This window comes from Asticcacaulis solisilvae (genome assembly GCF_017875235.1).
Taxonomy (GTDB): Bacteria; Pseudomonadota; Alphaproteobacteria; order Caulobacterales; family Caulobacteraceae; genus Asticcacaulis; species Asticcacaulis solisilvae_A.
In genome coordinates this window covers 1-57,671 of sequence record NZ_JAGGMI010000014.1, presented here as the reverse complement: position 1 = coordinate 57,671, position 57,671 = coordinate 1, and the positions used below count along the sequence as shown (strand labels likewise).

General features: G+C 60.8%; 48 protein-coding genes. 42 read left to right on the top strand and 6 right to left on the bottom strand.

Going from position 1 to position 57,671, the window contains the following annotated elements; translation table 11 throughout:
• Positions 1-39 precede the first annotated feature (39 nt).
• The gene (locus tag J2X24_RS18815; RefSeq protein ID WP_209724990.1) at positions 40-867 is read right to left on the bottom strand and encodes an IclR family transcriptional regulator; all 828 of its coding nucleotides are present in this window, start codon (positions 865-867) and stop codon (positions 40-42) included.
• A gap of 132 nt (positions 868-999) precedes the next feature.
• Between J2X24_RS18815 and J2X24_RS18810 the strand changes: the two genes are divergently transcribed.
• Together J2X24_RS18810 and J2X24_RS18805 are read left to right on the top strand one after the other, a co-directional pair.
• On the top strand, positions 1,000-2,217 hold the full coding sequence (locus J2X24_RS18810; protein WP_209724988.1) for a sigma-54-dependent transcriptional regulator: 1,218 nt from the start codon (positions 1,000-1,002) through the stop codon (positions 2,215-2,217).
• 13 nt (positions 2,218-2,230) lie between these two features.
• A complete protein-coding gene (locus tag J2X24_RS18805) occupies positions 2,231-3,415 on the top strand; it encodes a sensor histidine kinase (RefSeq protein ID WP_209724986.1) in 1,185 nt (394 codons plus the stop codon).
• On the opposite strand, the gene J2X24_RS18800 is transcribed toward J2X24_RS18805, so the two are convergent.
• The gene (locus tag J2X24_RS18800) at positions 3,389-4,207 is read right to left on the bottom strand and encodes an IclR family transcriptional regulator (protein ID WP_209724984.1); all 819 of its coding nucleotides are present in this window, start codon (positions 4,205-4,207) and stop codon (positions 3,389-3,391) included. The two genes, J2X24_RS18805 and J2X24_RS18800, sit on opposite strands and share 27 nt — an antisense overlap.
• Positions 4,208-4,998: 791 nt before the next feature.
• Between J2X24_RS18800 and J2X24_RS18795 the strand changes: the two genes are divergently transcribed.
• The 39 genes from J2X24_RS18795 (at position 4,999) to J2X24_RS18605 (ending at position 52,060) form a co-directional block, all read left to right on the top strand.
• A complete protein-coding gene (locus tag J2X24_RS18795) occupies positions 4,999-8,427 on the top strand; it encodes a TonB-dependent receptor (protein ID WP_209724982.1) in 3,429 nt (1,142 codons plus the stop codon).
• 188 nt (positions 8,428-8,615) lie between these two features.
• Positions 8,616-10,106: a tryptophan halogenase family protein gene (locus tag J2X24_RS18790; protein WP_209724980.1), complete on the top strand. Its 1,491-nt coding sequence runs from the start codon at positions 8,616-8,618 to the stop codon at positions 10,104-10,106.
• A 181-nt stretch (positions 10,107-10,287) separates the two neighbouring features.
• Entirely contained in the window at positions 10,288-12,786 is a 2,499-nt protein-coding gene (locus tag J2X24_RS18785; protein WP_209724978.1) for a glycoside hydrolase family 2 TIM barrel-domain containing protein, read from the top strand.
• A gap of 42 nt (positions 12,787-12,828) precedes the next feature.
• A complete protein-coding gene (locus J2X24_RS18780) occupies positions 12,829-14,886 on the top strand; it encodes a beta-galactosidase (RefSeq protein WP_245344949.1) in 2,058 nt (685 codons plus the stop codon).
• Between the two features lie 199 nt (positions 14,887-15,085).
• Entirely contained in the window at positions 15,086-17,062 is a 1,977-nt protein-coding gene (locus J2X24_RS18775) for a sialate O-acetylesterase (protein ID WP_209724975.1), read from the top strand.
• Between the two features lie 70 nt (positions 17,063-17,132).
• The gene (locus tag J2X24_RS18770) at positions 17,133-19,052 is read left to right on the top strand and encodes an NPCBM/NEW2 domain-containing protein (RefSeq protein WP_209724973.1); all 1,920 of its coding nucleotides are present in this window, start codon (positions 17,133-17,135) and stop codon (positions 19,050-19,052) included.
• 239 nt (positions 19,053-19,291) lie between these two features.
• A complete protein-coding gene (locus tag J2X24_RS18765; protein WP_245344948.1) occupies positions 19,292-20,593 on the top strand; it encodes a glycoside hydrolase family 5 protein in 1,302 nt (433 codons plus the stop codon).
• Positions 20,594-20,858: 265 nt separating this feature from the next.
• Positions 20,859-22,907: a glycoside hydrolase family 9 protein gene (locus J2X24_RS18760; protein WP_209724969.1), complete on the top strand. Its 2,049-nt coding sequence runs from the start codon at positions 20,859-20,861 to the stop codon at positions 22,905-22,907.
• A gap of 102 nt (positions 22,908-23,009) precedes the next feature.
• On the top strand, positions 23,010-24,593 hold the full coding sequence (locus tag J2X24_RS18755; protein WP_209724967.1) for an alpha-L-fucosidase: 1,584 nt from the start codon (positions 23,010-23,012) through the stop codon (positions 24,591-24,593).
• Positions 24,594-24,631: 38 nt separating this feature from the next.
• Positions 24,632-26,512, top strand: coding sequence for a glycoside hydrolase family 97 protein (locus tag J2X24_RS18750; RefSeq protein ID WP_209724965.1), 1,881 nt, complete (start codon positions 24,632-24,634; stop codon positions 26,510-26,512).
• Positions 26,513-26,525: 13 nt separating this feature from the next.
• A complete protein-coding gene (locus J2X24_RS18745) occupies positions 26,526-27,578 on the top strand; it encodes a glycoside hydrolase family 62 protein (RefSeq protein WP_209724963.1) in 1,053 nt (350 codons plus the stop codon).
• Positions 27,579-27,623: 45 nt separating this feature from the next.
• Complete coding sequence (locus J2X24_RS18740; RefSeq protein ID WP_209724961.1) at positions 27,624-28,214, top strand: DUF1349 domain-containing protein; 591 nt, start codon at positions 27,624-27,626, stop codon at positions 28,212-28,214.
• Positions 28,215-28,505: 291 nt separating this feature from the next.
• Entirely contained in the window at positions 28,506-29,795 is a 1,290-nt protein-coding gene (locus J2X24_RS18735; RefSeq protein WP_245344947.1) for an alpha-L-fucosidase, read from the top strand.
• Between the two features lie 195 nt (positions 29,796-29,990).
• Positions 29,991-31,547 (top strand): alpha-N-arabinofuranosidase, encoded by a 1,557-nt coding sequence (locus tag J2X24_RS18730; RefSeq protein ID WP_209724958.1) that lies wholly within the window; start codon positions 29,991-29,993, stop codon positions 31,545-31,547.
• A gap of 174 nt (positions 31,548-31,721) precedes the next feature.
• The gene (locus J2X24_RS18725; protein ID WP_209724956.1) at positions 31,722-33,800 is read left to right on the top strand and encodes an alpha-L-arabinofuranosidase C-terminal domain-containing protein; all 2,079 of its coding nucleotides are present in this window, start codon (positions 31,722-31,724) and stop codon (positions 33,798-33,800) included.
• Between the two features lie 11 nt (positions 33,801-33,811).
• Entirely contained in the window at positions 33,812-36,481 is a 2,670-nt protein-coding gene (locus J2X24_RS18720; RefSeq protein ID WP_245344946.1) for a glycoside hydrolase family 3 protein, read from the top strand.
• 164 nt (positions 36,482-36,645) lie between these two features.
• Positions 36,646-37,380 (top strand): flagellar hook-basal body protein, encoded by a 735-nt coding sequence (locus tag J2X24_RS18715; RefSeq protein ID WP_209724955.1) that lies wholly within the window; start codon positions 36,646-36,648, stop codon positions 37,378-37,380.
• A 9-nt stretch (positions 37,381-37,389) separates the two neighbouring features.
• Positions 37,390-38,166 (top strand): flagellar hook-basal body protein, encoded by a 777-nt coding sequence (locus tag J2X24_RS18710; RefSeq protein ID WP_209724954.1) that lies wholly within the window; start codon positions 37,390-37,392, stop codon positions 38,164-38,166.
• A gap of 78 nt (positions 38,167-38,244) precedes the next feature.
• Positions 38,245-38,592, top strand: coding sequence for a hypothetical protein (locus tag J2X24_RS18705; RefSeq protein WP_209724953.1), 348 nt, complete (start codon positions 38,245-38,247; stop codon positions 38,590-38,592).
• Positions 38,589-39,188, top strand: a complete 600-nt coding sequence (locus J2X24_RS18700; protein ID WP_209724952.1) for a flagellar basal body L-ring protein FlgH — start codon at positions 38,589-38,591, stop codon at positions 39,186-39,188. Before J2X24_RS18705 ends, J2X24_RS18700 begins: the two co-directional genes overlap by 4 nt.
• Positions 39,185-40,291, top strand: a complete 1,107-nt coding sequence (gene flgI / locus J2X24_RS18695) for a flagellar basal body P-ring protein FlgI (protein ID WP_209724951.1) — start codon at positions 39,185-39,187, stop codon at positions 40,289-40,291. The genes J2X24_RS18700 and flgI overlap by 4 nt, the downstream gene beginning before the upstream one ends.
• 14 nt (positions 40,292-40,305) lie before the next feature.
• The gene (locus J2X24_RS18690) at positions 40,306-40,644 is read left to right on the top strand and encodes a flagellar basal body rod protein FlgB (protein WP_209724950.1); all 339 of its coding nucleotides are present in this window, start codon (positions 40,306-40,308) and stop codon (positions 40,642-40,644) included.
• Between the two features lie 2 nt (positions 40,645-40,646).
• Positions 40,647-41,063, top strand: coding sequence for a flagellar basal body rod protein FlgC (gene flgC / locus J2X24_RS18685; protein WP_209724949.1), 417 nt, complete (start codon positions 40,647-40,649; stop codon positions 41,061-41,063).
• Positions 41,064-41,381, top strand: a complete 318-nt coding sequence (fliE, locus tag J2X24_RS18680; protein WP_209724948.1) for a flagellar hook-basal body complex protein FliE — start codon at positions 41,064-41,066, stop codon at positions 41,379-41,381.
• A gap of 3 nt (positions 41,382-41,384) precedes the next feature.
• Positions 41,385-42,665, top strand: a complete 1,281-nt coding sequence (gene fliF / locus J2X24_RS18675) for a flagellar basal-body MS-ring/collar protein FliF (RefSeq protein ID WP_209724947.1) — start codon at positions 41,385-41,387, stop codon at positions 42,663-42,665.
• The gene (locus J2X24_RS18670; protein WP_209724946.1) at positions 42,646-43,059 is read left to right on the top strand and encodes a hypothetical protein; all 414 of its coding nucleotides are present in this window, start codon (positions 42,646-42,648) and stop codon (positions 43,057-43,059) included. The genes fliF and J2X24_RS18670 overlap by 20 nt, the downstream gene beginning before the upstream one ends.
• Entirely contained in the window at positions 43,056-43,769 is a 714-nt protein-coding gene (locus J2X24_RS18665; protein ID WP_209724945.1) for a FliH/SctL family protein, read from the top strand. Before J2X24_RS18670 ends, J2X24_RS18665 begins: the two co-directional genes overlap by 4 nt.
• A complete protein-coding gene (locus tag J2X24_RS18660; RefSeq protein ID WP_209724944.1) occupies positions 43,762-45,096 on the top strand; it encodes a FliI/YscN family ATPase in 1,335 nt (444 codons plus the stop codon). The genes J2X24_RS18665 and J2X24_RS18660 overlap by 8 nt, the downstream gene beginning before the upstream one ends.
• Before the next feature lie 50 nt (positions 45,097-45,146).
• A complete protein-coding gene (locus J2X24_RS18655; RefSeq protein ID WP_209724943.1) occupies positions 45,147-45,542 on the top strand; it encodes a hypothetical protein in 396 nt (131 codons plus the stop codon).
• Entirely contained in the window at positions 45,539-46,387 is an 849-nt protein-coding gene (locus J2X24_RS18650; protein ID WP_209724942.1) for a hypothetical protein, read from the top strand. The genes J2X24_RS18655 and J2X24_RS18650 overlap by 4 nt, the downstream gene beginning before the upstream one ends.
• Positions 46,369-46,767 (top strand): flagellar hook capping FlgD N-terminal domain-containing protein, encoded by a 399-nt coding sequence (locus J2X24_RS18645; protein ID WP_209724941.1) that lies wholly within the window; start codon positions 46,369-46,371, stop codon positions 46,765-46,767. The genes J2X24_RS18650 and J2X24_RS18645 overlap by 19 nt, the downstream gene beginning before the upstream one ends.
• 12 nt (positions 46,768-46,779) lie before the next feature.
• On the top strand, positions 46,780-47,976 hold the full coding sequence (locus J2X24_RS18640) for a flagellar hook protein FlgE (RefSeq protein ID WP_209724940.1): 1,197 nt from the start codon (positions 46,780-46,782) through the stop codon (positions 47,974-47,976).
• A complete protein-coding gene (locus J2X24_RS22880) occupies positions 47,973-48,749 on the top strand; it encodes a FliM/FliN family flagellar motor C-terminal domain-containing protein (RefSeq protein WP_209724939.1) in 777 nt (258 codons plus the stop codon). The genes J2X24_RS18640 and J2X24_RS22880 overlap by 4 nt, the downstream gene beginning before the upstream one ends.
• A gap of 21 nt (positions 48,750-48,770) precedes the next feature.
• Entirely contained in the window at positions 48,771-49,109 is a 339-nt protein-coding gene (locus J2X24_RS18630; RefSeq protein WP_209724938.1) for a FliM/FliN family flagellar motor switch protein, read from the top strand.
• A gap of 47 nt (positions 49,110-49,156) precedes the next feature.
• Entirely contained in the window at positions 49,157-49,561 is a 405-nt protein-coding gene (locus J2X24_RS18625) for a hypothetical protein (protein ID WP_209724936.1), read from the top strand.
• Positions 49,558-50,304 (top strand): flagellar type III secretion system pore protein FliP, encoded by a 747-nt coding sequence (gene fliP / locus J2X24_RS18620; RefSeq protein WP_209724934.1) that lies wholly within the window; start codon positions 49,558-49,560, stop codon positions 50,302-50,304. The genes J2X24_RS18625 and fliP overlap by 4 nt, the downstream gene beginning before the upstream one ends.
• A complete protein-coding gene (locus J2X24_RS18615) occupies positions 50,288-51,061 on the top strand; it encodes a sigma-70 family RNA polymerase sigma factor (RefSeq protein WP_209724932.1) in 774 nt (257 codons plus the stop codon). Before fliP ends, J2X24_RS18615 begins: the two co-directional genes overlap by 17 nt.
• A gap of 8 nt (positions 51,062-51,069) precedes the next feature.
• Positions 51,070-51,633: a tetratricopeptide repeat protein gene (locus J2X24_RS18610; RefSeq protein WP_209724930.1), complete on the top strand. Its 564-nt coding sequence runs from the start codon at positions 51,070-51,072 to the stop codon at positions 51,631-51,633.
• A gap of 82 nt (positions 51,634-51,715) precedes the next feature.
• Positions 51,716-52,060, top strand: a complete 345-nt coding sequence (locus tag J2X24_RS18605; RefSeq protein WP_209724928.1) for a hypothetical protein — start codon at positions 51,716-51,718, stop codon at positions 52,058-52,060.
• Positions 52,061-52,067: 7 nt separating this feature from the next.
• Here J2X24_RS18605 and J2X24_RS18600 read toward each other — a convergent pair whose 3' ends face one another.
• From J2X24_RS18600 to fliQ, 4 genes are read right to left on the bottom strand one after another with little or no spacing between them, the layout of a single operon-like run.
• A complete protein-coding gene (locus J2X24_RS18600; RefSeq protein WP_209724926.1) occupies positions 52,068-54,098 on the bottom strand; it encodes a flagellar biosynthesis protein FlhA in 2,031 nt (676 codons plus the stop codon).
• A gap of 2 nt (positions 54,099-54,100) precedes the next feature.
• Positions 54,101-55,177 (bottom strand): EscU/YscU/HrcU family type III secretion system export apparatus switch protein, encoded by a 1,077-nt coding sequence (locus J2X24_RS18595; RefSeq protein ID WP_209724924.1) that lies wholly within the window; start codon positions 55,175-55,177, stop codon positions 54,101-54,103.
• A complete protein-coding gene (locus J2X24_RS18590) occupies positions 55,177-55,941 on the bottom strand; it encodes a flagellar biosynthetic protein FliR (protein ID WP_209724922.1) in 765 nt (254 codons plus the stop codon). The genes J2X24_RS18595 and J2X24_RS18590 overlap by 1 nt, the downstream gene beginning before the upstream one ends.
• A 7-nt stretch (positions 55,942-55,948) precedes the next feature.
• A complete protein-coding gene (gene fliQ, locus J2X24_RS18585; RefSeq protein WP_209724920.1) occupies positions 55,949-56,218 on the bottom strand; it encodes a flagellar biosynthesis protein FliQ in 270 nt (89 codons plus the stop codon).
• 166 nt (positions 56,219-56,384) lie between these two features.
• On the opposite strand from fliQ, the gene J2X24_RS18580 reads away from it, so the two are divergent.
• Positions 56,385-57,524: a tetratricopeptide repeat protein gene (locus J2X24_RS18580; RefSeq protein WP_209724917.1), complete on the top strand. Its 1,140-nt coding sequence runs from the start codon at positions 56,385-56,387 to the stop codon at positions 57,522-57,524.
• Positions 57,525-57,671 lie beyond the last annotated feature (147 nt).

Genomic DNA, 57,671 nt, shown 5'->3' with positions numbered 1-57,671 from the left:
CGGAACGAGACCACCGCGGTGTTGCGGGCGCGCATCGCATCAGGCGACGAGGCTGTCGCCGCGCAAGGATTCGCTCAGAAGTTCAGCCGACATTTGAAGGGCGGCGATTGACCACCCCAGGCTGGCGCTCCCGCTTGTCTGTATGAAGGGGACGGTAAGGATCGCGACGAACAGGCCATCCTGATAGACCGGGCAAGAGAGGTCCGTAACGGCGGGCAACAGCGGATTTTCGGCCTGGGCGAATCCGCGCTCCGCCGTAGTCTCGACAGCTTGCCGGAGTGCCGACCATTCCCGCGCGTTCACCACCGGGGAGGTCTGGCCGGGCCAGCGGTTGACGTCTGCCTGGCATGCGAATGCAATGAATGCCAGGCCGGGCGCGGTATTCACCATATCGTACCGGTATCCAACCGGCACTGTGATGCAGAAGGGGGAGGGCGGCGCCTGCTGGGCGATCACCTGGATATCGCCTTCTGAAGCTATGGCGATATTGCATGACTGGGATATGTGCTCGGACAAGCCCTGCATGATCCGCCCGGCATGTTTCAGGAGCTGATGGGGCTTCGCCAGCGCTGACTGCAATTTCAGCAGCTTGCCGGTGCCTTCATACGACTTTGTGGCGTGGTTGCGAACGACATAGCCCCGGTCTTCCAGCACCGATATGGAACGATTAACCACTACGCCGGTAACATTCAATTTTTCGGAAATGGCTGCGAGCGTCGCCGGGTGTTGGCAATTGGCAAGATACTCAAGTATATCCAATCCGGTGGCCAGCGCGCGCTGCGGGCGCTTTGCGGCGAGTGCCTGATTGGCCGAAGCGGGGGCTGCCGGGCGCAGAGACCGAAGCCTTCTTGTTTTGTCGTTCTTCATGACGCGTTTTCCCTGGGTGGACGGACATAATACCGCGGATGTCCTTCCAGGCTAATGCGCAGAAAGATTTAGTTTTTTTCTCCTTTTGGAGAATCGTGGTGTCGCGATTGTCCAGACTGTCCGAATACGTACATGGCCACCCGCAAGATATTATTTGTCGACGATAACCTCGGGGTCCTCAAGACCGCCGAGCTGCTTTTGCGCAAGGCGGGCTATGACTTCCGGGCAGCGACCAGCCCGGCGGAAGCCTATAGCCTGCTCGCGGCAGAAAAAGTCGATGCCATTTTTCTGGATCTCAATTTTTCCAGGGCTCAGATGTCCGGTGAAGAAGGCTTGACCTGTCTAAGGGAGATTCGCCGCGCCGATCCTGACGCCCTTGTCATAGTGGTGACGGGCCACAGCGGCCTGACCGTGGCTGTCCAGGCGCTTCGGGCGGGGGCTCACGATTTCATTATGAAGCCCTGGAATGACGATCGGCTTATTGACGCCCTGGAAGACGGACTCAGGCATCCGAATAAGTCCAGGGTCAAGCCGGTCGAGACCGGGACGGAGTACGATACGGGCCTGATTGTCGGGGAAAGTGACGCGCTTACCCGGGTGAAGGACCTGGTCACGCGCTATGCGCCTCTCACGGCGAATATCCTTATACTCGGTGAAAACGGCAGCGGAAAAACGCTTGTGGCGCATGCCCTGCACCGCCTGTCGCGCCGGACGATGCTCAAAGTCGTGGAGGCCGCCAGGCTGGCGCCCGCGGACTTGGATGATCTGGAGGACGCAACCCTTCTGCTGGAGAATGTCGACGAACTCGACCCGGGCCTGAACGTTCACCTCACGGCCTGGCTTCAACAGGCCGGGCGGCACAACAACCGGGTCGTGGCGACCACCTGCCGTCAGCATCCGTCGACCGGCCTTCAGAAGTCTCTGTTATACGCCCTGAGTACTCTTGAAATGATGCTGCCGCCCCTGCGCGAGCGGAGCCATGACATCGAGTTGCTGGCGAGCCATTTCGCCCGGGTCTTCGCCCTGAGGCAGGGTATGGTGTTCGCCGGCTTTTCGCCGGACGCCGTTGCCGCCCTGCGGGGGAACAGCTGGCCGGACAATCTTCACGCCCTGAGGCGCACCGTTGAACGTGCCGTTGTCGCCGCTTCCGGCGCCATGGTCGTGGCGGGGGATCTCGACCTGCCGGGGATGCAATCCGCGTCCGATCTTGGCCTCAATCTCGAAGTGACCGAGAAATACGTCATTTCGGAAGCCTTGAGCCGGCACAACTTCAATATATCGAAGGCCGCGACGGAACTGGGCGTGACACGCCAGACCCTGTATCGCCGAATGGGCCGGCATGGTCTTTAAGGCGCGGTTGAGGATGCTGTCGGCGCTGGCCGGCGTGATCGCCGCGTCGGCATTTATTACTGATGCCGTTTATCATCAGTTCTGGGCGAGCGTCCTGTTTGGACTTCTTGTCCTGGCAGGCTGCGTGATCTTCCTCGTCCGCCTTGCCCCCCCCATTATCCCGGACCCGCCCTTAGCCGGGCGCCCGGTGAGTGACCGGCGTGAAGGGGGAAGCTTCCTGGCCGATCATGTTCCCATGCCTTTGTTGGAATTCCACGAGGCAAGAGGTTTGGTGGCCGTTAACCGCGCGGCGCGCATCCTGTTTCAGACCGATGATATCGTTGCCCAGCCGCCTGAAAGCCTCATGGACGTCGTTCGTGGTCGGGATCCAGGCCCTGCGCGCGCCATAAAGGTATTTGGCCGGACATACGCGGTGGGCATAAGCGAAATGACCACACCCGATGCCGTCGTGCGCTTGGTAAGTCTGACCGATATACAGTCAGAAGTCCGGGTGGCGGAGGCGACGGCGTTGCGCGACCTTTTGCGCGTGCTCAGCCACGAAATCATGAATTCGCTGACCCCAGTCGCATCCCTGGCGCGTATTGCTCATGGTTATTTGGCTGGCGAAACAACCGACGCTTCGAAGGCCGCCCGCGAGGCTCTGGATGTCCTGGCACAAAGGACCACAGGGCTTGCGCGCTTCGTGGATGTGTACCGGTCCATGGCCAGATTGCCGGAGCCGGTCCTGGGTCGGGTCGAGATGGGGTCATTCCTCGCCGACATCATTCGCGTGTTCGAGCGCAGCGTTTCCGCGTCGGAGATCGACATCGTATTGGAGTTACCGGCGGAGTGTCCGGTGCTGGAAGTCGACGAAACCCTTTTGACCCAGGCCCTGCTTAATCTGCTGAAAAACGCCGCCGAAGCGACCGAGGGGAGGGTAGCGCCGCGCCGGGTCCGGCTCTCCCTTGACCACAATCGCGAGGAAACGCGGATATTCGTGTCGGACAATGGATGTGGTGTGCCCGACGACCTGGCCGAACAAATCTTCCATGCCTTTGTTACCACCAAACCCGAGGGGTCCGGGACCGGCCTGAATCTCGCGCGCCAGATCGCCCTGGCCCACGGCGGCGACCTGCTCTTCATGGGACCGGCCGAAGGCTGGAGTTCGGCTTTCTGCCTTATTCTTTACAGTTCACCAAGAGTCCTTGGCGCCGACTAGAGGTTCGACGGCGCCAAGCGCGCTGGACAAGCTCGACGCTGCCTCACGCAGCGAGTCGGCGCATACGTCTATGCTGACGCTCAACCGGCTCTTGATGTACGGAATCGTGATTGCCGCAATAAGGCCCCGGTCCGTGAAGACAGGGCAGGAAATATCAGTAATGCTTTCGGCGTACTGGCTTTTGGCCACCAGGTAGCCCTTGGCACGGGCGCGGTCGGCCAGGTCCTCGAACGCTTCCCAATCTTGTTCCGATACGGTCGGTTGAAGCGCGGCGCGCCAGGCGTCGCGAATCTTGGGGCGCTGGAATGCATACAGCACCGTGCCGGATGCCGTCTCTACAATGCCTTGTCGAAAACCCACCCGAATGTGAAAGCTGGGTATGGCCGGCGCGTCCATCTGACCGATGACGACGGTCTGGTCGTCGGCGGAGACAACGAGATGGCAGGCCTGAAGGACATTTTCCGTCAGCGATCTCATGACCGGGACGGCGTGGTCGAGCAGGTTCTTGCTGATTCCCCGCGCCATGCCCAAGGCGAAGAGCTTGTTGGTGACTTCGTAGCCGCTCTGGTTTTCCGCTATTTCGACATAGCCCCGGTTTTCCAGGACCTGAAGCATGCGAAACAGTTCGCTCACCGATTTGTCGAGCTGCTCGGAAATCTGTTTGGGCGCCATTGGACGGGGGGACGCAGCGAGGAGTTCGATGATATCGAGCCCCTTTTCGAGTGCCGGCGCACGATAACGCAAGTCACCGGTGTCATCATCTTCAGTGGTTTCGGATCGCCGTCGGCCCATGGTGAGTCTTTGCGTCATTTTGTTTGAAAGCCGGGGTATTAAAACCTTGGCCAGGTATACTGCTTACCATCCGGATAGCCGCGCCGTCAAACAATGAACATCATATATGAAAAGCAACGGATGCGTTTTTTGTCGCGAAGAGACCAAAAAATAAGGGTGGAGGAGAAGTTTATTTTATTTGAGAAAATAAATTTTATATTTGATTTTGCGGGAAGGGTGGCTTAAATGTGTTGAGCTTCCCTGCTAACGAAGCAACAACTTACCCCTCGCCCTGGTATGTCTTCCCTGACAGTTGAGCGAGTTAGCCCTTTTGTTGTCAGACAAAAGGGCTTTCTTTTCACGTAATTCCGCGCGGCTGGGCTCGACTGTCGCCCTTTTAAATCAAATATAAAATATTATTTTATATTTGATCTTAATGCGTGCGTCGTGTAATGTGGCCTTGTAAGCGTTTATCTGGGCATAGTCCCTAGCTGTGTTCGAGCGAGCTTATCCACACCACCTTTTCTTCTCCTCGTCTCAGGTGGTGAGATCACTCCCCTTGCCCTAATTGGGCAAGGGGTTTTTTCAAAGATGAGCGCTTCCTTGCGTCTCGGCGTGTGTCTAAACCTGGCGATGGGGGCTTCCCATTTGTGACAAGGACGCAACAGACCGTTCCATTCATATATGAATTTCAAATTTATATTTGAAGTTTTTTGATTATAGCGCCATTGTCCGACAAATGGTCGGAGCCGTACTGTCCATAAGCAATAACAAAGCGGCGACGGGCGAGGATCAACGTGAGGAAACGGGAAATGAAATTATCTATGCGTAAATTAATGCTGAGCGGCACTGTGTCGGCTCTGGCCGTCATGACGATCGCTGCGTCCGCGCAGGCTCAGGACGCACCGTCCACCACTGCGGGTGCGGATGACGCGGACAACGTCGTGGTTGTTACGACGCGCCGTAAAGCGCTTCAGAGTGCAATCGAAATCAAAAAGAACTCCGACACGATCGTCGATTCGGTTGTCGCGGACGAGGCTGGCAAGCTGCCCGACAATTCGATCACCGAAGTCCTTCAGCGCGTTTCGGGTGTGTCTATCTCCCGTTTCACTGGGGCCAACGGAGGCAACACCGCGTTCCAGATCGAAGGAACGGGTGTCACCGTGCGTGGTCTTCCCTTCAATTCGAGCACGCTCAACGGCCAGCAGTTGTTCAGCGCCAACGGCGCGAGCGCCATCAGCTGGAACGAAGTCACGCCCGAGTTGATGGCCGGTGTCGATGTCTACAAAGCGTCGCGCGCTGACCTGATTGAAGGCGGGACGTCCTTGATCAATCTTCGCACCCATCTGCCCTTCGATTTCAAGACTCCGCAGCTCAACCTCACGGTTGGCGCCAGCTACGGCAGCCAGGTGAAAGAGGCTTCGCCTCGCATTTCCGCCATGTTCTCCAAGCGTTTCGACACCAACATCGGTGAGTTTGGCGTGTTGTGGGATTTGGCCTACAGCAGTCTGCACCAGCAGAGCAGCAACTTGCAGGTTGGCGCCATGTTCGGTGAGTGGGCGACGGACTCTGTCCGTGACGATCATATGGCTTTTGTTCCCAGCTCGTTCAACTGGAACAACAATATCAGTCAGCGCGAGCGGTACGGCGCCTATCAGGCCGTCCAGTGGAAGCCGACGGATAACCTGACGCTGACCAACACGGTGTTCTACTCGGAATATCACGACAATGGTTGGTCGCACAGCGGTGGCGTGGGGTCGAGTCCTTCCGCCTCGTCCGCCGTTATGCCCAAGGTCGGCAGCCCGGTCGACTATGATGCCAATGGCGCCTTCCGTAAGGGTAGCCTCACGGTCGGGTCCACCGGCAATTCGGTGGATTGGCAGAACACGACCGCGAGCGACAGTTTTATAGCGGCGAACGGCTGGTTCCCAGCCCACTACAGGATCGATTGTGGCGGCGTCTTTGGCAGTCCCGCGTCGTCGCTTCAGTGGGACTGGTCGGCCAATGGGGGTATCGATCCGAACAATCCCCCTGCGGATTGGGATGGCAAGCGTCTGGTGCAATGTGGCCCCGCGGGCACGTTTAATCCGAGCGGCGGCGCGTCGGCGTCGCACAGCAAAAGTTCCACACTCGATATTACGCAACGCTTCGTCTGGACGCCCGGAGAACGCTTGGCGGTGCGTGGCAGCTTGCAATATGTCAGTTCCCGCATGACCGGGGAAAACATGTTTGTTGGCCTCGCTCAGACCAGCCCGCTGGTGAACTCGATGGACGTCGACCTGACGGGAGAGCTGCCAGTTTTGTCTGGCCTTTCCACCGAAGGCCTTCTCGATAAGAGCAAGGCGTATCTCAGCAATTTCGGCTATCATAAACCCAATAACAAGGGAACGATGGTCGCCGCCCACTTCGATGTCCAATACCAGGTCAGCGAAGATGGCTTCCTGCGCAGCATCAGTTTTGGCGGTCGTTCCGCCACCCGCTCAGAAAAAGACGACAATGTGGGGACCTATTGGGCGCCGCTTAGCCAGTCGTGGCTGGGGGACCCATGGCCGGCGCATCCCAACGACCCGACCTATGGCGCTGGGAATATTCAATATCTGACGAACGTAAACGTGCCGTCGTCCGATTATGAAGTCGCCACCTTCCCGAACTTCTTCGGCGGCGCGGCGCCTGTTCCGGCGCAGCTTTACGTCCCCAGCCAATCGCTCATGCAGAGTTATGACTGGTACCACTTGCTCAAGACGTATAACGGCCAGCTGATCGAAGATGAAGTCACCGGGCAGATGCGGCCTCGGACCAAGGAAGAGTTTTGGCGGGATAATATCGATCAGGGACTGAACATGACCGATAGCCGCATCGCCACGAATGCCGTCTATGTCCAGGCCAAGTTCGCGCACAATGGTTTCGGATTCATTCCAGCGTTCTCGGGTAATATCGGCGTTCGTGCGTTCACAGAAACCCTGACGGCGAGCGGTCTTCTGAGTACGCCGAACGCTCAGAACCTTGCTCTGACCTTACAGGACAGCATTGATTACTACAACGCGCAGCAGGTGGTGGCAGCTGATCCGAATGCGTCGCCGGTGTTCCCGACGCTCTATTCGTTTGTTCAAGGTTATAGTACACAGACCCGGCACTACAAATACCATCGTGTTCTGCCTTCGTTCAATATCAAGTTCGACGTAACCGACAAGTTCATCATTCGCGCTGCGGCGTCGACCGCGTCGGCTCCGCCGAATCTCAACGACATCCGCGCGGGTGGTTCGATTGGCGCCAGATCAGTTTCTGCCGGAAATCCGCAGGCGCCCGGAGTTCTCACAGGTGTTTCCGTCAACGGTGGGGGCGCGGATCTGAAGCCGACCATGATCAACAGCCAGGATATCACGTTCGAATACTATCCGTCGTCGTCCAGCTTCTTCTACGTGGATCTGTTCGCCAAGCAGATCGATGATCTCCCGGTGTTCCATTCGTTCATCGCCAACAATCTTCCTATTCCGGCGCTGGCTTTTGACGGTGGTCCGCCCCCAACCGGGCAGACGGCCGTCGGGACGCCAACAACACTCGATCTTCCGTGGCTGTATCTGCAGAACAAGACGTCGGATCAGAAGGCCTATATCCAGGGCTTTGAGATCGGCGGCCGCAAGTTCTTCGATCAACTCCCTGGATGGTTCCGCGGGTTTGGCATTGATGGCAACCTGACTTACATCGACAGCAGAAACCCTGCCCAGCAGGCCAACAGCGTGTTGACGCCCCCACCGGCCAACGGTTCCCTGCCGGGCCTCAATCCGGACGGCACGGTGCCGCAGACCTACCCCGACCTTCCCTATGCGGGATTGTCGAAGTGGGCCTACAACATCCAGTTGTTGTACAGCCGCGGCAAGGTCAATTTCCGTCTGGCCTACAACTGGCGCGACAAGGCGCTGCTGTCGACCAACGTCAATCCGCTGTCCTATGCGACGAGCGGCGGCAACCCTTACATCCTCAACACCAGCCCGACCGTATTTGACGCCGCACATTCCTATCCGGTGTACAACATGGTTCCGGCCTACATGGAGGAAGCGGGTTACCTGGACCTGGGCTTTGACTACAGCGTGAGCAGCAAGGTTTCCGTTTCCTTCAACGCGAACAACCTTCTCAATACGAAGTCGAAAACAGTTCAGGAGCCTGTGCCTGGCGTTTTTGCGCCGTACGACCATAACGTCAGCGATCAGCGCTACGAGCTCACCGTACGGGCGCGCTTCTAAGGGGCCGAACGAGGAAGGGCGCTTCATCGGGAAGCGCCCTTCCTTTTTCAAATACAATTTTGCTGCCGGACCTTCCAGGTCGCATATCGTCGGCAGCTTGCGCAACTTGACCGAACTCCACCCCCGCATAAGCCTGAAAACCCATTCGCCAGACATGGCGTCGGGCGTGTTCATGGCGAGGTATGTTTATGAATAGCGTACAGCAACAGGAAATCGTCATACTGGGCGGCGGCGCGGCGGGGTGGATCGCGGCCGCACTGCTGGCCAGGAAGACGGATCGTAGTCAAACCCGCATCACTCTGGTTGAATCCGAGGAAATCGGCATCATTGGCGTCGGGGAGGCCACGGTCCCGTTGCTGGCACTCTGCAACGCTTTGCTCGGCATTGACGAATACGACTTTGTTCGCAGCACCCAGGGTACGTTCAAGCTGGGCATTGAATTTTGCGACTGGGGCGTTGCCGGAAACCGGCATTTCCATGCGTTCAGCGACTATGGTCGCCAAGTTGACGGGGTATCGACCCACCACTACTGGCTGAGATTGAGGCAATCAGGCGATGCGCATCCGATCGATGACTATTCGTTCGCCTACGCCGTCGCCAAGAACAACAATTTTGCGCCTATGGATCCGCAGAATTCGCGCTATCACTATGCCTATCATTTTGATGCCGCATTGTACGCCCGCTATCTGCGGGATGTGGCGACCCGGCTGGGTGTGCAGCGTATCGAAGGCAAGATGACGCACTTCGATCTGGATAGCGCCTCTGGCAATATTACCGCCATCCATCTTGCCAATGGTATTAAGGTTCCCGGCGACCTGTTCCTGGATTGCACGGGTTTCGCGTCCGAATTACTGGGAAAGGCGTTGGACACGCCATTTGTTGACTGGTCGCGCTGGTTGCTTTGCAACAGCGCCATGGCGGTCCCATCGAAACGTACCGGCGCGCCCATGCCGTTTACGCGATCCACCGCGCACGCCGGCGGCTGGCAATGGTCTATTCCGCTACAACATCGCAGTGGCAACGGCATGGTCTATAATTCGGATCTCTGGAGCGACGACTCGGCGCGCGACGCCTTGCTAGGCAATGTCGACGGCGAACTGCTGGCTGAACCGAGGGTGTTCCGCTTTACATCCGGGCATCGTAAGCAGTTCTGGAACCGCAATTGTATAGGGATCGGCTTCGCCTCCAGCTTTCTCGAACCGCTGGAGTCAACCGGCTTGCAGTTGATCGTCCAGGGGGTTTTGAAGTTGCTTCAATTCTTCCCCCAAGGGACCATCAACCCCGTTTTGCGCGACGAATATAACCGGATATCCACCGGCGAGATCGAGCGCATACGCGACTTCATCATTGCGCACTATTACCTCTCCCGCCGGCCCGAGCCATTGTGGGCGGCGTGCCGCGACATCGAGGTGCCTGACAGCCTTCGACACAAGCTTGAGATCTGGAACGCCAGCGGGCAAATCGCGCTGGGTGATCACGAGTCCTATATGGAGCCGAGCTGGCTCGCGATCCTGCTGGGCAACGGCGCCATTCCAGCGCGCTACGCCGTAGCGGCTGATGTCTATCCGTTGGACCAGATCCGCAAGGGTATGGAATCGCGCCGCGAAGAGATCATGCGTTCGGCGCAGGCGGTCACTTCGCATCAGGAATTCATCAATCGGTACTGCAAGGCTACCTGAGTGCAGTTTATCCGGCTCCAGAGCGAAGGGACGCGACAGCAATTGCCGCGGCGCCGTCACCTGATTACGCAGGTCGGAGGCCACACAGCCGGATTGACCTGGATGAAGACAGCCTGGTGCGTGGGCTGATAGAGCAAAGACGGCAAGGGCAGGAAGCGGTTTAGTCGCGTAGAGACGAGAAATGGATAGGATTCAGATGGGCTACCCGAGAAAACATCATGCACCGGCGTTCAGGAACGTTTCCCGTAAGTCCAGTGGTGTCTGGGCGACGCTGGTTGCCCTGGGCCTGTCCCTGGCCACGGCCAATCCCGCCGCTGCCGAGCAAAGACGGCTGACGGAAGACTGGCGCGTTCATCGCGGCGAGGCCACCGGCGCTGAACAGCCGGCATTCGACGACGGTGGCTGGCAACGCGTCTCCGTGCCCCACGACATATCCATCATGGACAAGGCCGACGGTTCAGCGCCTTTCGACGCAAAGGCGGAAGCCGGCCAGGATTCGGGCTACTTGCCGGGCGGCGTGGGCTGGTACCGGCGTCACCTCGTGCTGAACGCGGACGAGGCGGCGCGTGTTGTCCAACTGCGCTTCGAAGCCGTCTACATGGATGCGGACATCTGGCTGAACGGGCAGAAGGTGGCGTCGCACAGGTATGGCTACACAGCCTTTGCGGTTGACCTTACCGGAAAGGTCAGGGCCGGGGAGAATGTTATCGCGATCAGGGTCAATCACCCCGATCCGTCGTCACGATGGTATGCGGGCACCGGTGTCATCCGGCCGGTGACGCTCGACGTGCTCAACTGCGTACACATTGTTCCCGAAAGCGTGTTCGTGACAACGCCGGTCGCGACGAATGAGTCCGGCGTCGTGGCCGTGGATGCCGCCGCCAGCAACTGCGCCGCAAAGCCGGCCAAGGTCGAACTGGTCTCGAAGGTCATTTCGCGGACGGGCGAGACAGTGGCGCAGACCGTTCAGCAGCAAACCGTGGGCGCCAAGGCCACGACGCAATTAAAGAGCCGTCTCGACCTGGCCCAGCCAAAGCTTTGGTCGCCGGATGCGCCGAACCTCTACACGCTGGTTCAGGAATTGCGCGTCGACGGCGTGATCGTCGACGAACGCCGGACGCGTTTTGGCATGCGTACCGTCACGATCGACGCCGTCAACGGACTGCGTGTGAACGGGCAGTCCCTGGAATTGCGCGGGGGCAATATCCACCACGACAATTACATGCTGGGCGCCGCCGGTATTCCGGACGCCGACCGGCGCAAGGTCGCCGTGATGAAGGCGGCCGGCTACAACGCGATCCGTAACGCGCATAATCCGGCGAGCCAGGCGACGCTGGAAGCGGCCGATGAACTGGGTATGCTGGTGATCGACGAGGCCTTCGACAGTTGGAACAAGTCCAAGCGATCGCAGGATTACAGCCGCTTCTTTGCGGAAAATTGGGCGCAGGACATCGACAGCCTGGTCGTGAGCGGCCGCAATCACCCAAGTGTCATTTTCTGGAGCATCGGCAACGAAATTCCCGAAGACGGAACCCCCGAAGGCGTCGCCACGGCACAGAAGCTGGCCGCGCGCGTGCGCCAGATGGATCCTACCCGCCCCGTCACCCAAGGGGTGAATACCGATCCACCGAAGAGCTCATTGCAGTTCGATCAACTCGACGTCGCCGGCTATAATTACAAGGCGCAGCAGTTCGACAACGAGCACAAGAACTTTCCCAACCGGGTGCTGTACACGTCTGAATCCCTTCCGAAAGACGCCTTTTCCTACTGGCGCGCGGTCGAGACCAAGCCATGGGTCATCGGAGACTTTGTCTGGACCGCCGTCGACTATCTTGGCGAGGCGGGCATCGGATGGATGGGCTATAGTCAGGACTGGCAAAAGCTTGGGCCCTATCCCTGGAATCTGGCCTATTGCGGCGAGATCGACGCCACCGGACGCAAGCGGCCCGCGGCCTATTACCGCCAGGTCCTGTGGAAGACTGGCATCGACCCGGTATCGGCCTTTGTGCGGCAGCCGAAAGGTACCGAGGACCTGCCCGACCGGAATTATTTCCCGACAACGCCGCCGCACCTCGACTGGTCGCTTGACGACGTCCACCCCAGCTGGACGTGGCCGGGCCAGGAAGGCAAGCCGCAGGAGGTGGTGGTTTATTCGGAGTATCCGGAAGTCGAACTGTTCCTGAACGGAAAGAGCCTCGGCCGGAAGGCAGTCAGTGTTGCTACGGAGTATAAGGCAGCCTATTCCGTGGCTTACCAGGCCGGACAACTGCTGGCCGTTGGTTATCGCGATGGCAGGGAAGCGGGACGCTGGGAACTGAGGACAGCAGGCGCGCCCGCCGCGGCTAAGATCGCGGCCGATAGAATGCAACTGACGGCCAACGGGCAGGACCTGGCCTATGTGACCATTGAGCTGTTCGACGCCAATGGAACGCCGGTCTATGCGCGCGGTGACGAACGCCGCGTGAATGTCCGGGTGCTGGGCGCCGGCCGACTGGCGGGATTAGGCAACGGCGATCCGCAGGATGTCTCCAGCCTGCAGTCCGGTGAGCGCATGACATTCCACGGCCGTGCCGTGGCGGTCGTCCAGGCCGAGACGGAGGCGGGAGATGTCTCTGTCGAGATCGAAGTCGAGGGCATGCCACTCCAGCGGATTCGCCTTTCGGCGATATCGGTAAAGTAGGGCTTTTGGACTCCAGCCCGGTTTCATAAGCAGGAAATAGATATGAAATTAAGAGCATTGGTCTGCAGCGCGGTTATGATCTGGTCGGCGTCCCCGGGATGGGGGCTGGCTCAGGCTCAGGGCACGCACGCATTTTCGGGCGGACCGGACGCAAAACAGCTCTATGTCGGGGCGAACTATCAGCCCGTGGACCGGACGCCTGAACAGATCCATCACGACATCGCCCACATGAAAAGGGCAGGCTTTAAGGTCGTGAGGATGGGCGACCTGTCCTGGGATTATTTTCAACCGGCCGAAGGCGTCTTCACTTTCGAAAAGTTTGACGCCGTCCTGAATGAAATGCACGCCAACGGCATCAAGGTCATGGTGGACATACCCGGGCAACCCGCGCCGATGTGGCTGCACAAAAAATACCCCGGCGTCGATATCGTGACGCAGGAAGGCGACCGCCTTTATGCGGCCGAGCGCTATATGGACAATACCAGTGACCCTGACTATCGCCGCCTGGCCAAGGACCTGGCCGAGGCGATGACCAGGCGTTACGGCAAGCATCCGGGCGTTATCGCCATTGGCTACAACAATGAGATCGGTAACGGCTTCATGTCCTATTCCCGGGCGGACCGCGATCGCTTCGTTGCATGGCTCCAGAAGAAGTATGGCTCGCTGGAAGCATTGAACGCGGCGTGGGCGACGCAGCGCTGGGCACGCACGCTGACCGCATGGGACGAGGTTGAGCTCCCTTATGCGGATGGTCCCGGTCCGGCCGAACGTTACCTCGATCTGCGCCGTTACTGGTCGGACGTGAACGTGGCAAACCTGATGGACCTCGAAGCGGCCCGCCGGAAAAACGCCCCGGATAAGCCCGCGATCTCGAACCTGTGGGACAGCAGCGACCGCAAGGGCTTCGATTACCTTTCCACCTATAAGCAATACGTCAGCTACGGTTCGTATGGCTTTTACAACGGTGACGCCATCAGCGGCGGCTTCGAAACAATGATGATGCGTGGCGCCTTGTCGACGCCGAGCTGGTTCAATGAGTTCCAGGCTGGTGGTGGTGGCTATTATGGCAGCAAGGGGCGGTCGCGGATGTGGGCCTATTTCGGGCTTCTCAACGGCGGCCAGGGCATGCTGGCCTGGACCTTCAACAGCCATCGCGGCGGCGAGGAGCAGGCCCTTTTCGGTCTTGTCGATCACGACGACACGCCGTCGTGGAAGCTCGATGAGTGGGGCAGGATCGCTTCCGAGTTCAAGACCATGCAGACCCTGGGCTTTCCGCGTCAGCTCGATCCGCAAGTCGCCATAGCCTATTCGTTCGAGACCAAGATGGCGTCCAATCCTCCGGGACCCTCGAACACCGTGCGTCAGTACATCACGACGCCCTATATGGTTCAGGAGCACAATGCTTTTGCACCGGTTTATAATGACAATATCGATGTCGCGGTCATCAATATCGGCCATGAAGACCTGAGCCGCTACAAGCTGGTTGTCGTGCCCGGCCTTTACCTCATGGACCAGGCGTCAGCGGACAATATCCGCAACTACGTCAAAGGCGGCGGCACGGTGATCATGACCGCCTATTCCGCCAAGGTCGATGAGACCAATCAGTGGTTCAACACGTCTTTGCCAGGGCGGCTGTCCGACGTTTTCGGCCTCAAGACCAAGGAGTTCTATCGTCATTACGCGCCTCTTGTTGGCAAAATTGGCGAAGGCGCTTTCACTACGACCATCAATTTCTATGAGGTGCTCGAACCCTCGACGGCCAAGGTGATCGGGCGTTTCTCGAATATCGACGGCACCCCCCCGGTGATCACCGTCAATAAATTCGGCAAGGGGCAGGCGATCTATGTCGCGACACCCGCGCAGCCGTCGATCATGCAGCCGCTTTATCGCAGCCTCTACTCACAACTGGGCATAGTGCCCGGTCCGAAGACCCCCGAAGGCGTCTACGCGCGGGTCGTCGACGGCCGGACCCTTTATGTAAACGCGTCATACGGTCCGAAGGACATTGTGCTTGACGGGAAAAAGACCAGTCTTCTCACAAAGAAAACGTGGAATGGAACTCTCCACCTCGAAGCGGACGCGGTCGATTTGGTTGAGTAGCATTAAACGCCAAACTCACACTGATGCCGTCGCACCCGCATGAAGAACACCGGGTGCGGTCGGCTCTGAAATATCTCGGACTAGATCGGTATGATTTTAATTGGAAACATCATACCGATCTAAGTTTTTGTTTTGTCGCGATATTTAAGGCGAAAACCGCTTACACTTTTCGCCATATCGCTCTAAAGGAATTCGCACTATGAAAAACCGGATTGCTACGGGACTGATCGCGGGCCTGCTTTCGCTGGCCGGAGCGGCGGGCGCTCAGGCGCAGGAGGCTTTTGGGCTTGCGCCGGTGTTCGCCGATCACGCCGTCTTGCAGCGGGACAAGCCGGTCGCCGTCTGGGGGCGGGCGGCGCCCAATTCAGAGGTGAGCCTGAGCCTGTCAGGCGGCGGCCAGATACTGGCAAGCGCCAGCGGACGAGCGGATGCATCGGGTGTATTTTCGCTGACGCTGCCGCAGCAGAAGGCGGGTGGCCCTTACGTCCTGACGCTTACGGATTCGGGCGGGCATACCCAGACCCTGCAGGATATCCTGGTCGGCGACGTCTGGCTGTGTTCGGGCCAGTCGAACATGGAGTTTGCGCTCAAGGACGCAACGAACGGGGGCGGGGAGGTAGCAGGCGCATCCAATCCGGCGCTGCGCATCTTCGACGTGCCACGCAACTCGCAACCGCAGCCGACGACCGGATTCGCCAAGGCAACACAATGGCAGGTGTCGGCACCGGCATCTGCGGCCAATACGTCGGCCGTATGTTATTTCATGGCGCGGCAACTCGCGGATACCTACCATGTGCCGCAGGGGATGATTCATGCCTCCTGGGGCGGCACGGCGGCGCAGCTGTGGGTCAGCCGGGAGGGCCTGGCTTCCGTCAGCGAAATGAGCGAGAACCTGAAGGTCGTGGATCTGTATCGGACCGATCCCAAGACCGCGCTTGCAAACTGGAAGACCTATACCGACAACTGGTGGCGCACCCGCGATCCGGATTTTGCGCAAGCCGGCCAGTGGTCGAGCCCGAAGTTCGCGGATAAGCAATGGCCCTCCCTCGTCGCGGCGGGCGCCTGGGAAAACAGCGGGATCGCCGCTTTGAAGGCGTTCGACGGCATCGTTTGGTATCGTCAGACGATCACGCTGACCGCTGAGCAGGCGGCGCGCGCCGTGGCCATCGACCTCGGGCCGATAGACGATTCCGACACGACCTGGGTAAACGGCAAATGGGTCGGCGCGACCGACGGATGGAACCAGCCACGGCATTACACTCTTCCCAAGGGGGTGCTGAAGGCCGGCGCGAATGTCATCGCTATACGTGTTCTGGACACGGGCGGTGGCGGCGGCCTGCATGGTGCGCCGGCCGATCGTGCGCTGACCCTCGATGCCGGAGAGCGTATCGCGCTCTCGTCGGAGTGGCGGTACCATATCGGCGCCGATATCCGGACCGTCGGCGCCGCGCCGACCGCGCCGTGGGCGGAAGCCGGGGGACCTTCTGTGCTGTACAACGGGATGATCGCGCCGCTGGTGCCATACACCCTGAAAGGCGTTGCCTGGTACCAAGGTGAGTCGAACGCCGGTGACCCGGCGCTGTACGCAAAGCTTCTGCCGGCCCTGGTCAAAGACTGGCGCGCACGGTTTCACGCGCCGGACCTGCCGTTTCTTCCGGTCCAGCTCAGTACGTTCGGTACACCTCAGGATGTTCCCTATGAATCGGGCTGGGGAGGGGTGCGCGATGTCCAGCGTCGCCTCGAGCAGGACGACAAGCGCGTCGGCATGGCCGTAAGCTATGACGTCGGCGATCGTTTCGACATTCACCCGACGCAGAAACGTCAGGTTGGTCTGAGGCTGGCGCTGGCCGCGCGCAAGGTGGCGTATGGCGAAGCGTTGAAGCTGGGACCACGGCCGGAGCGCGCATATCGCCGCGGCAACGATCTGGTCGTCGATTTTTCGGATGTCAACGGCGCCCTTAAGGCGTACGGTGGCAAGGACCTGCTGGGCTTTGAGGTATGCGAGGCATCCTGCCATTTCGCCAGTGCGCATGTCGAAGGCGGTTCCGTCGTCCTCCCGGGCGCGGGGAGCGAGGATGCGAAATCGGTGCGTTTCGGGTGGTCGGACGCGCCCATTCTCAACCTTTACGACGCAGCCGATCTTCCGGCGTCAACGTTCGCCCTGGATATAAAATAAGAGCGTAGGCGCGTGAGACACGAAATCTCACGCGCCTACGCATAAGTGGATAAACGCTATGGAAAACGTCATGACACGATTTGGTCGCGGGCTTGTTGGTGGCCTTGCACTTGCCTTCATTTGCGGTAGCGGAGCCTATGCCGCCACCGATCCACTGGCGCCGACAGGGCGCTGGAGCGCGGTGACGACGGGACAGGCCGCTACGCCGCCCATGGGGTGGAACTCATGGAATGCCTTCCATACCGACATCACGGAAGCCAAGGTTCTCGATTCCGCCAAGGTCATAGTCGATAGCGGTCTGGCGGCGAAAGGCTACCGCTACATCAATATCGACGATGGCTGGTGGCTGAAGCGCCGCACGACCGATGGCCGCATGATCGTGCGCACCTCCATCTTCCCGTCGGCCGCCGTCGGCGGACCGGAAGAGACCAGCTTCAAGCCATTCACCGACCGGATTCATGCCATGGGCCTGAAGGCCGGCATCTACTCGGATATTGGCGCCAACAACTGCTCGCAGGCTTTTGCACCGAACGCGAAGAACCTGCCGGAGGGCACGGTCGCCGAGCGTGAGGTCGGGCTCTACGGCCACGTCGAACAGGATATCAAGCTGTATTTTGGCGAATGGGCGTTCGACTATATCAAGGTCGATGCCTGCGGCATCCGCGCCTTCGGCCCGGATAACGCGCGCGTCAAGGCCGGCCAATACCGCGCGCTGGGGCCGCTGATCGATTTTACCGAGATCCGCCGCACGGACATTCCCGCCGTCCGCAAGCTTTACGAGCAGGTCGCTGATGCGATGCGCCGGGAAAATCCCGACGGTGACTATATCTTCTCGATTTGCGCCTGGGGGGCGGCCGACGTTCGTGCCTGGGCAAAGGACGTCGGCAACCTGTCACGCACAAGCGATGACATCACACCCAACTGGACGCGGATGCTGGCCAATTTCGACAGTGCCGCCAACCGCGCGCTTTATGCCCATCCGGGTTCGTGGAACGATCCCGACATGCTCTTCATCGGTCATGGCGACTTCGATGAGCATCACCTGACCGAGGCGAAGTCGCACTTTGCGCTGTGGTCAATGCTGTCGGCGCCACTTCTGATCGGCTACGACCTGCGAAATGCGCCGCAATCGCTGATGGACATTCTGGGCAACAGCGACATCATCGCCGTCAATCAGGATCGGGCAGGGAACCAGGCCGTGCTGGCCTATGACAGCGACGATGTCCAGATACTGGTCAAGACGCTCAGCAACGGCCACAAGGCCGTCGCGATCTTCAACCGTGGACTGGCGCCGACGGACGTAACCCTGACGGCTCGCCACCTGAAGCTCGCCGGAACGTCGCCGGTTACGCTCAGGGACCTGTGGAGCGGAAACACGCTTCCTGCCTTTACCGGCGAAACGAAACTGCAACTCGCCCCGCGCCAGACCCTTATTTTCGACGCCACAGGCGCACGCACCCTGGCCGATGGCCTTTATCTGTCGGAAATGCCAGGCCGGGTAAATCCGGCTGTCGACGGCGTGGTACTGCCGCAGCCGGATCCCACCATCCATCGCATGAAAAATCCCTGGGCGGGTACGACCGACACCGGTGAACCGCCGGCTTATACCGGTTGGGGGGGCGCCCAGGCTGACGCCACGCCGTACCGGCAGGCCTTGCGCGTCAATGGCAGAATGTATGAGACGGGGTTGGGCGTCCTGGCCAACTCCCGGTTCGAGGTCCGGGCCGACGGTGGCTTCCGCCGCTTCGTGGCCGAAGTCGGAATAGACGATTCGACCTTCGATACGGACGACGCCGTGACCTTCTCGGTTTATGGCGACGGGAAGCTGCTCGCGACCTCCAGGCCGGCGCGCTTCGGCCAAGCCGTGCAGACCTTGCAGGCCGATATCGCCGGCGTGAAGATTGTCGAATTGGTTGCACGGGGCGCTGCCACGAAAAACAAAGTGCCGACCGTAGTTACGTGGGGTAATGCTGCCTTGTTCAAGGATTAGGCGGACGCGTTTGGGCTTTGGGGCGCTAACCTCAAAGCCCTTTTCAGGCGACATTGTGACAACGACACAACACCACCAAACAATTTACATTTAAAATTACATTTTACATTTGAATAAATCGGGCTGTGGCGGCCTAATAGCCATACCACGTGCGCCTGCCGTATGGGAAGCCGGGCCGTGGGATACGTCGCCGTGTCAGGCGCCGATGAAAAAATACAGTCTTTCAGGGAGTAATGATGATGACGTCGTCAACTGAGTACAATCGCCGCAAGCTATTGGCCGCGGCGGGCAGCAGTCTCCTGCCCATCGCGCTTATTGCCTGCGGAGGCGGCGGTGGCGGCTCGGGCGGCGGTTCAGGCGGCGGTGGGGGCGGCGGCTCGAGTTCGTCATCCTCATCGTCTTCATCCTCATCGTCGTCTTCGTCCTCGTCTTCTTCCTCTTCAAGTGGCCTCTATCCCAGCTACAATACCAGCCCGATCGCGGCCAACGCGACCGGCATGACCAGCACGGCGGCGCAGATTTCCGCCAAGATCAAACTGGGAATCAACATCGGTAACACGATGGAGGCCATCGGCGGCGAAACGAACTGGGGCAATCCGCTTATTACCCAGGCGCTGGTGGATCGGTACAAGGCCCTGGGCTTCGACGCTATCCGTCTGCCTTGCTCATGGGACGGATACGCAAACCAGACCACAGCGCAGATTTCAGCCACCTGGCTCGACCGCGTGAAGGCCGTCGTGCAGTACTGCATCAACGCCGACCTGTATGTCGTGCTCAACATCCACTGGGATGGCGGATGGCTGGAAAAACATGTCGACGCCGCCAGCAAGGATGCCGTCAACGCAAAGCAAAAAGCATTCTGGGAGCAGATCGCCACCCACCTGCGCGATTTTGATGAGCGCCTGATCTTCGCCAGTGCGAACGAGCCTGACGCCAATACGGCGCCGAATACGACCGTCCTGGTCAGTTACCACCAGACCTTTATCGATGCCGTGCGATCGACCGGCGGCAGAAACGCCTACCGCACCCTCATCGTTCAGTCGCCGCAAACCAACACCGAATATGCCGTGTCGCTATGGCCGGGTATGCCTACCGACACAACGGCGAACCGTCTGATGTTCGAAGTCCATTACTATGCCCCGTCGCAGTTCATGATCATCGACCAGGACGCATCGTGGGGCAAGATGTTCTACTACTGGGGCAGTGGCAATCATTCCACCATCGAGCCGGACCGCAACGCGACACATAGCGAAGAACCCTATGTCGATCAGCAGATGCTGGCGATGAAGACCAACTTCGTCGACAAGGGCATCCCGGTCATCGTCGGTGAGTACGGCGCCTGGCGCAAAACCCAGCCACTGGACATGCCCAAGCACAACGCCTCTGTGGACTTCTGGAACAAGTATGTCACCCAGCAGGCGGTCGCCAACGGCACCGCGCCCTTCTTCTGGGACACCGGCGGCCTCATCGACCGCACGACGCTTGCCGTCAAGGATCAGGCGATGCTGGATGCCCTGCTCATCGGTGCCGGCAAGAAATAGGCCGTCGCACCAATTAAGTACGGACTTGCCGTCAGGTCCGTACTTCAGCCGCTTCAGTGGAGGTTCGGCAAGAAACTGTTGAATTTTCGTAATTGAAAGTTCTTTTCATATATGGCAGTTTGGCGCGTGTGCCGTCTGACGTCGCATGTGGCCCGTATCCCTTCACCGTCAAGCAACGGGCTGTTGTGACGAGTCACAGTGGAAAATGAAAATAAAGCGGCCGCGATAACAGGTGGTCAGGCGTTCAGACAGGAAGGAACGCAAGATGAAACAAGGTTTCGACAGCAATCGCCGCAAGCTTCTGTTGGCGGCGGGCGTCGCCCTGGTGCCGATGGGACTGATGAGCTGCGGCGGTGGAAGCGGTGGTTCCAGCGGCGGGGGAGGAGGGGGCGGCGCGTCGTCATCTTCTTCGTCCTCCTCTTCCTCCTCGGCGTCAGTAAAACCCGCCACCATGCAGTTCGGTATTCCGATCGTGGTGGATCAGTTCGGCTATCTGCCGGCACAAACCAAGATCGCCGTTGTCCGGGATCCTCAAGGGGATACGGTGGGCACGCTGTCCGACGGCACGCCGATTGTCAGCTTCGATGCCTCGGATTCGTTCACGCCGGGCACGGTCTATGAAGTGGTCAACGCGGCCACGAATGCGGTTGTCCACAGCGCCGCCCCCGTCGCCTGGAACGGTGGAGCGACCGATACCAGTTCCGGCGACAAGGCGTGGCATTTCGACTTCAGCAGCGTCATCACGCCGGGCGAGTATTTCATTCGCGACGCCCAGCGCAACGTGAAATCCTACACCTTCAAGATTGCCGCGGACGTGTACCTGCCTGTTCTCAAGGCCGCCGTGCGCTGTTTCTATTATCAACGCGCTGGCCAGGAAAAACTGGCCGTGCACGCTGGCGCCGGCTGGGCTGACGGGGCATCGCACATCGGGCCGGGGCAGGACAAGAATGCCCGCCTGTACAGCGCCAAGACCGACGCCTCGACCGAACGCGACCTTTCCGGCGGCTGGTACGACGCCGGCGACTACAACAAATATACCAGCTGGACGGCGGGCTACATAACCTTCCTGCTTTTCGCCTACAGGGAAAACCCGGGCGTCTGGGGGGACGATTACAACATCCCGGAATCCGGCAATGGCATTCCCGATATCCTCGATGAAGCCAAATGGGGCCTGGACTGGCTGAGCCGGATGCAGGAGGCCAATGGCTCGGTCCTGTCGATCGTAGGCATGAGCCACGCCTCTCCCCCCTCGGCGGCCACGGGGGCCAGCTACTATGGGCCGGCCAGCACTTCGGCCACGCTCAACGCCGCGGCGGCCTACGCCCTGGGCGCCAGGGTCCTGGGTACGATACCCGCGCTGGCCGCCTATGCCTCGGGCCTGCGGACACGCGCGGAAAATGCCTGGTCCTGGGCCGTCGCCAATCCGAACGTCACCTTCCAGAACAATGACGCGTCCAACGGGTCGCAGGGACTTGGGGCCGGCGGGCAGGAAACGGACGATCGCGGCCGCCTGATGGCCAAGCTGATGGCGGCGATTTACCTTTACGACGTGACGGGTAACACCGCCTACCGCAATTTCGTCGACGGCAACTATACTGAAACCAATCTGATCCGCTGGGGCAATTACGCCTCGCCGTACGAAGGCACCTTGCAGGATGCCCTTCTGCACTATGCGGGACTGGCGGGTGCGACCCCCTCGGTCGTCACGGCCATCCGCACCAACTACCTCAACGGCGTGAACTCCGAGTGGACGCGCGGCAAGATCACGACCAAGGCCGACCCCTACATGGCCTTTCTCAACGACTACATCTGGGGCAGTAACGCCATCAAGAGCAATGTCGGCCTGTTGTTCACGGCGCTGAACGTCCATAATCTCGGCACGGCGCATACGGTGGCCGACAATCTCAATGCGGCGTCGCACTACATTCACTACCTTCATGGCGTGAACCCGCTGGGCCTGTGTTACCTGACCAATATGTCCAGCCTGGGGGCGGAAAACTCAGCCAACGAGATATTCCATTCCTGGTTCTTCGACGGCTCGGCCAAGTGGGACAGCGCCGCCACCTCCACCTATGGCCCGCCGCCAGGCTTTATCCCGGGTGGGCCCAACCAGACCCAGTGGGATTGGGACAGCCGGTGTCCGTCGATCAGCTCGGCGTGCGGGACTAGCCGGCCGAAACCGCCTTACGCGCAGCCGGGACAGAAGTCATACAAGGATTTCAATGATGGCTGGCCGCTGAATTCCTGGCCGATCACCGAAGTCTCCAACGGTTATCAGGCGGCCTATATCCGCCTGCTGTCGAAGTTCGTCTAGGCGATCAAACCATAACCAAAAGCGGTTTTCCCGAACTGCCTACATCCGCGTTCCGTATCCTGATCGAGAGATATTGGGCGCACCTTCATCAGGAAAGAACACATGGCCAATCTGACGAAACGCACACTTTTGGGGGCTCCGCTCCTGGCCGCGCTGGGCACGGCCGCGGTTACGGCGTCCACGGTGCGGGCGGGTACCGATACGGAAGCCTGCAGGACGGAAACACCCGTGAAGTACGACCTGCCCATGGCGGCGGGGGCATTCAAGCCCACGGCGGAGTCGCTCAAGACCTACCAGACGCCCGACTGGTTCCGCGACGCCAAGTTCGGCATCTGGTCGCATTGGGGCCCCCAGGCCGTGCCGCGCATGGGCGATTGGTACGCGCGGAACATGTATTCGCCGGGACATCCACACAATACGCACCACGTGAAGACCTACGGCCATCCGTCCAAGTTCGGCTACAAGGACATTATTCCTCTGTGGAAGGCCGAAAAATTCGACCCCGAAGGCTTGATGGATCGCTACGCCGCCGCCGGCGCCAAATACTTTGTCAGCATGGGCGTGCACCACGACAATTTCGACCTGTGGAATTCGAAGCACCACAGGTGGAACGCCGTCGCCATGGGACCGAAGCGGGATATCGTCGGCGCCTGGCGAGACGCGGCCCGCAAGCGCGGCCTCCGATTCGGCGTATCCGAGCATCTGGGCGCCAGCCACAACTGGTTCTACACCAGCCACCTTTATAACCAGTTCTGGCCGGACCTTGGCGTCCCTTACGACGGCGCCGATCCCAAGAACGTGGACCTCTATCACCCTCCGCACAACGAACCTTACCGTGGTGGCGCCGACACCTGGTACACCACGGATCCGAAGTTCCATCAGATCTGGTACAACCGGATCAAGGACCTCGTCGACGCTTACGAGCCGGACCTGCTTTATTCGGACGGCGGCCTGCCGTTCGGCGTCGTCGGCCGCAGCCTGGTCGCGCACATGTACAACAAGAGTATCGCCAGGGCGGGGCGCAATGAAGCGGTCTACAACGGCAAGGATTTCGGCTCCGGCGAGTTCTACAAGGAGGCCTTCGTCCAGGATGTTGAGCGCGGCGTTCTGAAAGGCATCAACCCCCTGCCTTGGCAGACCGATACCTCCATGGGCGACTGGTATTACAGCGAAGGCCACGCCTACAAGACCACGGCCAACGTGATCCATATGCTGGCCGATATTGTCAGCAAGAACGGCAATATGCTGCTCAATGTCGTGCAGTATCCGGAAGGTGATCTGCCGCCGGAAACCCTGGTCTTCCTCGATGAAATGGCCGCGTGGATGAAGATCAATGGCGAGGCCATTCACGGCACGCGTCCCTGGACAGCTTTCGGTGAGGGGCCGACCGAAGGCACCTCCGGCGCGTTCCAGGAAAGCGCCAACTATACGCCGCAGGACATGCGTTTCACCACCAAGGGCCAGGCGCTTTACGCCATTACGCTCGGCGTGCCGCAGGGCAGCGTGGCCGTCAAGTCGCTGGCCCTGCAAGGCGGACAGGAAGCACGTAAGGTGAAGAGTGTACACCTCTTGGGCGTGAAGCGCCCGTGCGCCTTCCGTCAGGAGGCGAACGCCCTGGTGATCGATCTGCCGGGCACGCCGCCGTCCGCGCACGCCGCCGCTTTCAAGATCACGTTCCATGGCTAAGCCGCCGCTTTTGCCATCCCAACCCGGAGCAACATCCCATGTTTGAGCTCATTGCCGCCGCCCAGATCGCGGTTTCATCACCTGACGGAAGCCTGGAAATCCGCATTGCTCCGGACGCCTCCGGCTACATCGTCTCGCGCAAGCAGGAAGAGATCGTCTCGACCTCGGCGCTTGGCCTGCAGATGGCCGGTGCGCCGGATTTCACGGACCTTCAACTCGTCAAGGTCAAAAAGGTGGACGGCAACCGGACCTATCGTCTGACGGCAACCAAGTCCGCCACGGCCAAAGACCACTACCGGTCGCAGGTGCTGACCTTCCGGGAGGCCTCCGGCCAGCGCCGCGAACTGTCGATCGAAGTGCGGGCCTACGATAACGGTGTCGCTTGGCGATATCTCACGCCCGCGGGCCAGCCGGTCACGCTTGTGGACGAGAAGACGAGTTTCCGCCTGGCCGGAGACCCGACCTGTTTTGTCTCGGAATACAAGACGTCACACGAAGACTACTGGAATCCCATCAAGGTTTCGCAACTCGATCCATCGAAACTGTACGACTATCCGGTCCTCTGCGCGTCGCCCAGCGGCCGCTCCCACTATGCGATCGTCCAGTCGGATATTTCCGGTTATGCCGGTTCGGCGGTAAAGTCAGGGTCGGACGGTCTCCAGGTCGATCTGTTCCGCCGCCCCGACCGCAAGGAGGTTTCGGTCATCTCCGAAAACGGCCTGCGAAGCGGCTGGCGTGTGATCATGACGGCCGACCGGGCAGGGGACCTGATCGAGTCGCCGCTGATCGGCAATTTGGCGGTCCAGGCAAAGGGGGACTTCACCTGGGTGAAGCCCGGCAAGGCAGCGTGGGACTGGTGGTCGGGCCCGACCGCCGGCGACAAGCCGTCGATGGAACGCTACAAGCGCTTCATCGATTTCGCGGCCGAGTCCGGCTTTCCGTACTTCCTGATCGACGCCGGCTGGCCGCTGAACGCGACGCCCTGCTGCGACGCGGACCCGAAGACCGATATTACTCGCGCGGACCCGTCGATCGATATGCCCGCGCTTGTCGATTACGCCGGCAAGAAGGGGGTGGGGCTTCTGCTCTGGGCGCACTGGAAGCACGTTGATCCCCGGATGGATGAGGTACTGGATACCTATCAGCGCTGGGGGATCAAGGGCATCAAGGTCGACTTCATGGAGCGCGACGACCAGGAAATGGTCCGGTTCTATGACCGGCTGGCGGCGGCCACGGCGAAACGCCACCTGCTGCTGGACATGCATGGCGCCTATCCGCCCATGGGGCTCAGCCGGACCTACCCCAACTATATCACGCAGGAGGGCGTGATGGGGGCGGAGTACAATAAGTTCGACTGGGCGCAGATCACGCCGTCCCACAACGTCAAGCTGGCCTATACGCGAATGTTGCTGGGGCCAATGGACTATACGCCGGGCGGTTTCCGCAACTACTATCCGGAAGCCTATGTCCAGAGCGAAATCATGCCGTCAACGCGGTACACCCGCGGACAGGCCCTGGCGCAGTTCGTCGTGTACGAAAGCCCGCTCCAGATGGTCGCGGATGATCCGGTCGCTTACAAGGATGCCTCCGGCTTCGACTTCGTCAAGGACGTCCCAACAGCCTGGGACGAAACCCGGTTCGTCGATGGCACCCCCGACAGCCATGTGATCGTCGCTCGGCGCAGCGGTGACCGGTGGTACGTGGGCGCCATGAATAACGAACAGGCTCGGACCGTTGATATTCCCCTGAACTTCCTGGCGCCCGGACAGTATGACGTTGTGATGTGGCAGGATGGCGCGACCGCCAATGACGTCGAACGTAAAACCCTTACGGCGTCGGACCGCGACAAGCTCAAGGTCGCGATGGCGCGTGGCGGAGGCGCCGCAATAGTGCTCATCAAACGTGGCGCGTCGCACTAACAGGGAAACGGCTGTGACAAAGTACATTATCAAGCGGACGCTGCCGATGATTTGCGCGGCGCTCATCTCCATCCCGGGACTGGCGCAAGCCGCCGGACAGGGTGGCTTCAGCTGGAAATCCAGCCCTGTGCTGATCACCCCTGCCAAGGACAGCACTATAAAGCAATACGGCGTCAAGGACCCGTCGATCGTCTATCACGACGGACGGTATCACGTGTTCATGACGACCGCCGCCGAGAACGGTTGGGCGCTGGCCTATTCCAGCTTCCGCGATTGGAAGGATGCCCCGAAGGCGCAGATCATTCCGCTCGACAAGTCTCCGATGGGGCCGGGCTACCGCGCGGCGCCTCAGGTCTTTTATTTCGCGCCCCAAAAGCTCTGGTACCTGGTCTACCAGGGGGGCGACCCCCTGTATTCGACCAGCACGGATATATCCGATCCATTGTCATGGAGCGCGCCGAAGCCGTTCTTCAATGTGGTTCCGGACGTGGTCAAGAACCCTGAAGGTCATGCGGCCTGGCTGGATTTCTGGGTCATCTGCGACGACCAAACCTGCTATCTGTTCTTCACCAACGACAATGGTTCGTTCTTCAGGGCCGAGACGCCCCTGAAGCAGTTCCCGGCGGGTTTCCACAACACGACCGTCGCCATAAAAGGCACGCGCGACGACGTGTTCGAAGCCAGCAATACCTATAAGATCAAGGGAACGAACACCTTCCTTACGCTGATAGAGGCCATCAGTCCGAAGGGGCGGTACTTTCGTGCCTGGACGAGCGACAAGCTGGACGGCGAATGGAAACCGTTGGGTGACAACATGAATGTGTTCGCCAGCGCCGATAACGTGCGGTTCAAGGGAAGCGCCTGGGCCGAAGGGGTGTCGCACGGCGAAATGCTGCGCGACGGTATCGACCAGACGCTTACCATTGATCCCTGCAAGCCTCTGCAATTCCTGTATCAAGGTTTGGATCCTGCCGGAAAAACAAAGGAGTATTTGCAGTTGCCCTATAGCCTCGGCGTGATTAAAGCCGAAGGACAGGACCCGATCAGCCGGTTATGCAAGAAGTAGGTTTGAGTGGGAATTCGCGCTGCGGGCGCGAAACAGGAGATACACATGCCACTGCCGGATTTCAGTGTGAATGGCGAAGCCTTTGGTCACGCCAGGATCACTGATAAAGCCGTAGAATTGCGCGCCCTGGCCAAGACGGACTGGTTCTTCAGTCCGAACGGCCAGGCCCGCCGTGAAAACGTTATTTCTGTTTCGGCGGTCATCGATCAGCCGGTCTTCACGATGTCAGCACGGGCGTCTGTGGATTTCGCCGCCACCTACGATGCCGGAGCCCTGTTCGTGAAGGTGGCGAATGATAGCTGGGCAAAACTGGCCTTCGAATATTCCGCGGCGCACAGGCCCACGATTGTCAGCGTCGTTACACGTGGCACGTCCGACGATTGCGACGGACCGACGATGAGTAGCGACCATATTTGGTTGCGCATATACCGAAATAACCAGACCCTTGCCTTTCACTATTCCACCGACGGCAAGTTCTGGCATTTTGTCCGCTTCTTCACGATTCCCGGACTGGAAGCCGGCCCGGTAGAACTGGGACTTGGAGCGCAATCACCGACGGGGCACGGCGTGGTCGCCCGCTTTACCGACCTGTGTTTTGGAACGGCGCCGGTGAGCAATCTCCGCGACGGGCAGTAGGCCGCCGAATATTCGCCTCATGCCCCGGCCGAGACCAGGCGGATGGCGATGCAGGTCGTTAGTATCCAAAGGCGAATTTCGGCAGATGCCATGCCAATGCACGAAGCATTCATCCTTGGCAACTGCGCCGCGGCTCCCTCCGTCCAGGCCTCCTAAAGCCGGCGTAGCAAAAGCCAATTCCTTGAATATCATTTGTATATAAAATCATATTCCACTATTGAATATTTTGTGGGTTCATATGGGAGTGTGAAGATGACGACGCGGCGAAATGTTCTGAAGGGCGCTCTTCTCATGGCTGCGGCTCCCTCGGCGATCTGGGCCCAGTCCCTGACCGATGAAGAAAAATCCGCTGCGAAACAGTCAAACGCCGACCCGACCCTGGCGCCGGACCTGCTCTTGCCGGAGCGGGACATGGCCTGGTGGCGGGATGCGAAATTTGGCGTCTTTGTCCATTGGGGCCTCTATGCCATTCCTGCCAAGGGGGAATGGCACATGTTCAACGACAAGGTGCCGCCCGAGGCCTACGCAAAACTCGCGCACGCGTTTAACCCGAAGCATTATGACCCGGATGCGTGGGCAGCGCTGGCGCGCGCGGCCGGCGCCGGCTACATGGTCATGACGGCCAGACACCATGACGGTTTCGCTCTGTGGGACAGCCCGTCAAGCTACGGCCATTTCGACGCGATCCATTCCGGCGCGCGCCGGGATCTGATTGCCCCCTACGTCAAGGCGGTTCGCCGTGCCGGTTTGCGCGTCGGCATCTATTATTCGCCGCTCGACTGGCGATTCCCGGCCTATTTCAAACCTAAGGAACTTCCCGAAAACGCCCAGCTTTTCAAAAGGCAAACCTATGGCCAGGTCGAAGAGCTTATGAAAAATTATGGCAAGATCGATGTCCTGTGGTGGGACGGGGGCTGGTTGGCCCACAGCGGAACCGATGCGGATGCCGCCTGGTTCTGGGAGCCGGACAAGTTGAACCGCATGGTTCGCGGCTACCAGCCGAAAATTCTCATCAATCCGCGCTCGGGCTGGCAGGGAGATTTCGATATTTCCGAAGGGGGAGCGCCGATCACCGGCCCCATCCGCGCCAGGCCATGGGAAAAGACATTTTCAATCAATTCGGCCTGGGGATATACCCCGGAGCACAATGTCATGAGTTGGGAGCAGGTCGTCCGGCTGCTTGTCGATGCCGTTGTGCGCAACGGCAATGTACTGGCCAATGTCGGCCCCGACCGGGACGGTGTGATCCCGCCAAAGCAGGCGGCCACCTTGCGCGGCGTCGGCGAATGGCTGAAGCGATACGGAACCGCGATTTACGGCACGCGTCCAGGACCTTTCCAGCCGGTGGACAACGTCTATGGCGCGACACGCAGGGGGGATAAGATATTCCTCCATATTCTCAGCTGGCCCAACGACGAACTATCGTTGCCGCCGATAGACGCAAAAATCACAAAGGTCCGAAACCTTTCGGGCGATGCGGTGGACTGGCGATTGACCGGTGATGGCCTGACCTTGTCGGTGGCGCCAAAAGCGCGTGGCGTACCGGTAACCATGCTCGAACTGACCGCACAGGGCGAATAGGGGACTGTTTGTCGTCCTTTACGAAAAGCAGCACCTGTGCAACGCCCGAGCCGTTGTTCGCAAAGCTCCGACGCGTCACTCATAAAAGTCCGACAATTCGCTTTCCATCTCTGAAAATCTGTGTTAGCGCTATCATAATGGCGGAAAACCGCCGATCAAAACCGGCGCCATAGCCGGAAGACGTGGGAGTACATCATGAAATCCATCGCGCTCGCCGGCGCGGTCGCCTTGGCCATGCTGCCGCTGGCAGCGCAGGCTCAGGACCGCGCGACCGTCACAATCGACGCCGCAAAGCCAGGGGCCAAGATCGACCGCCGTATCTTCGGCCAGTTCGCCGAACACCTGGGCTCAGGCATCTATGACGGCATCTGGGTCGGCCGGGACTCATCCATTCCGAACACTCGCGGCATTCGCAACGACGTCGTCGCAGCGCTGAAGGCGATCAAGGTGCCAGTGGTGCGGTGGCCGGGCGGCTGCTTTGCCGACGAATATCACTGGCGGCGCGGCGTCGGCCCGGAACGCAAGTCCCAGATGAACGGCAATTGGGGCGGCGTCGTCGAGCCGAATACCTTCGGCACCGACGAATTCATGGACTTCGCCAACCAGGTTGGCGCGGAAGCCTACATATCCGTCAATGTCGGCTCCGGCACGGTTGGCGAGGCGGCCGAATGGCTGGAATATATGACCGCGGGCACGGCCGACTCGCTGGGCGCCGAGCGTGCCAGGAACGGTCACGCGGAGCCGTACAAGGTGCCGTTCGTCGGCATCGGTAACGAGAGCTGGGACTGCGGCGGCGCGATGACGCCGGATTTTTATGTCAGCCAGATGAAAATGTACGCGCGCTTCGTGCGCAACTTCAATCCGGCGCAAAAAATGCAGCGCGTCGCGGTCGGCCCCAACGGCGCCGACACCTCGTACACCGAAGCCGTCATGAAGTCCTACAAGGGCCGCAGCTGGGCCTGGGATATCGAAGGCCTGTCGCTGCACCAGTATACGACCGGCGGGGGCTTCCCCGTGTCGCAGCCGGCGACCGGCTTCACCGAAAAGGAATATGCCGTCATCCTCAAGGACACCTTGGGTATGGAGAAGCTGGTCACGACGCATTCCGCAATCATGGACAAGTATGACCCTGAGAAAAAGGTCTCGCTGGTCGTTGACGAATGGGGCGCGTGGTACAAGGCGACGCCTGGCACTGATCCCGGCTTCCTGATGCAGCAGAATACCCAGCGCGATGCTATCCTGGCCGCGCTCAACATCAACATCTTTGCGCGCCACGCCGATCGCGTGCGCATGGCCAATATCGCCCAGATGGTCAATGTCCTGCAGGCCATGATCCTGACGGACAAGGAAAAGATGCTGCTGACGCCGACCTACCACGTGTTCAGGATGTACGTGCCGTTCCAGGACGCGACCTTCATTCCGGTGACGTTCGATGCGGGGACCTACACCTTCGGTGACATCACCTTGCCGCGCGTCGATGCCGCCGCCGCCAAAGGCGCAGACGGCAAGATATATCTGTCGTTGACCAACGTAGACCCCAACAAGGCCACCGACATCGACGTTGCCAGCCTGGGCCTGAAGGTCAGGTCGGTATCGGGCGAGACCCTGGCGGCGGCCAAGGTCGACGCCCACAATACCTTCGAAGCGCCGAACGTCGTCACGCCGAAGCCGGTCACCGCAAAGCTGAAAGACGGCAAGGTTACGGTGCGCCTGGCGCCGGCATCTGTCACCGTCCTGGCCTTGCAACCCTAGTTGCAGATGTGCGCCGTGTCAGTCGACCGCTGACACGGCGCACATCGACGTTGTTTCTGAATTGCCACCGGCCGCGGTTACGCGCGGCCTCAGCCATCATCGTCTCCGGCGTCTCGCTGTGAGCCGGTCTGCAGCGCTATGCGCGCACGTCTCTATCCAATTTAGAGGTTGATCATGTCGAACAAAAACAAGCTTACCCTATCGCGGCGTCAGGCGCTAACCGCCGCCGCCATGGCTGGTGTGTTTGCCGGCTTCCCTGCAGTCGCGCAGGCCGGGAAGACCATATCCTCGACCTTGAACGCCGGCCGGGAAGGGCCTGCAATCAATCCGTTCATCTACGGCGGCTTCCTTGAGCATATTGGCGATCTGATCAATCACAGCCTCTGGAGCGAGGTACTGGACGACCGCAAGTTTTATCATGCGATCGACTCCAAACCCGCGCCCAAGCCCGAAGGCCGGCGGAACCGCGACAGCAACAAGTGGGTGCCGGTCGGTCCGGATTCGGGCGTTGTCATGGATCGCGCCGCGCCGTGGGTCGGGAACCACTCCCCGAAGATTGAGCTTGCCGGGCCTGAGCCGCGCGGCATCGCCCAGTCGGGGCTGTCGCTGCTGATAAAGGACTATGTCGGCCGGATCGTGATTGCCGCGGATGCCGGCGCTGATATTTCCGCCACCCTGATCTGGGGCAGCGCGCCAGGCGACCGCCAGACCGTCAAGATCGCCGCGACGCAATCCTGGAGCAAGGCGCCTCTGCGCTTTTCGGCAAAGGCCGAAACCAAGGAAGCGCGCCTGGAAATCACCGGCACCGGCACGGGCAGCTTCCGGATCGGCGCCGTGTCGTTGATGCCCGCTGACAACGTCAGGGGCTTCCGCGCGGACACGATCGCCCTGATGCGCGAAGTGGACTGCAAAATCCTGCGTGTCCCTGGTGGAAACTTCATTTCGTCCTACGACTGGAAGGACACGATCGGCGATCCGGACAAGCGGCCACCGGTCTTCGACCCGGTGTGGAGCTTCGCCCAGCCCAATGATGTTGGTGTCGATGAGCTTCTGCAAATGTGCCAACTGATCAATGCCGAACCGTCCTGGGCCATCAGTACCGGCTTTGATGGTCCGCGGTCAGGCGCCGAGCAAGTCGAATACGTCAACGGCGGCACCGACACGGAATGGGGCGGCAGGCGCGCCGCCAACGGCCATCCCGAGCCCTATAAGGTCAAATACTGGAACATCGGCAATGAGATGTACGGCAACTGGCAGATGGGGCACATCCCGCTCAAGCAGTATGTCATCAAGCACAACATGTTCGCCGACGCCATGCGCAAGGTCGATCCATCGATCTACATCATCGCGCCAGGTGGTTTCGTCGACGAAATGACGACGGGGCAGGGGATCTTTGTCGCCGGTCAGCCCAATGTGGAATTCGGTTCCGAACGTGACTGGGCCAACGGCATGATGACGCATGCCTGGGGCCGGTTCGACGCCCTGGCCACGCACGCCTATCCGCCGGAAAACAAGAAGTTCGACATGGCGACCGGCAAGCTGTTCGACGTCCAGCGCCCGCTGGTCGAATGGGCGCGTCAGCCGGCCAACCGTGTCCTGACCATGGTCGAATGCTGGGAAGAGTATAAGCGCCGCCATCCGTCGCTCAACGACGGCAAGGTCAAGGTCTTCTTCGACGAATATGCCTACAGCTTCCGCCAGACGCTGAAGACCTGTCTGGCGCTCGGCATGTGCCTGCACGAATTCTTCCGCCACACCGATTTCATCGACATGGCCGGCTATACCATGGCGACGGGCTGGATCGATCATGACCGGACACGGTCGGTCATCAGCGCTACCGGCCGCATGTACCAGATGTACAACCAGCATTTCGGCACGATCCCAGTCGAGGTCACGGGCAATGCCCCCGTACCGAAGCCCGAATTCCCTGCGGGCGGGGATCAACCTCGCGTCAATGCCGGAAGCGCCACCTATCCGCTCGATGTCTCCGCCGCGCTGACGGCGGATCGCAAGGCGCTGATCGTCGCTGTCGTCAACGCCACCGACCAGGCACAGAGCCTGCAACTGAACCTGGAGGGCTTTGCGGCAGCAAAGTCCGGCCGGACATGGAAGCTGACCGGAGCGCACCTGGAAGCGGCAAACGTCGTCGGCAAGCCGCCGGAAGTCACGATCGCCGAAGGCCGGTTTACAACCGGCTCCGCGCTGAAAGTCGCGCCGATCAGTATTGCGCTTTACGAATTTGCCCGCGTCTGAGTGAGGACACCATGAAAAATCCCGACACGAATTCTATCCGCCGCAACCGCAATCTGACGGTTGCTGTCCTGGCCGCGCTGATCTCCCTGGGCCCGGTACAGGCGTACGCGCAGAACCCGCTGGAAGCGCCGTCCTATCAGGACGCCACCAAATCGCCTGAGGACCGCGCCGCCGACCTCGTTTCGCGCATGACGCTAGAGGAAAAGACGGCCCAGCTTATCAATGACGCGCCAGCGATCCCGCGCCTCAATATCCGCGAATACAACTGGTGGAACGAAGGACTGCACGGCGTGGCGGGCGCCGGCTACGCGACCGTCTTCCCACAGGCCGTAGGCTTGGCGGCCACTTTTGACGAGCCGCTGATCCGCACGGTCGCCGACACAATCAGCACCGAGTTCCGCGCCAAGCACGTCGAAAGCCGTCACCGCTTCGGCGGCTCCGACTGGTTCCGCGGCCTGACCGTATGGTCGCCCAATATCAACATCTTCCGCGATCCGCGCTGGGGGCGGGGGCAGGAAACCTTCGGCGAGGATCCCTACCTGACGGCACGGATCGGCGTCGCCTTCGTCAAGGGTTTGCAGGGCGAAGACCCCGTCTATTACCGCACCGTCGCGACGCCCAAGCACTACGCTGTGCACTCAGGTCCCGAAGCGGGCCGTCATCGCGACAATATTAATCCGTCGCGTTACGATCTCGAAGACACCTACCTTCCCGCCTTTCGCGCGACGATCACCGAAGGCAAGGCCGTCTCTATCATGTGCGCCTATAACGCCATCGACGGCCAGCCCGCCTGCGCCAATGAGGACCTGCTGGTCAAGCACCTGCGCAAGGACTGGGGTTTCACAGGCTTCGTAGTGTCGGACTGCGATGCTGTCGGCGACATCTACTATAAGACCTCGCACCATTATAAAGCGACGCCCGAGGAAGGCGTGACCGCCGCCTATCTGGCCGGCACCGACCTGATCTGCGGGAATGCCAATGAGGCCGACCACCTGACCAGCGCCGTGCGCAAGGGTTTGCTGTCCGAAAAGACGCTGGATACGGCGCTTGTGCGCCTGTTCACTGCCCGCTTCAAGCTTGGGCAGTTCGATCCGCCGGCCAAGGTCTTCCCGCAGATCACGGCGGACGATTACGACACCCAGGCCAATCGCGACCTGTCGCAGCGTGTCGCCGAAGCCGCCATGGTGCTGCTCAAGAACGAAAACAATCTGCTGCCGTTGAAAAGTGAGCCGCGCACGATCGCGGTGATCGGGCCCAATGCCGATTCCATTGACTCGCTTGTCGGCAACTACAACGGTGAGCCGTCGCATCCCGTAACGATCCTGGCGGGGATCCGCGCCCGCTTTCCCAAGGCGACGGTCCGCTATGCACAAGGCTCGGGCCTGATCGATCCGGTCATGGCCGCCGTGCCGGATGACGTCCTGTGCCGCGACAAGGATTGTGCCGAAAAGGGCGTGAATGCCAGCCATTTCGCGGGGGCTGAAATGACCGGCCCGGCGCAAAAAACGACAACCGAAGCCGGCATCCGTCAGGCCTGGCAGGGCGAACAGCGCAGTGGCGCCGTGCGCTTCGACGGCTACCTGACCGCGCCGGAAACGGGTGAATATCGCTTCCGTTACGACGCCAACGGCGGCTATCGCATCTGGGTCAATGACAAGCTGATCGTCGATGCCTGGCGCGTCGACTGGCGGCCATCCATCGCGACAGGCGCCGTTCGCCTCGAAGCCGGCAGCCGCAACAGCATCCGCGTTGAATCCTTCCAGCGCCAGGCGAAGGGTGATGAAAAGCTGCTGTGGAGTATTCCGTCGGATACTGGCGCGCAGGAGGCCGTCGCCGCCGCCAGGGACGCCGACCTGGTCGTCTTCGCGGCCGGCCTGTCGCAACGGGTCGAAGGCGAGGAGATGCGTGTCGAAACGCCGGGCTTCTCTGGCGGCGACCGCACCAGCCTCGATCTGCCGCCTGTCCAGCAAAAGGTACTGGAGCAGGTCAGCGCCACCGGCAAACCCGTCGTCCTGGTCCTGGTCAACGGCTCGGCGCTCAGCGTCAACTGGGCGGACAAGCACGTCCCGGCCATCATCGAAGCCTGGTATCCGGGCGGGCAGGGCGGCGCGGCCGTGGCGCGCCTGATCGCCGGTGACTACAGTCCGGCCGGCCGCCTGCCCATGACCTTCTACCGCTCGGTGGATCAGTTGCCGGCGTTTAGCGACTACACCATGAAGGGCCGTACCTACCGCTACTTCAAGGGCGAGGCGTTGTATCCGTTTGGCTATGGCCTGTCCTACACGACCTTCCGCTACGCTCCGGCGAAACTGTCGGCTAAGACCGTGTCCGGTGACGGCCAGGTGACGGTGTCCGCCGACGTCACCAACACCGGCACCATGGACGGTGATGAGGTCGTGCAGCTCTATGTCAGCCGACCTGGCCTGAAGACGGCGCCCCTTCGTGCCCTGGCGCGCTTTGACCGCATTCACCTTAAGGCCGGCGAGACGAAGACCGTCACCTTCACGCTCGACAGCCGCGCGCTTTCCACCGTCAACGCCGACGGCTCGCGCTCGGTCAAGGCCGGCAAGGTCGAGCTCTGGCTGGGCGGCGGCCAGCCCTCAACCCGCAAAGGATTGGCACCGGCAGCGGGGAGCAGGGCGTTGCTGACCGTGATGTCGACACACACGCTGGAACCATGATCATATAAACCCGAGAGAACGGGAAGGTCGGGGCAAGGCGGCAAGCTTTGTCGGCAATCACGGGGCAGTGGCACAACTCGCCCTTTTGACGGGGCTGCCGAAAAATTTATGAAATTTTCGTCAGGGGGCTTGCCCCGCGGCGAATAAATGCGAATAATCACTGTATGGGGGACTTCGTCAGCAGTGTTGGTAGCATTTTGTCGCGTGTCGAAAGACACTTAGAAGTTGCTGGCCAAAATATTTCAAATGTAACGACACCGGGTTACAAGCGCGCCGTCAGTTTTGAGGCGGTGCTGGGTGTGCCCGATGCCGGTCTCGCAAAGAGCGACGGCAGCGCCTTGCAGGCCGCGCAGATCGCTGCCCAAGTGGCTATAGATTCCACGCCCGGACAGCAGCAAGTTACGGATAATCCAGACAATATGGCGATTTCCGGCGCGGGTTTCTTCACCGTCCGCACGGAGGGTGGCACGGTACTTTACACCCGCCACGGCCAGTTTCAGCGCGATACGGAGGGGCGGCTGGTGAGTGCCGAAGGTGCGGCGCTGCAGCAGAGTGGTGGCGGCGACCTTGTCCTCAAGCCCGGCGACTATACCGTATTGACCGACGGCACAGTACTGCAGGCAGGTGAGGCTGTCGGCAGAATCGGCATTGTCGATATCGCCGATGCCGCGGCCCTGACCTACGCGGAAAATGGGCTGTACAGCGCACCGGAGGCGCTGGTTTCGGTGCTGGAAAATGCGTCCGTTGTCCAGGGATCGCTTGAAACGTCCAACGTTTCCCTGGGCACGGAAATGATAACGGTCATGGCCGCCCTGCGCGAGGCGCAGTCAGGCCAACGGCTGATGATGGTTTATGATGAATTGATGGGCCGCGCGATTACGACGTTCGGTCAGACGTAAGGGGGGAGTATGAACGGGGTTTTCCATATCGGGGCCACGGGACTCGATAGCCAGCAGCGTGCGCTGGAAATCGTTGCCAATAATATTGCCAATATGAACACGCCTGCCTTCAAACAAAGCCGGGCGCAGTTTTCCCAGTTAATGGCAGGGCAAGGTGTGCAGGATGCTGGTTCCGGCACGTCTCTGGATCGCGGCCAGCCGGTGTTCCAGGGCGTCAGGTTGACCGGATCGACGGTGGATTTCGCTCAGGGCACGCTCAGTCAGACGGGTTCGCAACTGGACCTTGCCATCGATGGAAGTGGTTTTATCGAATTGATGGGGCCGGCCGGGCAGACCCTGCTATGGCGGGGCGGGACTTTGAAGGTCAATAACGACGGTTTCCTTGCTGCCAGTAACGGTATGCCTCTTCAGGCGATGATTTCGGTGCCGCGTGACGCCAGGGGTTTGGCGATCGGCATGGATGGCCGTGTGACCGCGACAGTTGAAGGCGGAGTGGAACCGCTGGAAATCGGCCGGATCGAACTGGTTCAGGACATGGACCCGGCCAGCCTTAAAGCCATCACAGGCGGTGCCTTCCAGCCGGCAGAAGATGCGGAACTGATCCGCTCAGCGCCAGGCGTGGAAGGGGCGGGTGTCCTGGCGCAGGGCTATGTCGAAACCTCCAATGTCGACCTGGCCAAGGAGATGGTGTCGCTGATGCTGATGCAGCGGACCTATTCCGCCAATGCCCAGATCGTCCAGGCCGGCGACCAGCTTATGTCCATCGCCAACGATCTTAAGAGATAAAGATCGATGTTGGTGAAGGGGTTGTTTCTTGCGTTGGCGTTCGTAGCGTTCGAGAGCCGGGCATCGGAACGCTGCGTAATGGCTGTGCGCCCGCTCAGCGCCGGCGCGGTGCCCTCTGCGGCGGATTTCGCCGCCGCGGACTGTGGCGGAAATCCGCCTGAAGCGGCGGTGCGGTATGACGCCAATATGCGGGCCGCCCGTTTGATCCGCGACCTGGCGCCGGGGGACATCGTCGCCGAAGTTCCGGTGCCGCTGATGGCCAGTATCAGCCCGGGGCAGAAATTGTATGTGACGGTTCAGGCCGGGCCTGTGCTGGTCCAGCGTGAAGTCGAGGCGCTGCAGCCCGCCAATCCGGGCCGGAAACTGTTCGTCCGGGCGGCTGACGGCAAGGTGATGAGTGTGCTTTATTCTGGGGAGGCCAGATGACAACGGGGGGAAAGGCGAGGGGGCGGGCGTTGCGGCTGTGGGCTGCGACGGCAATACTATTCACCCTGGCGGGCGGTGCATCCGCCGATGACCTGTTCAGGCCGAACGCCTGGTCGTCGCTGGCCTCGGACCGCACGGCCGAAAGGGTCGGCGACAGTCTGACGGTTCTCATCTTCGAGTCGTCCCAGGCCACCGACGCATCCAAGAAATCGAACAACGGCACCCTCGGCCTGTCCGGCCGGTATGAGAACGGCAACGGCAACAACGACCAGGTGGGCGTGCAGGGCAGCTACTCGCTGGGAAGCGGCGACCAGACCGGACATTCCGGCCATATGGTCGCGCGGATCAGCGTCGTGGTCGACGACGTGCTGCCGAATGGCGACCTGTATGTTTCCGGTGAGCAACTGATGAACATCAACGGCCGCAAGGTCCGCATCTTCCTGAGCGGCCGGGTGCGGCGCGCCGACATCGCCAGTTCAAACGTCGTCCTGTCGACCTCTCTGGCCGACGCCAGGATCGTGTACGGGAAGCCCGAACTGACCCGTGACGAGCGGACAGAGAAGAAGCGCCGGCTGGCCGAGGCAGGCAAGCCATGACGCGGATATTGTCTGTCCTTTTGGCGATCGGCCTGTTTCTGGCGCCGATGCAGGCCCTGGCACAAAGCGTGCGCGTCAAGGATATGGGCCGGTTCCTGGGTTGGCGCGAAAACGCGCTGGTCGGATACGGCATTGTGACCGGGCTCTCCGGCTCGGGCGATTCCCCCGGCAGCAAGGTCACGCGCCAGGCCCTGACCAATGTGCTCAGCCGTTTCGGCGCGAACGTATCGACCGATGATGTCCACAGCCGCAACGTGGCGGCCGTCATGGTCACTGCCGTGCTGCCGCCGTCGGCGCATCTGGGCGACAAGGTCGATATTGCCGTTTCCTCGATTGGCGATGCCCGTAGCCTTGTCGGCGGAACCCTGCTGATGACGCCCCTGATGGGACCGGACCAGCGTACATATGCCCTGGCCCAGGGACCGCTGGTCGTGGGTGGCTACCGCTTCGACGCCCAGCAGAACCGTCAGCAGAAGAACTATCCGACCTCCGGCGTGCTGCCGGGGGGCGCGACGATCGAAATGCCGGCGGCCGCCAGCCTGCTTAATGCGGGCGGCGAACTGACCTTCATCCTGAAGGAGCCGGACACGATGACGGCCGAGCGCATCAAGGACGGCATCAATGCCGCCATGGGTATGCGCCTGGCGCGCGTGGCCGACTCCGCCACCGTGGTCATCGATGCGCGGACCGCGGGCCGGGACGTCTATGGCTTCGTGGCGCGGGTCGAAAACGTCGCTGTGACGCCTGACCAGCGGGCCGTTGTGGTGGTCAACGAACGGTCCGGCACGGTCGTTGCCGGCGGTTCGGTGCAAATTTCGAGCGTTGTCGTTTCCCAGGGCGATATCAAGGTGTCGATCAGCCAGGACAATGACGCCACCCAGCCGTTCATAGCCGAGTACGGCGCCTGGAACGGGCTGGTCGTCGCCAGCAAGAAGATTGAGGTTACGCCAGGCAGGGACGCGGTCGTGCGCTTCCCCAATACCACGGTCGGTGATCTGGTCCAGGCCCTGCACCAGGCCAATGTCGATACGCGCGGCATCATTGCCATCCTGCAGTCGATCAAGGCTGCCGGAGCTTTGCACGCCGATCTGGTTGTTCAGTAGAGGAGGAGATACGGGTGTCGGATCTGACGTCAATCATGGCGCTTAAGGCCCTGGACGGCCTGGCGGCGCGCGCCGATGTGACGGCGCAGAACCTGGCCAATGCCAGCACGCCCGGCTACCGCGCCCTGCGGGTGTCGTTCGAACAGGAACTGATCGCCGCGTCCGCACGGGGCGAAAGCGCCATCCAGGCTGTCACGCCGCGGATAGAAGCTGATCCTTCGTGGCAGGAAACAGGCAGTTCGCGGCTGGACCTGCAGATGGCGACCGCGTCGATGACATCGGCGCGGTACGCCGCGCTGGTAGAGATACTGTCGCGCCAGATGCAGCATATGCGTATTGTTGTGGGATCCTGAACATGAAGGCGATGGCAATCAGCAAGACCGGGCTGGACGTCGAATGGCGGCGTCTGGAAGTGATCGCGGACAACCTGGCCAATATGAATACGGTCCAGACCGCGTCGGGCCAGCCTTATCGCGCCATGCGGTTGTTGTCGGGGCCCCGGACGTCGTTCGAGGGGCAACTGGCGGGGCCGCAGACCGCACTCAACGGTGTGTCGGTTTATGGTGTCGAAGCCGTGGAAGGGACGCCTCGCCGGGTGCATGAACCGGGCAATCCGCTGGCCGACGCCGACGGTTATGTTTCGTATCCGGCAATCGATCATTCCGCCGAAATGGTGCTGATGGTCAAAACGGCACGGGCCTATGAAGCTAACATGGTGGCCATGAGCACGGCCCGCCAGATGTATGTCAAAGCTTTGGAAATGGGAAAGTAGATGAGTACAGGTCCGATCGAGGCCATCAGCGCCCTGGGCGCGGCGGCTACACCCGAATTAGCGGCATTGCAGCGGCCTGTGGCGACGCATGGCTCCGGCGTTTCGTTCGCCGAGCTGTTCTCCGACGGCATCGACCGGGTCAGCGAGAAGGCCAATGCGGCCGACGCGCTCGTCAAGTCTTTCGTGCTGGACGACACCATTCCGCCGCACCAGGTCATGTTCGCGCTGGAACAGTCGCACCTGTCGCTGCAACTGATGCTGCAGGTGCGCAACCGCCTGGTGGAAGGCTACCAGGAAATCATGCGGACGCAGCTCTAGATCATGGATAGTTTCGATAAGATCCGTTCGATGCCGCCGCAGCGCCAGATACTCCTGGCGGTGGGCGTTGTCGTCATTGCGGTCTTCCTGCTCGGGTCGGTGTATTTTGTGTTCCTGCGTAAGCCGGATGTCATCCTGTTTTCCAATCTGCGTCCAACGGACGCCGCGACGATCGTTGCCGAACTGGACAAGAAGAAGGTGCCCTATCGTCTCGCCGACGACGGGACGACCATTCTTGTCTCCGCCGACAAGGTCGATGCAACCCGGCTCGGCATCCTCAGCCAGGACCTTCCGCTGAAAGGTTCGGTCGGGTTCGAACTGTTCAACAAATCGGACATCGGCCTGACCGAGTTCGCCCAGAAGATCAATTATCAGCGCGCCCTGCAGGGGGAGCTGTCCCGGACGATCATGGCGATCGACGCTGTGGATACCGCGCGTGTCCACCTGTCGCTTCCGGAAGACACCATCTTCCGTGATGACAAGCGGTCGCCCAAGGCCTCCATCGCCCTGACGCTCAAGCCCGGCCGCAGCCTGTCGACGGGCGCCGTCCTGGGCATTCAGCGCCTTGTGGCCGCATCCGTCGCTGAACTTAATGCTGCCGACGTCGTCGTGCTGGACGGGGAAGGCCAGGTCATCAGCACCGAGATATCGTCCGAAACATCGACCGCCCAGTCGCCGGCACAGCATGCCGCCGAGGTGTTTTTCGCCGAAAAGGTGCGCCAGACACTGTTCGCGACCTATCCAGGTCAGGAGTTCACGGTCAGGGTCACGGCATTGCCGGTGTTCCGCCCGGTCGAGTCCGATGACGCAGACGCCGAGGAGGAGCCCTCGGATCCCTTCCTGCAATGGACCGCGGGCCAGCGGAACTTCCAATTGAAGGTGAGTATAGCCGGCCCGGCGGCGCGCAACGCCGAAGCGCAGCAGAATATCCGGGTTGCCGCGGCGGCGGCGATCGACATCGCGCCTGAACTGGGTGACGAAATCGTGGTGACGGCCGCCGAAAGCGGCCTCGCGGGCGGTGTGCCGGCCGAAAGCGGCCGCACCGTCGCGGCGACGGGCGCGGCCGCGGCGTCCACGACATCCCGCAATATCTTTGGACCGACCTTCTGGGGCGTTGTGGTCGTCCTGGTCCTTGCGGGGTTGGCCTTTGCCGCCCTGCAGGTCCTGCGCAACAGGGCGAGGCCGCCGGTGCGCACCCTGACCGAAGAAGAGCGCCGGGAATTCGCGCAAAGGTTCCAGGTCTTGCTTGAGCGGGGAGAAGGCAATGCCGTCGACCGGCTCTGACAAGGCGCTGCGCAGGCTGGTGGCCGAACTGGCCGCGACGACGCCGGAGGATATGGCGGCGGTTCTGGGCATGCTCGACCCCAAAGCGGCTGCCCAGGTCCGGTCTCTGCTGGCCGCCTACGGCGGCGTTGCCGACGTTTTTGACGTCGAAGCGGCGCCGCAGGCCATGAATACGGCCGGCCTTTCGGACTGGCTGGCCGCGCGCACTCTGAACCAGCAAATGGACGGGGCTGGTGCGTACCACATGACGCGGGAAGCCATTGCTGCCTTGCGTCAACTGACCCTGTCGCTGCCCGCGGAGCTGGCGCACCCGCAGGGCCGGACGGCTGTCACGACGGGTCGTCAGGACACGACGAATGCACGGTTGCGCACCCTGTTCGGAGACGGCACATGAACCGGATTCTGAAACGGAACAGTCAGGCCGCCGGCAGCGATGTTCTGTCGTTGAGCGTCGCCCTGGGCGGGGCCGTCCCTCAGAGAACCCGGGAGGCGGAGCCAGCTGTTGATCCCGAGGTGCAAAAGCTGCTTGACGAACGCGCAGCCTTGCTTGAACGGCTCGAAAAGCAAGAGGCTGAGCTGGCCGGTCTGCGTAAGCAGGTCCGTACCGCGTTCCAGGAGGGCGAGGCAGAAGGTCGGGAGGCGGGCCGCCGCGCCGCCGAGGACGCCGGCGCGGCCATGCTGGCGCGCCTGGAAGGCGGCATCCGGCAGGCGGCGGGCGTTTTCGCAACCGCCGTGTCGGGCCTTGAACGGTTGGCGCCGGCTCTGGCGCGGGAAGGCCTGGCGGCGGTTCTGGGTGCGGAGAAGGGGCGTGCCGCGCTTGTGAGCGCGATTGTCACGCAGCACCTGCGCACGCTGGAGGCGCATTCCATTCTGCAGATCGAAGTGTCGCAATCGGATTTTGGCGACGAAGCCGCCCTGTCCGCGCTGACGCAGGCGCTTGGTGCCTCCGGACTCCGTATCGTGGCGCTGGCCGGCCTGAAAAGCGGTGAATGTCGTATCCAGTTGAAACTCGGCACCCTGGACGTGGGGATCGACCAGCAATGGGGGCGGCTTGGCGCCTTGCTGGAGCAGATGTCGCAACCGGTCGGAGCGCGTCATGACTGAACACGTTTTTATTGACCGGATCCGGACCGCCGACCTTGTCGCGCGCACGGGCAGTGTCCAAAAAATCCTGCCGACCTATATCGAAGCCGACGGCCCCAATGTTCCGATAGGCACGCTGTGCCACATCGAAGCGGTTGACAGCCACAGCGGTGCGGGTGTGAAGCGGCTGCTGGCGGAAGTTGTCAGCGTCAACGTCAATTCCGTCATCCTGGTGCCCTTCGATGACAGAATGCGAACGTTTTCCGGAGCGCGCGTGGAGGCATGCCCGGAAATCGACCGCGCGCCGGTCGGCGACGGGCTTCTGGGCCGAGCCGTCGACGCCCTCGGCCGTCCGCTGGACGGCAAGGGACGGGTTGCCGGCGCAAGCTTCGCGCCCCTGACGCCACAGGCGACAGCGCCCCTGGAGCGTTGCTCGCCAAACCGTGTGTTCGAGACGGGCGTGCGCGCGATCGATGCCTTCCTGACACTGGGCGAAGGCCAGCGCGTCGGCGTCTTCGCCGCCAGCGGCGTCGGCAAGACCAGCCTGATGACGCAACTGGCCAAACAGGGCCGGGCGGACCGCTGCGTTATTTGCCTGGTTGGCGAAAGGGGCCGTGAGGTCGAGGCCTTGTGGCGGGAAGGCCTGTCGGCGGAGGCGCGCGCGAAGACGGTGCTGGTGGCGGCGACATCGGACCAGGCAGCCGCCATGCGCGTGCGGGCCGGCGATTATGCCCTGGCGCTGGCGGAACACTGGCGCAGCGAAGGCCACCACGTACTGCTCCTGCTTGACTCTGTCACGCGGCTGGCCATGGCCATGCGCGAAACCGGTCTGGCGGCTGGCGAACCGCCGACGTTGCGCGCCTACACGCCCAGCGTCTTTTCCGCGATTCCGAAGCTGGTCGAACGCTGTGGCGCTTTGAAGTCGGGCGGTGCCATCACCAGCATCATGACCGTGCTGAGCGAAACGGACGATATCGACGATCCGATTTCGGAAATGCTGAAGTCGCTGCTGGACGGACACATCATTCTGTCGCGCGGACTGGCCGAGCGCGGGCATTTCCCGGCCATCGACGTTCCCCGCAGCATCAGCCGCCTGTCGAAGGACCTGATGGGGGCGCAGCATCGCGCCGACGCGCAAAACGGGGTCGCGCTGCTGAGCACGTTCGATGCGTCGCGCACGCTGATCGAAAGCGGTGTCTACGTGGCCGGTTCCAGTCCCGAGATCGATCAGGCCATCGCGCGCCGTCCCGCTCTGTTGCAATACCTGCGGCAGGCTTCGACGGAACGCATGGCCTTCGCCTCGGCCACCGATACCTTGAAAACCCTGTTGCAGGCGCAAAGACGATGAGGCAGCGCAGCGATATCAGGATGTTGAGGGACATCCACCGGATTTGTGATGTGCAGCAGATGGGGGCGGCGTTTGACGTCGAACGCGCCAACATCCGGGTGCGCGATCTCAACGGTCGCCAGGACGTTGAGACCAAGGCATTGCAGGCCTCTTACGACGGGTGGCGCCAGGCGGTATCCGGAGCGTCCCTCCAGTTGGCGGCATCGGCTGGCTGGGCCGCCGAAATCCTCAGCAATCAAAAGGCTGTCGAAGATACGCAAGCCAAGGTGCGCGATGCCGAGGCCGAGCTTTCGCGCGTTCGCGAACGCCGGACGGCGCTGTCGGCGCGCCGCGACGCGGTCGCCGACCTGGCACGCCTGGCTGAGCGTCATGAACATCGCCGGCGGGAAGAAGCCGCACTTGATGAACATGCGGGCCGGGCAACGGCCGGATGGAGGTCGGCATGAAAATCGATGGCGCGCCTGGCTATGTCCCCGCAAAGCCACATCAGGCAGTCCGGCATCCGAAGCCGGCAACCTCCTTTAAGGAGGCCTTCGACGGTTTGCCGGTTACGTCTTCCCAGTACGCCATCAGCTTCGATGCCACAGGGCTTCTGGGCGCGGGCAAGACCGAGGTGGGCGAAGAGACACCTGCCTTTGCGCGTCAGCCCGACGCATCGCAGTTGATGACGCCGATGTCGTTGGTTTCGGCTGATGGTGATAATCCGGCGGGGACTGGATTTGCCGCGAGTCCGGCATCGGCCGCCAGCGTGATGATCGCGGGGGCGAATGCCGGCGGTTTTCCGAAGCCGGTCGACAGGGCGGCCCCGGCCGAACGGCGGTTGCACCTGCATGGATCAACGGCCGGCCCAGCCGTGTCGGTGGCTCTGGCTACGGGCGTTTCGCCGGGCTTCCGAGGTCTCGCGGCCGCCGAGGCGTCCGTGCCCGTCGCGCCGTTGCCGGCGCAGTCCGTCTTATCCGCAAAGAGCGGTTATGGTGCGCAGCGGGCGGATGGCGACGAAACGCCTGAGCCGGCACTTTCCGATCCCAAAACCGACGGCGAAGCGGCCGGACCTCAAGCCGATGGCGGCGCGGAAGCCCTAAGCGTGATCATAGCGGAAAGCGATGGCGACGTTCAGATTATCGTAGCCGTGCCGGATGTCAGCGACGAGGCGCGCCGGCAGGTCCGTGAGGCCGCACACGATATCGCGCGCGAAGCCGGCGTCAGGATAAGCGGCCTTTCCCTGAATGGCACCACCCTCATTCATAAACCCGAACTGGATCGGAGGACTTCATGGCGCTCACACCTGTAAGCGCGACGTCAAGCAACAGCGCGTTCGGTCTGGATTTCAAATCGCTCCTGCAGATTATTCTGCAGCAGCTGACGTATCAGGACCCTCTCAAGCCGATGGACAACTTCCAGTTCGTCTCGCAGCTCGCGCAGTTTTCGCAACTGCATCAGAGCCAGACCCTGAACGACTCCATTGCCAATCTCTTGTCGACCCAGGCGTCGTTCCAGGCGACCGGTCTGCTGGGCAAAACGGTGGATTTCATGCCAGACGGCTCCACCCGGTTGGTCGGCGTGGTGAAGTCCGTCACCTTTTCCAATGGCCAGCCGTCCCTGACCGTTACGACGACCAACGGCCAAACAGTCACCAACGTGGCCATGTCCACTGTCGTTCAAGTCCAGTAGGGGAGCTTTGATATGCTTGGTTCAATCTTCATCGGCCTCAGCGGCATGCAGGCCTTCTCCAAGGGGCTGCAAACCATCAGTAACAATGTCGCCAACCTGGATACGCTTGGGTATAAGACGACGACCGTGAGCTTCAGTGACATGTTCGGCGGGCACGCCAACGGCATGGCCTACACGAACGGCGATACGAGCGGCTCGACCGGGAATGGCGTCCGGCGTGACGCCGACAGGATCGACTTTCGCGCGGGAACGGCGCAGCAGACCGGCGGGGCCCTGGACCTGGCGATCCAGGGCAGTGGCTTTCTGGTTGTCCGCAATGAGCTGGGCGACACCTATTACGTCCGGACCGGTCAGTTTGCGATCGACACCAAGGGCTACATCGTCAACAGCCATGGCGATCGCCTGACGATACTGAATGCCCAGAATGCGCCGGAAGTGATAAATGTCGACAACAAGCGCACCAGCGCTCCCGTCGCGACCAAGACCATTACCTTCTCACAGAACCTGTCGTCTTCCGAATCCACGGCCACCGTATCGAATATCTCCGTTTTCGACAGCAACGGCGCCGCTCAGGTCTGGACGGTGTCCCTGGCCAAGGGAACCGTCACAGGCAGCACCGTGGAATGGACGGTGACCGTCAAGGACCAGGCCGGCGCCACGATCGGCGACGGCAAGATCAGTTTCAATGGCGGCCTGATGATGCCCAGCGCATCGTCGATCACGGTCAACACCACGCCGAACGGCGCCAGCGCCATGTCGGTCAAGCTGGACTTCGCCAGCGTCACCTCCTTTTCAGCAGGTACAACCAATACCCTTCAGGCGTCGAAGATCGACGGCAATGCGGTCGGAAGCCTGACGAGCGCCACCGTGAATGCCAAAGGTCAGCTGGTCCTGACCTATTCCAATTCCCAGACCGAAGAGCTGGGCGCCATTGCGCTGGCTGATTTCCAGGACCTGCAACAATTGGTGCGCGTCGGCAATGGCCTTTTCCGGGACGCCGGCGGGGACGGCAAGGTCGAGTACAAGGCCAGCGCCACGGGCGGCATCGGGACGCTCCAGTCCGGCCAGGTCGAAGCTTCCAACGTCGATCTCACCGCTGAGTTCGGCACGCTGATTCTCGTCCAGCGCGGCTTCGGCGCCTCGTCGCAGGTGGTCAGCGCCACCAACGACATGATCCAGCAACTGTTCGGCATGCGAGGTCACGGGTGACCCAACACGTCCGTGAATGGCTTCCTTATGGAGTGGTTACGGAAGGCGCTGTCCGCCAGGTGGTCGAAGAGGCCATCGCGCGCTGGCATGAGCGCTGGTTCGTCGGGCCCTACGTTTCCGCGTCCGACATGACGGCGGCGCGTGACGCGTCGTGGGCGGAAGGCGATGATGGCGGATGGCGCGTTTACGGCAGCGCCGTGGCTGTCCGCGCGCGGCGCCAGTCCTTGGCGCGCGTGGTCAACAAGGTGCTGGATCTCGGCGGCGAAGAGCCGGGCATGACCGAAGCCGACCGCCATATCGTAAAGGGACTGGAACGCAAGATCATCGAAACCCTGGCGGTGGAGATCGAGCAGGCCTTCGGACTGGCTGGAACGCTTAAGGCGGTTCCGGAAACGCGGCGCGACGCGCTCGCTGAAAACGGCGGCCTTCTGGTCGTCCTGAAGGACACAGCCGGACGGGACATTTTGACCCTTGGCGTGCCGACAGAAGTGGTTCTGCCGGTCGTCAGGGCACAACTCGGGCCGCCGTCGCCGCGGCGGGACAACCTTCAACCCCTGGTCGATGCGCTGGGTTCCGCGGTTGTGGCGGTCGAGGCGGTTGTCGGGAGGGTCGAATTGACCCTGGCTGACCTGAACACCCTGGGGGTCGGCGACGTGCTGGTTCTCGACCGTGTCGTGGACGAGCCGGTGGACATTGCCTCCGCCGACTCCCGCCGGATTTTCGCGCGCGCCAGACTGAGCCAGGTTCAGGACGGTATCGCGCTTGTTTTTTAATACCTGTACACCGGGAAGATTATGAATAGCCGAGTTGATAGCAAACAGATCAAGGGTGCGGCCGCCGCCAACGCGCAGGCCGACGGAACCTCTCAGCGGCAGGAGGGGCGTCCGATCATTGCGGTGGATTCCCCTATTTTCAAGGATGTGAACGTTGTCTTGAATGCCGCCCTGGGCAGGGCCGAGCTTTCGGTCCAGGAGATCCTGGCCCTTAGGTCCGGTTCCGTGGTCCGGCTGGAAGCGAAGCTGAACGATCTGGTTGAACTGCGCCTGAACGATGCGCTGATCGCCCGGGGAGAAATCGTGGCGGTCGACGGAAGCTTCGCCATCCGGATCGTGGAGATCGCGCAACTGTCATGAGCCGGCGCACCATATCAGCCGTTTTGGGGAGCATGAGTATAGGGGGAATGGCTTTTGTGGCCCTTCCGGCCTGTGCCCAGACCCTTGGCCAGGCCAGCGGTCCCGACATCTCGTGGTGGCGGGTGATCGGGGCTTTGGTCTTCTGCTGCCTCCTGGGCCTCGCCGGTGCCCTGGCATTGAAGTATCGCATGCAGCGTCAGGGGATGACGGCCAAGCCGGTCCGGTTCGATCCAAAGGCTCTGAGCGGTCTTCTCGATATGTTCCGGGCCACGCCAGCTCCTGAAACGGGCGAGGCGTCCCGTCTGAAAGTTATCGCCACCGTCCGATTGAGCTATCAGGTGGACGTCTCCCTGCTGGAATCCGACGGCAAGACCGTCATGATCGTTACCAGTCCGCAAGGCGCCTTTGTCGTTAATCCCGACGCGCCGCCCTTCCGGGGGACGCCGTCATGATGCGAAAGCCCCTTTTGTTCATGGTCCTGGCCGGACTGGCATTATCAGCGGTTCCGGCATCGGCATTCGCGCTGGACATGGCCGTGCCGGCGGCGTCTGTCATGGCCGACCCCGTGAAGACGGCGGAGACCGTGCGCATCGCCCTGATCCTCGGCCTGATGGCGCTGATCCCGGCCCTGGTCATCTGCATGACGCCGTTTCTGCGCATCGTCGTTGTGCTGTCCATGTTGCGTCATGCGTTCGGCATGCCCGAGACGCCGCCCAACCAGGTGCTGGTCAGCCTTTCGCTCTTTCTTACCCTGCTGATCATGTCGCCTGTGGTGACCAAGGTGAACAAGGACGCCCTTCAGCCGTTTCTTGACGGGTCGATTTCCGTACAGGAATCTATCGACAAGGGGTCTGGGCCGATGCGCGAGTTCATGCTGCGGCAGGTGCACGACCAGGACATCAAGACGATCTACGAGATTTCCAGGCAGCCTCTGCCGGCCAAGGCAAGCGACGTCGGCCTCATGCAGTTGTCCGCTGCCTTTATGCTGAATGAGCTTCGGGTCGCCTTCAAGATCGGCTTCGTGGTCCTGCTGCCCTTTGTGCTGATCGATCTGGTGGTATCGAGCATATTGCTGGCCCTGGGCATGATGATGGTGCCGCCATCGACACTGTCGCTGCCGCTCAAGGTGTTGATGTTCGTACTGATCGACGGGTGGAGTCTTGTGCTCGAGGGCGTCGTTGGCAGCTTTAGATGACACAGCGCCTGACGGCGATGCGCTGCCCGGCCTGGCCGCCGGGGAGGCCGACCTGTGGCGGACCTACAGGGCGACGGGCTCGGCCTCCGCGCGTCAGGCCTTGTTTGATCTTTATTTCGACTTTGCCCGCCGGATAGCGAGGAAACATTTTCTCGACCGCAAAAGTGGCGACATCGAATTTGCAGACCTGTCCCAACTGGCCTGCACCGGATTGCTCGAAGCGATTGAACGCTACGATGTCGACCGGGGAACGCCGTTTCAGCCCTATGCCCGGCGGCGTATCGCGGGCAGCATCCTGGACGGCCTGGCGCATATGAGCGAACGCCGGGAGCAGGTGTCGTTTCGCGAGCGAACGCGCAAGGAGCGGCTTAGGTCGCTGAGTGTGGAGAGCCCGGAAAAGCTGGACGCGGCCGGCGCCATGGCCGCGCTGATCGAGATGGCGACGGGGCTTGCGCTTGGTTTCATGATTGACGGCGCTGGCATGTACGTTTCAAAAGATGAGGCGGACCACCTGACATCGCCCTATGACAGCCTGGCCTGGAAGGAAACGACGCGCTCACTGACGGCGGAGATCGCCCATTTGCCCGATCCGGACGGCCGGATCATCCGCTATCATTACCTGGACGGCATGAGCTTCGAACAGATTGCGCGTGCCTACGGTCTGAGCAAGAGCCGGATATCCCAGATACACAGAAGCGCATTGAAATCGCTCAAAGACAGGCTATCGCCCGCGATGGCATTCAATTTCAGAAAATAGGACCCGTTATGAACGACAATGAGGTAGTACCGGACGAATTGCTTCAGCCTGCGCTGGAACAGATACAGGGCAATGACGACAGGGCGCTAGGGACCTTGGATCAACTCGTGGAGCGTTTCGGCAATGATCCGCGGCTGCACTTCCTGCGCGGATCCGTCCTGTGCAGCCAGGAGCGGTACTCCGAAGCCCGGCTTGCCATGGAAAAGTCGGTCGGTCTTGCTCCGGGCTTCGACCTGGCGCGGTTTCAACTCGGATTTCTGGAGTTGACATCCGGGGATGTCACGGCGGCGCAATCGACCTGGCTGCCGTTAATGGAACTGCCGGCCGAGGACCCACTCAAGCTTTTCGTACTTGGGCTGAACAAGATGGTAATCGACGAATTCGATGCCGCGATTACGCTGCTTGAGGAAGGTATCGAACGCAATACGGTGCTCCCGCCGTTGAACGGCAACATGGCCTTGCTGGTGGAAGAAATGAAAGCGAAGCGGACGACTTCCGCTCCGGCGCCGGAGGCGGAGTCCGATGCGAACTTCCTATTGCGGCAATATGCGTTTAAGGACACCAAGCACTGACGGCTTTGCGCTTCTGGGATTTACTCGCTTCGCAATCCGACCGCTCCGCGCCATTTTGAATGCTGAAGGCCCTGTAAAATAAATGGATCCAGTATCTCACATTGATCGGCTTGTCATGGTGCTGCGGCAACGCATGCTGGAGCGGTCGAAATCATCCGGAGCCCGGCGCAAGGAAGCGACAGTGGAAGCCAAAGCCGGATGGGTAGACAGTCTCCATGCCCTGGCAGCGCTGGAAGGCGTTGACGATCATCAGCTGGGCAGGGCGCTCATCCAGAATATTCTGGCCGACCAGTTTGGTTCCGATCTTGTCAACGATTCCAAGTTTCAGCAGGTCGTGGAAAAGGTCACCGAGGCGCTGGAGTCCGATGTTGCGGGATCGGTACTTATTCGCCGCTGTGTCGGAGAGTTGCGCGCGGCGGCATCCTGAGCGGCAGCTACTCCACGGACACCACATCGAAAGATTTCAGGTCGATCGAAGACGGCACCTCATTGACCGAGACCACCGCCAGACGTGGAATCGTCCGGCGGGTAAAGGTCTTGAGGTGGCGGCGGATTTCAGGGCCGCACAACAGCACAGGCGCGAGGCCCTGCTGAATCATGGTGTCGGCTTGTGGCATCAGTTTTAGAAGCAACTGTTCCGCCAGCCTCGGTTCAATAACGAAACCGGTGCGGCCGTCGCTTCGCCGGATTCCGTCCGTAATCTGCGCCTCCAGGCGCGGGTTGAGGCTCAGGACAGCCAATTGGTCGCTATTCCCCCTTAAGTCGTGGCAGATACCATGGTTGAGCTTCTGCCTGACGGCCTCGGTCAAGTCGCCGTGGTCCTTGGTATGGCGGCCGACGTCGACCAGTGCGTCGACGATAAGGTCTATATTTCGAATGGAAACATTTTCGGACAAGAGATTTTGCAGAACACGCTGCACGTCCGTTACGGTTATGATGGATGGAATCAACTCTTCGATCACCCCGGGTTGCCGGTTGCGAACACCTTCCAACATTATCGTAACATGGGCGCGTGACAGCAATTGCGCGGCTTCACTGCGCAGCACCTCGCCCAGATGCGTCATGAGCGCCGTTATGGGATCGACCAGGGTGTAGCCGGACCGTTCGGCGAGATCACGCTGATCCTGTTCGATCCATACCGCCGGTAAACCAAACGCGGGATCTCTGGTTTGCAGGCCGGGCAGGGCCGCAGTGGCGGCGGACGTCTGAATGGCGAGCGTTTTATCAGGATATAGTCGCCCCTGGGCATAGCGGGCACCGTAGATCAGTACCTCGTAATCGTTGGCTCCAAGCTTGGCATTATCCTGGAAGGTGAGGGGAGGGAATGCAAACCCTGAAACCGCTTCCTGTTGCGTGCGCAAGGCTTCGATGCGTTCGCTCAAAAGCGGCTTTATGGCGCTCCAATGCAGACCGAGGTCGCGCCCAAGCGTAACCTGAACAACAGGCGGGGCCGCGCTCTTACCGCTCTCCCGGCCGGCATCTTCATCCGTTGCGGTTTCTTTTTCGGGACTTTGCGCCTTCTTCCGGGACGACGACAGCCACATGGCTGCGGCGAGCAATGCCAGGATGGCGATGGGCCATTTGGGCATGCCGGGCAGCAGCATCAGGATGAGCAGGGCGCCCATCACGATCAGCGGTATTTTACGCACCGAAGCCAGTTGCGCCATGATTTCGGCGCTGAGCTGGCGGTCGGCCGAGGACCGGGTCACGATGATGCCGGTCGCCGTCGAAATGATCAGGGCGGGGACCTGGGTGACGATGCCGTCGCCGATGGTCAGGAGGCTGAAAGTCTGAAGCGCGGTCATCCAGTCCATGCCCATCTGGGCGACGCCGATGATCCAGCCGGCGATGATATTGATCAGAAGGATAATGATGCCGGCAATGGCGTCGCCCTTCACGAACTTGCTGGCGCCGTCCATGGCGCCGTAGAAGGCCGCTTCCTTTTCGATCGCTTTGCGCCGGCGCTTGGCTTCGTCCTGGTCGATGAGACCCATGTTCAGGTCGGCGTCGATGCTCATCTGTTGTCCTGGCACCGCATCGAGGACGAAGCGGGCGGCAACTTCCGAGACGCGTTGGGCGCCGGACGTCACCACGACGTATTGCACGATGACCAGGATGAAGAAGACGACAAGACCGATCACGAAGCTGCCCTGAACGGCGAAGGCGCCGATGGCGCCGATCACCTGGCCGGCATGGCCGTCGGTCAGGATCAGGCGGGTGGCGGCGACGTTAAGGGCCAGGCGATAAAGCGTGCCGACCAGCAGCAGCGACGGAAAGGTCGAGAACGACACGGGTTTGTCGACGTAGAAGGTCATCAGCAGGACCATCATTGCGAAGGCGAAGTTCGAGATAATGAGCAGGTCCAGCAACACCGCTGGAATCGGCGAGAAGAGGATCAGCAGGATGGCGATGACACCGCCAACGAGGACCAGATCGTGATTATTGTTGAAAAATTTCTTGAGCATGTTCAGGACGCGTGGGTTTGTGCTGCCGGCCGTTTGCGGACCTGGCGATAGATGTTGGCGACGGGGCGGAAGTAGGCGTCGGGAATTTCCCGGTCGATCTCGCACCTGTGGTAAAGCGCCCGGGCCAATTCGCGGTTCTCGACGGTGACAACGCCATAAAGAAAGGCCAGCCGCTTCAGGCGCAACGCCAACTGGTCGGCACCCTGGGCAACTATGGTCGGCGCGCCCATGGTGCGCGGATCGTATTTGAGCGCGACCGAATAATGGGTCGGATTGACGATGAGGATATCGGCGCCGCGGACGTTCTTGAGGCTTTTGCTCAGTTTCGCATATTCGCGGTGGGTCTGGCGGCGTTTCTGTTTGAACCGCGGATCGCCTTCGCGGTCCCGCGACTCGCGCTTGGTCTCGTGCCGCGTCATCCGCATGCGCTTGAAGAAGTCACGGCGGGAGATAAGCTGGTCTATGGCCGCGATAACAACGGCGGCGCCGACAAAGAGAACCAGCAGATGGAAGGCCGTATCCTGCATGACGGCGGCCAGTTGCCTGGCGTCGGAGATGCCCCGGACCGCCAGCTTCAGCCCCTGCATAACGGCGAGGTAGGCGAGGATGGCATATACCACCAACTTGGCGACATTCTTGCCGGTTTCGACCAGTTGCCGGACCGAAAACACCCGCTTGAATCCGTTTGCAGGATTGAGTTTGCTGAAATTAGGCGTCAGCGGAGCGAAAGAGAACACAAAGCCGGTCTGGACGATTTCAAACACCAGGACGGAGACGAAGATCACGCCAAACATAAAGAGCATCGGCTGGGCGACCGAGGTCAGCAGGCTACCAACCAGGTGCAGGATTTCATTGGGGCCCGTGGTGACGGTCGCGGCGCTGACCAGAGTGCGCTGAGCGGCAGTGGCAAGGCTGTCGCTCAGGCGCGGCCCGAACATCCAGAGATAACCGATCAGAGCCGCCAGGCTGACCGTAAACCCCAGGTCCATGCCGCGGGCGACAGATCCCTTCTCGCGCGCCTTGCTCAGCTTGAACGGTGTAGGTGGTTCAGTTTTGTTCAGGTCTGATTGCGCTTCCATCACAGCAACCCCGGCAAGGCTTCAAGGGTCAGCGTGGTCATGCGTGCGAGCAAGGCGCCCGATGCGCCCAGAGTCATGGGGAGCACGAGCAACAGAAGGATTGTCTTCACTTGAAAGCCCAAAACAAGGACATTCATCTGGGGCACGGTGCGCGACAGCAGGGTGATGGCCATGTCGGCGAGAAACAGGATGAGCATGGCGCCGCCGGCTATTCCGAACCCTGTGCTTGAAAGGATTCCCATGAACATCGCGACACGCGCCAGGCTGTCGGGCTGCAGGTAGCCTTCACCCAGGGGCATGGCATGCAGCGAAGCCTCCATCAGCCGCAAAAGGTCATAGTGTCCGCCCATGGCGAAAAACACCGCGGCGGCGGCATAGGCGAAGAGGGTTCCGACAAGAGGCGTCTGGGCCTGGCTCGTTGGATCGACAAGCATGGACATGCCAAAGCCAGCCTGGATGTCGAGTGTCCGACCAGCCAGATACAACATGCCGAACATCAGGTGAAAGGCCATTACGAACACGATGCCCAACATCAGCTCACGCGCGGCCGCGACGATCAGGTATCCGGGACTCAGGTCGCCGACCTGCGTAAGGTGAGGATCTGCGGCGACGAGACAGGCAGTGATAGCCAGTCCGAAGGCAACCCGGAAAATCACGGGCGTGCGGACAAGCGAAAACGGGGGCGCCATGGCAAAGACGGGCGCTACCCGGAGGCTCAGCAGCAAACACGCGCAGACACGACCAACAAGATCCGGAGACGTCATGGCGCCGTCAGTGCCCCAACGACGGTATCAGCCGAATCATCGAAACCGCGAATTGCGCGATCTTGTGTATCATCCACGGGCCGACAATGATCAGTACGACGACCGTGGCCAAAAGTTTTGGCACGTAGGTCAGTGTCATTTCCTGTAGCTGCGTGGCCACTTGGAAAACGCTGACGATCAGGCCGACGATCATGATGACAATCAGCACAGGCGCGCAAATTAAGGCAGCGTTCCACAGGAGCTGATTAATAAGCCCCACAGCATGATCTGCCCCCATCAGTGTCCCCCCGGCACGCGCACTCGACGGCGGATTCGTGGCACAATCCATATTAAATTTCAAGGAACAGCTTCTGAAGATGGTGACTTGCCTGCCATCACGCGGGATATTACGCTGTTTGGTGTTGCGCCGGTGATTTGAGCGGTGGACTTTTGGGGGAAAAAAAATGAACGTATCGGTGGAGGTGAGTGTCAGCCAGGACAAGCTTTCGCGTCTATTGGGGTATCTGGATCACGACTCCGGAAATCTCAATCTCATCGCTGAAGCCGCCTCTACGGCTCTGGAAGCCGGTCAAGCCGCCAAGACCATTGACCTGCTGGGACGTTACGAAGCCATCACGCAATTGCCCCTGGCCTTGCTCAACCTTAGGGGCATGGCTGCGTTGCGCCTGGACCGGTTTGACGACGCGCTCGAGGTTTTCGAGGTTTTATTCCTGGCGCTGCCAGACGAGGCCGCTATCAGATTTAACCTGGCATGGTCCGCGACCATGCTTGGGAATGACAGGCGCGCTGCGGATGTGCTGGACGAGGCGACCCTGTCCGCCGTGCCTGGCGCTGCAGCGCTAAAGGTGCAAGCCTTGCATCGGCAAGGTCTTCTGGAAGAAGCATTGGAGCTGGGGACGGGGCTTGCCGAGCAATATCCGCAGGATGAAGGCCTGTTGGGTGCGCTGTCCCTGGTTGCCATAGATTCACAGATGCCGGAACTGGCGCTCGCTTACGCCTCCAAGTCCGCAGGGACTGCGGAGGGGCTTTCCACGCTTGGAATGCTTACTCTGCAGAAAAACAATATCGACGATGCTTTGAACTATTTTGAGAGTGGCCTTTCTGCCCGGCCGGACAGTGCGCGAAATTTGTTGGGTAAAGGGTTGGCGCTGATGGCGGCCGGCAATGTGCATGACGGAGCGGATTATCTCGACAAGAGCGCGGCTGGTTTCGGAAATCATCTTGGCACCTGGATTGCGTCCGGTTGGGCGCATTTCGCCAAAGGTGACCACGCCAAGGCGCGCACCATATTCGAGCACGCGCTAGCGCTCGATGACACCTTCTCCGAAAGCCATGGCGCCCTGGCGGTTCTGGACATTCTCGATGGTAATATCGCGGGTGCACGCGACCGCACCGAAACGGCTTTGCGTCTGGACCGCCGGTGTTTTTCAGGTGCCCTGGCGAAGTCCCTGCTATTCGCACATGACGGCGACGATGAGTCTGCGCAACGGGTTCGTCAATTGACGTTGAACACGCCGGTTGGAGATAGTGGTTCTACGATTTCGGATGCAATGGTTGCGATGGCTTCGCGGTGGCGTGTGTAATGTTCGTCGTTTGCTGTGACTTATCCACAGGTTTGGCCTAAACATTTGTGTCGATTGTTCGATTAGTTCTCTGAAGGGTGCGGCTTGGGGCCGTGCGACAGGGGATTCATCATGGTAGCGATCGTCACAAGTGCCAACTTTGGCCTT

Bases quoted from the DNA above. Each gene is read 5' to 3' on its own strand.
- J2X24_RS18800 (WP_209724984.1), bottom strand. From the start codon at position 4,207: ATGGGCCGACGGCGATCCGAAACCACTGAAGATGATGACACCGGTGAC.
- J2X24_RS18790 (WP_209724980.1), top strand. From the start codon at position 8,616: ATGAATAGCGTACAGCAACAGGAAATCGTCATACTGGGCGGCGGCGCG.
- J2X24_RS18705 (WP_209724953.1), top strand. From the start codon at position 38,245: ATGGCTGTGCGCCCGCTCAGCGCCGGCGCGGTGCCCTCTGCGGCGGAT.
- flgI (WP_209724951.1), top strand. From the start codon at position 39,185: ATGACGCGGATATTGTCTGTCCTTTTGGCGATCGGCCTGTTTCTGGCG.
- J2X24_RS18785 (WP_209724978.1), top strand. From the start codon at position 10,288: ATGGATAGGATTCAGATGGGCTACCCGAGAAAACATCATGCACCGGCG.
- J2X24_RS18755 (WP_209724967.1), top strand. From the start codon at position 23,010: ATGGCCAATCTGACGAAACGCACACTTTTGGGGGCTCCGCTCCTGGCC.
- J2X24_RS18600 (WP_209724926.1), bottom strand. From the start codon at position 54,098: ATGCTCAAGAAATTTTTCAACAATAATCACGATCTGGTCCTCGTTGGC.
- J2X24_RS18815 (WP_209724990.1), bottom strand. From the start codon at position 867: ATGAAGAACGACAAAACAAGAAGGCTTCGGTCTCTGCGCCCGGCAGCC.
- J2X24_RS18775 (WP_209724975.1), top strand. From the start codon at position 15,086: ATGAAAAACCGGATTGCTACGGGACTGATCGCGGGCCTGCTTTCGCTG.
- J2X24_RS18610 (WP_209724930.1), top strand. From the start codon at position 51,070: ATGAACGACAATGAGGTAGTACCGGACGAATTGCTTCAGCCTGCGCTG.
- J2X24_RS18605 (WP_209724928.1), top strand. From the start codon at position 51,716: ATGGATCCAGTATCTCACATTGATCGGCTTGTCATGGTGCTGCGGCAA.
- J2X24_RS18805 (WP_209724986.1), top strand. From the start codon at position 2,231: ATGCTGTCGGCGCTGGCCGGCGTGATCGCCGCGTCGGCATTTATTACT.
- fliP (WP_209724934.1), top strand. From the start codon at position 49,558: ATGATGCGAAAGCCCCTTTTGTTCATGGTCCTGGCCGGACTGGCATTA.
- flgC (WP_209724949.1), top strand. From the start codon at position 40,647: ATGAAGGCGATGGCAATCAGCAAGACCGGGCTGGACGTCGAATGGCGG.
- J2X24_RS18765 (WP_245344948.1), top strand. From the start codon at position 19,292: ATGACGTCGTCAACTGAGTACAATCGCCGCAAGCTATTGGCCGCGGCG.
- J2X24_RS18760 (WP_209724969.1), top strand. From the start codon at position 20,859: ATGAAACAAGGTTTCGACAGCAATCGCCGCAAGCTTCTGTTGGCGGCG.
- fliQ (WP_209724920.1), bottom strand. From the start codon at position 56,218: ATGGGGGCAGATCATGCTGTGGGGCTTATTAATCAGCTCCTGTGGAAC.
- J2X24_RS18750 (WP_209724965.1), top strand. From the start codon at position 24,632: ATGTTTGAGCTCATTGCCGCCGCCCAGATCGCGGTTTCATCACCTGAC.
- J2X24_RS18740 (WP_209724961.1), top strand. From the start codon at position 27,624: ATGCCACTGCCGGATTTCAGTGTGAATGGCGAAGCCTTTGGTCACGCC.
- J2X24_RS18725 (WP_209724956.1), top strand. From the start codon at position 31,722: ATGTCGAACAAAAACAAGCTTACCCTATCGCGGCGTCAGGCGCTAACC.
- J2X24_RS18700 (WP_209724952.1), top strand. From the start codon at position 38,589: ATGACAACGGGGGGAAAGGCGAGGGGGCGGGCGTTGCGGCTGTGGGCT.
- J2X24_RS18730 (WP_209724958.1), top strand. From the start codon at position 29,991: ATGAAATCCATCGCGCTCGCCGGCGCGGTCGCCTTGGCCATGCTGCCG.
- J2X24_RS18795 (WP_209724982.1), top strand. From the start codon at position 4,999: ATGAAATTATCTATGCGTAAATTAATGCTGAGCGGCACTGTGTCGGCT.
- J2X24_RS18780 (WP_245344949.1), top strand. From the start codon at position 12,829: ATGAAATTAAGAGCATTGGTCTGCAGCGCGGTTATGATCTGGTCGGCG.
- fliE (WP_209724948.1), top strand. From the start codon at position 41,064: ATGAGTACAGGTCCGATCGAGGCCATCAGCGCCCTGGGCGCGGCGGCT.
- J2X24_RS18630 (WP_209724938.1), top strand. From the start codon at position 48,771: ATGAATAGCCGAGTTGATAGCAAACAGATCAAGGGTGCGGCCGCCGCC.
- J2X24_RS18625 (WP_209724936.1), top strand. From the start codon at position 49,157: ATGGCTTTTGTGGCCCTTCCGGCCTGTGCCCAGACCCTTGGCCAGGCC.
- J2X24_RS18590 (WP_209724922.1), bottom strand. From the start codon at position 55,941: ATGACGTCTCCGGATCTTGTTGGTCGTGTCTGCGCGTGTTTGCTGCTG.
- J2X24_RS18720 (WP_245344946.1), top strand. From the start codon at position 33,812: ATGAAAAATCCCGACACGAATTCTATCCGCCGCAACCGCAATCTGACG.
- J2X24_RS18650 (WP_209724942.1), top strand. From the start codon at position 45,539: ATGAAAATCGATGGCGCGCCTGGCTATGTCCCCGCAAAGCCACATCAG.
- J2X24_RS18710 (WP_209724954.1), top strand. From the start codon at position 37,390: ATGAACGGGGTTTTCCATATCGGGGCCACGGGACTCGATAGCCAGCAG.
- J2X24_RS18810 (WP_209724988.1), top strand. From the start codon at position 1,000: ATGGCCACCCGCAAGATATTATTTGTCGACGATAACCTCGGGGTCCTC.
- J2X24_RS18670 (WP_209724946.1), top strand. From the start codon at position 42,646: ATGCCGTCGACCGGCTCTGACAAGGCGCTGCGCAGGCTGGTGGCCGAA.
- J2X24_RS18640 (WP_209724940.1), top strand. From the start codon at position 46,780: ATGCTTGGTTCAATCTTCATCGGCCTCAGCGGCATGCAGGCCTTCTCC.
- J2X24_RS18735 (WP_245344947.1), top strand. From the start codon at position 28,506: ATGGCTGCGGCTCCCTCGGCGATCTGGGCCCAGTCCCTGACCGATGAA.
- J2X24_RS18715 (WP_209724955.1), top strand. From the start codon at position 36,646: ATGGGGGACTTCGTCAGCAGTGTTGGTAGCATTTTGTCGCGTGTCGAA.
- J2X24_RS18665 (WP_209724945.1), top strand. From the start codon at position 43,056: ATGAACCGGATTCTGAAACGGAACAGTCAGGCCGCCGGCAGCGATGTT.
- J2X24_RS18770 (WP_209724973.1), top strand. From the start codon at position 17,133: ATGACACGATTTGGTCGCGGGCTTGTTGGTGGCCTTGCACTTGCCTTC.
- fliF (WP_209724947.1), top strand. From the start codon at position 41,385: ATGGATAGTTTCGATAAGATCCGTTCGATGCCGCCGCAGCGCCAGATA.
- J2X24_RS18595 (WP_209724924.1), bottom strand. From the start codon at position 55,177: ATGGAAGCGCAATCAGACCTGAACAAAACTGAACCACCTACACCGTTC.
- J2X24_RS18660 (WP_209724944.1), top strand. From the start codon at position 43,762: ATGACTGAACACGTTTTTATTGACCGGATCCGGACCGCCGACCTTGTC.
- J2X24_RS18645 (WP_209724941.1), top strand. From the start codon at position 46,369: ATGGCGCTCACACCTGTAAGCGCGACGTCAAGCAACAGCGCGTTCGGT.
- J2X24_RS18580 (WP_209724917.1), top strand. From the start codon at position 56,385: ATGAACGTATCGGTGGAGGTGAGTGTCAGCCAGGACAAGCTTTCGCGT.